The organism is Phytohabitans aurantiacus (assembly GCF_027923225.1).
GTDB classification, from domain to species: domain Bacteria; phylum Actinomycetota; class Actinomycetes; order Mycobacteriales; family Micromonosporaceae; genus Phytohabitans; species Phytohabitans aurantiacus.
Window position 1 is genome coordinate 192,803 of sequence record NZ_BSDI01000032.1, and the last position, 57,671, is coordinate 250,473.

General features: G+C 69.8%; 45 protein-coding genes and 1 pseudogene (2 of these 46 running past the window's edge). 26 read left to right on the forward strand and 20 right to left on the reverse strand.

Features of this window, described 5'->3' with window-relative positions:
- Together QMG73_RS28705 and QMG73_RS28710 are read left to right on the forward strand one after the other, a co-directional pair.
- Positions 1-1,118 carry the 3' portion of a family 43 glycosylhydrolase gene (locus QMG73_RS28705; RefSeq protein WP_281900771.1) on the forward strand. 307 nt of this gene lie to the left of the window's left edge, so the window shows 1,118 of its 1,425 coding nt (coding positions 308-1,425); its start codon lies off the left edge, out of view; it ends in the stop codon at positions 1,116-1,118.
- A gap of 47 nt (positions 1,119-1,165) precedes the next feature.
- A complete protein-coding gene (locus QMG73_RS28710; RefSeq protein ID WP_281900773.1) occupies positions 1,166-4,024 on the forward strand; it encodes a glycoside hydrolase family 2 TIM barrel-domain containing protein in 2,859 nt (952 codons plus the stop codon).
- On the opposite strand, the gene QMG73_RS28715 is transcribed toward QMG73_RS28710, so the two are convergent.
- Both QMG73_RS28715 and QMG73_RS28720 read right to left on the reverse strand, forming a co-directional pair.
- Positions 4,018-6,768, reverse strand: a complete 2,751-nt coding sequence (locus QMG73_RS28715; protein ID WP_281900776.1) for a beta-L-arabinofuranosidase domain-containing protein — start codon at positions 6,766-6,768, stop codon at positions 4,018-4,020. The genes QMG73_RS28710 and QMG73_RS28715 overlap by 7 nt on opposite strands.
- 67 nt (positions 6,769-6,835) lie before the next feature.
- The gene (locus tag QMG73_RS28720) at positions 6,836-8,164 is read right to left on the reverse strand and encodes a BTAD domain-containing putative transcriptional regulator (protein ID WP_281900778.1); all 1,329 of its coding nucleotides are present in this window, start codon (positions 8,162-8,164) and stop codon (positions 6,836-6,838) included.
- A 79-nt stretch (positions 8,165-8,243) separates the two neighbouring features.
- Here QMG73_RS28720 and QMG73_RS28725 point away from each other — a divergent pair, with 79 nt between their 5' ends.
- A complete protein-coding gene (locus QMG73_RS28725) occupies positions 8,244-8,741 on the forward strand; it encodes a hypothetical protein (protein WP_281900779.1) in 498 nt (165 codons plus the stop codon).
- Here QMG73_RS28725 and mmsB read toward each other — a convergent pair.
- The 7 genes from mmsB to QMG73_RS28760 form a co-directional block, all read right to left on the reverse strand.
- A complete protein-coding gene (mmsB, locus tag QMG73_RS28730; protein WP_281900781.1) occupies positions 8,738-9,985 on the reverse strand; it encodes a multiple monosaccharide ABC transporter permease in 1,248 nt (415 codons plus the stop codon). The two genes, QMG73_RS28725 and mmsB, sit on opposite strands and share 4 nt — an antisense overlap.
- Positions 9,982-11,520, reverse strand: a complete 1,539-nt coding sequence (gene mmsA / locus QMG73_RS28735; RefSeq protein WP_281900782.1) for a multiple monosaccharide ABC transporter ATP-binding protein — start codon at positions 11,518-11,520, stop codon at positions 9,982-9,984. Before mmsA ends, mmsB begins: the two co-directional genes overlap by 4 nt.
- A 68-nt stretch (positions 11,521-11,588) precedes the next feature.
- On the reverse strand, positions 11,589-12,728 hold the full coding sequence (chvE, locus tag QMG73_RS28740) for a multiple monosaccharide ABC transporter substrate-binding protein (protein ID WP_281900784.1): 1,140 nt from the start codon (positions 12,726-12,728) through the stop codon (positions 11,589-11,591).
- Positions 12,729-12,887: 159 nt separating this feature from the next.
- On the reverse strand, positions 12,888-13,541 hold the full coding sequence (locus tag QMG73_RS28745; protein WP_281900786.1) for an L-ribulose-5-phosphate 4-epimerase: 654 nt from the start codon (positions 13,539-13,541) through the stop codon (positions 12,888-12,890).
- The gene (araB, locus tag QMG73_RS28750) at positions 13,538-15,190 is read right to left on the reverse strand and encodes a ribulokinase (RefSeq protein ID WP_281900788.1); all 1,653 of its coding nucleotides are present in this window, start codon (positions 15,188-15,190) and stop codon (positions 13,538-13,540) included. The genes QMG73_RS28745 and araB overlap by 4 nt, the downstream gene beginning before the upstream one ends.
- A gap of 35 nt (positions 15,191-15,225) precedes the next feature.
- A complete protein-coding gene (locus QMG73_RS28755) occupies positions 15,226-16,272 on the reverse strand; it encodes a LacI family DNA-binding transcriptional regulator (protein WP_281900790.1) in 1,047 nt (348 codons plus the stop codon).
- Between the two features lie 1,245 nt (positions 16,273-17,517).
- A complete protein-coding gene (locus QMG73_RS28760; RefSeq protein WP_281900792.1) occupies positions 17,518-18,762 on the reverse strand; it encodes a bifunctional pyridoxamine 5'-phosphate oxidase family protein/GNAT family N-acetyltransferase in 1,245 nt (414 codons plus the stop codon).
- Positions 18,763-18,813: 51 nt separating this feature from the next.
- On the opposite strand from QMG73_RS28760, the gene QMG73_RS28765 reads away from it, so the two are divergent.
- From QMG73_RS28765 to rny, 9 genes are all read left to right on the forward strand, one after another.
- Complete coding sequence (locus QMG73_RS28765) at positions 18,814-20,139, forward strand: aminotransferase class I/II-fold pyridoxal phosphate-dependent enzyme (protein ID WP_281900882.1); 1,326 nt, start codon at positions 18,814-18,816, stop codon at positions 20,137-20,139.
- An 18-nt stretch (positions 20,140-20,157) separates the two neighbouring features.
- Entirely contained in the window at positions 20,158-20,811 is a 654-nt protein-coding gene (locus QMG73_RS28770) for a UdgX family uracil-DNA binding protein (protein ID WP_281900793.1), read from the forward strand.
- Between the two features lie 4 nt (positions 20,812-20,815).
- Positions 20,816-21,958, forward strand: coding sequence for an acyl-CoA dehydrogenase family protein (locus QMG73_RS28775; RefSeq protein ID WP_281900796.1), 1,143 nt, complete (start codon positions 20,816-20,818; stop codon positions 21,956-21,958).
- Entirely contained in the window at positions 21,955-23,199 is a 1,245-nt protein-coding gene (locus tag QMG73_RS28780; protein WP_281900797.1) for an MFS transporter, read from the forward strand. The genes QMG73_RS28775 and QMG73_RS28780 overlap by 4 nt, the downstream gene beginning before the upstream one ends.
- Entirely contained in the window at positions 23,186-23,386 is a 201-nt protein-coding gene (locus tag QMG73_RS28785) for a DUF3046 domain-containing protein (protein WP_281900799.1), read from the forward strand. Before QMG73_RS28780 ends, QMG73_RS28785 begins: the two co-directional genes overlap by 14 nt.
- Before the next feature lie 298 nt (positions 23,387-23,684).
- Positions 23,685-24,731 carry a recombinase RecA gene (recA, locus tag QMG73_RS28790; RefSeq protein ID WP_281900801.1) on the forward strand — a complete coding sequence of 349 codons (1,047 nt, stop codon included), beginning with the start codon at positions 23,685-23,687 and terminating at the stop codon, positions 24,729-24,731.
- Between the two features lie 407 nt (positions 24,732-25,138).
- The gene (locus tag QMG73_RS28795; RefSeq protein ID WP_309299540.1) at positions 25,139-25,636 is read left to right on the forward strand and encodes a regulatory protein RecX; all 498 of its coding nucleotides are present in this window, start codon (positions 25,139-25,141) and stop codon (positions 25,634-25,636) included.
- A 946-nt stretch (positions 25,637-26,582) separates the two neighbouring features.
- A complete protein-coding gene (locus QMG73_RS28800; protein ID WP_281900806.1) occupies positions 26,583-27,287 on the forward strand; it encodes a 3-keto-5-aminohexanoate cleavage protein in 705 nt (234 codons plus the stop codon).
- Positions 27,288-27,693: 406 nt separating this feature from the next.
- The gene (gene rny / locus QMG73_RS28805; protein ID WP_281900809.1) at positions 27,694-29,472 is read left to right on the forward strand and encodes a ribonuclease Y; all 1,779 of its coding nucleotides are present in this window, start codon (positions 27,694-27,696) and stop codon (positions 29,470-29,472) included.
- A 55-nt stretch (positions 29,473-29,527) separates the two neighbouring features.
- Here rny and QMG73_RS28810 read toward each other — a convergent pair whose 3' ends face one another.
- From QMG73_RS28810 to QMG73_RS28825, 4 genes are all read right to left on the reverse strand, one after another.
- Positions 29,528-30,505 carry an amino acid ABC transporter permease gene (locus tag QMG73_RS28810; protein ID WP_281900811.1) on the reverse strand — a complete coding sequence of 326 codons (978 nt, stop codon included), beginning with the start codon at positions 30,503-30,505 and terminating at the stop codon, positions 29,528-29,530.
- The gene (locus QMG73_RS28815) at positions 30,502-31,209 is read right to left on the reverse strand and encodes an amino acid ABC transporter permease (protein ID WP_281900813.1); all 708 of its coding nucleotides are present in this window, start codon (positions 31,207-31,209) and stop codon (positions 30,502-30,504) included. The genes QMG73_RS28810 and QMG73_RS28815 overlap by 4 nt, the downstream gene beginning before the upstream one ends.
- A gap of 40 nt (positions 31,210-31,249) precedes the next feature.
- The gene (locus QMG73_RS28820; protein ID WP_281900816.1) at positions 31,250-32,134 is read right to left on the reverse strand and encodes a glutamate ABC transporter substrate-binding protein; all 885 of its coding nucleotides are present in this window, start codon (positions 32,132-32,134) and stop codon (positions 31,250-31,252) included.
- Positions 32,135-32,195: 61 nt separating this feature from the next.
- Positions 32,196-32,942 (reverse strand): amino acid ABC transporter ATP-binding protein, encoded by a 747-nt coding sequence (locus QMG73_RS28825; protein WP_281900818.1) that lies wholly within the window; start codon positions 32,940-32,942, stop codon positions 32,196-32,198.
- A gap of 140 nt (positions 32,943-33,082) precedes the next feature.
- On the opposite strand from QMG73_RS28825, the gene QMG73_RS28830 reads away from it, so the two are divergent.
- Positions 33,083-33,589 carry a hypothetical protein gene (locus QMG73_RS28830; RefSeq protein WP_281900821.1) on the forward strand — a complete coding sequence of 169 codons (507 nt, stop codon included), beginning with the start codon at positions 33,083-33,085 and terminating at the stop codon, positions 33,587-33,589.
- A 3-nt stretch (positions 33,590-33,592) separates the two neighbouring features.
- Here QMG73_RS28830 and QMG73_RS28835 read toward each other — a convergent pair whose 3' ends face one another.
- The gene (locus tag QMG73_RS28835; RefSeq protein ID WP_281900823.1) at positions 33,593-33,871 is read right to left on the reverse strand and encodes a DUF2277 family protein; all 279 of its coding nucleotides are present in this window, start codon (positions 33,869-33,871) and stop codon (positions 33,593-33,595) included.
- A 36-nt stretch (positions 33,872-33,907) separates the two neighbouring features.
- Here QMG73_RS28835 and miaB point away from each other — a divergent pair, with 36 nt between their 5' ends.
- On the forward strand, positions 33,908-35,404 hold the full coding sequence (gene miaB / locus QMG73_RS28840) for a tRNA (N6-isopentenyl adenosine(37)-C2)-methylthiotransferase MiaB (RefSeq protein ID WP_281900825.1): 1,497 nt from the start codon (positions 33,908-33,910) through the stop codon (positions 35,402-35,404).
- Between the two features lie 9 nt (positions 35,405-35,413).
- Here miaB and QMG73_RS28845 read toward each other — a convergent pair whose 3' ends face one another.
- The gene (locus QMG73_RS28845) at positions 35,414-36,760 is read right to left on the reverse strand and encodes a pectate lyase family protein (RefSeq protein ID WP_281900827.1); all 1,347 of its coding nucleotides are present in this window, start codon (positions 36,758-36,760) and stop codon (positions 35,414-35,416) included.
- A gap of 187 nt (positions 36,761-36,947) precedes the next feature.
- Between QMG73_RS28845 and QMG73_RS28850 the strand changes: the two genes are divergently transcribed.
- Genes QMG73_RS28850 through QMG73_RS28865 form a run of 4 tightly spaced genes read left to right on the forward strand, consistent with a single transcriptional unit; the run spans position 36,948 to position 43,160 of the window.
- Entirely contained in the window at positions 36,948-38,081 is a 1,134-nt protein-coding gene (locus tag QMG73_RS28850; RefSeq protein ID WP_281900828.1) for a hypothetical protein, read from the forward strand.
- Positions 38,078-39,223 (forward strand): hypothetical protein, encoded by a 1,146-nt coding sequence (locus tag QMG73_RS28855; protein WP_281900830.1) that lies wholly within the window; start codon positions 38,078-38,080, stop codon positions 39,221-39,223. The genes QMG73_RS28850 and QMG73_RS28855 overlap by 4 nt, the downstream gene beginning before the upstream one ends.
- Before the next feature lie 9 nt (positions 39,224-39,232).
- Entirely contained in the window at positions 39,233-40,612 is a 1,380-nt protein-coding gene (locus QMG73_RS28860) for a hypothetical protein (RefSeq protein WP_281900832.1), read from the forward strand.
- Complete coding sequence (locus tag QMG73_RS28865) at positions 40,584-43,160, forward strand: tetratricopeptide repeat protein (protein WP_281900834.1); 2,577 nt, start codon at positions 40,584-40,586, stop codon at positions 43,158-43,160. The genes QMG73_RS28860 and QMG73_RS28865 overlap by 29 nt, the downstream gene beginning before the upstream one ends.
- Positions 43,161-43,184: 24 nt before the next feature.
- On the opposite strand, the gene QMG73_RS28870 is transcribed toward QMG73_RS28865, so the two are convergent.
- Both QMG73_RS28870 and QMG73_RS28875 read right to left on the reverse strand, forming a co-directional pair.
- Positions 43,185-44,774 (reverse strand): cellulase family glycosylhydrolase, encoded by a 1,590-nt coding sequence (locus QMG73_RS28870; protein ID WP_281900837.1) that lies wholly within the window; start codon positions 44,772-44,774, stop codon positions 43,185-43,187.
- 122 nt (positions 44,775-44,896) lie between these two features.
- Complete coding sequence (locus QMG73_RS28875) at positions 44,897-47,071, reverse strand: MMPL family transporter (RefSeq protein ID WP_281900840.1); 2,175 nt, start codon at positions 47,069-47,071, stop codon at positions 44,897-44,899.
- A gap of 161 nt (positions 47,072-47,232) precedes the next feature.
- On the opposite strand from QMG73_RS28875, the gene QMG73_RS28880 reads away from it, so the two are divergent.
- Positions 47,233-47,835, forward strand: coding sequence for a TetR/AcrR family transcriptional regulator (locus QMG73_RS28880; RefSeq protein WP_281900842.1), 603 nt, complete (start codon positions 47,233-47,235; stop codon positions 47,833-47,835).
- A 21-nt stretch (positions 47,836-47,856) separates the two neighbouring features.
- Here the strand turns inward: QMG73_RS28880 and QMG73_RS28885 are convergent, their stop codons facing one another.
- A complete protein-coding gene (locus tag QMG73_RS28885) occupies positions 47,857-49,065 on the reverse strand; it encodes a DUF349 domain-containing protein (RefSeq protein WP_281900843.1) in 1,209 nt (402 codons plus the stop codon).
- Positions 49,066-49,309: 244 nt separating this feature from the next.
- Here QMG73_RS28885 and QMG73_RS28890 point away from each other — a divergent pair, with 244 nt between their 5' ends.
- Genes QMG73_RS28890 through QMG73_RS28910 form a run of 5 tightly spaced genes read left to right on the forward strand, consistent with a single transcriptional unit; the run spans position 49,310 to position 52,781 of the window.
- Positions 49,310-49,951 carry a class III extradiol dioxygenase subunit B-like domain-containing protein gene (locus QMG73_RS28890; protein WP_281900844.1) on the forward strand — a complete coding sequence of 214 codons (642 nt, stop codon included), beginning with the start codon at positions 49,310-49,312 and terminating at the stop codon, positions 49,949-49,951.
- Complete coding sequence (gene miaA, locus QMG73_RS28895) at positions 49,936-50,838, forward strand: tRNA (adenosine(37)-N6)-dimethylallyltransferase MiaA (RefSeq protein ID WP_407676874.1); 903 nt, start codon at positions 49,936-49,938, stop codon at positions 50,836-50,838. The genes QMG73_RS28890 and miaA overlap by 16 nt, the downstream gene beginning before the upstream one ends.
- An 8-nt stretch (positions 50,839-50,846) precedes the next feature.
- The gene (gene dapF / locus QMG73_RS28900; RefSeq protein ID WP_281900845.1) at positions 50,847-51,644 is read left to right on the forward strand and encodes a diaminopimelate epimerase; all 798 of its coding nucleotides are present in this window, start codon (positions 50,847-50,849) and stop codon (positions 51,642-51,644) included.
- Entirely contained in the window at positions 51,637-52,368 is a 732-nt protein-coding gene (locus QMG73_RS28905) for a glycerophosphodiester phosphodiesterase (RefSeq protein WP_281900847.1), read from the forward strand. Before dapF ends, QMG73_RS28905 begins: the two co-directional genes overlap by 8 nt.
- Positions 52,369-52,412: 44 nt before the next feature.
- Complete coding sequence (locus QMG73_RS28910) at positions 52,413-52,781, forward strand: hypothetical protein (RefSeq protein ID WP_281900848.1); 369 nt, start codon at positions 52,413-52,415, stop codon at positions 52,779-52,781.
- Here the strand turns inward: QMG73_RS28910 and QMG73_RS28915 are convergent.
- Entirely contained in the window at positions 52,722-53,249 is a 528-nt protein-coding gene (locus tag QMG73_RS28915) for a hypothetical protein (protein WP_281900850.1), read from the reverse strand. The genes QMG73_RS28910 and QMG73_RS28915 overlap by 60 nt on opposite strands.
- Before the next feature lie 596 nt (positions 53,250-53,845).
- Positions 53,846-55,297 (reverse strand): annotated as a pseudogene (locus QMG73_RS28920) (malic enzyme-like NAD(P)-binding protein); the annotation flags it as partial.
- A gap of 35 nt (positions 55,298-55,332) precedes the next feature.
- On the opposite strand from QMG73_RS28920, the gene hflX reads away from it, so the two are divergent.
- Entirely contained in the window at positions 55,333-56,742 is a 1,410-nt protein-coding gene (gene hflX, locus QMG73_RS28925) for a GTPase HflX (protein ID WP_281900853.1), read from the forward strand.
- Positions 56,743-56,793: 51 nt separating this feature from the next.
- Positions 56,794-57,671: the 5' portion of a hypothetical protein gene (locus QMG73_RS28930; protein ID WP_281900854.1), read on the forward strand. It continues 550 nt past the right edge of the window; only the first 878 of its 1,428 coding nucleotides appear in the window; it begins with the start codon at positions 56,794-56,796; its stop codon lies beyond the right edge, outside the window.

Here is a 57,671-nt window from a genome sequence, read left to right on the forward strand (position 1 = left end):
ACATCAACAGCCGGTGGTACATCTACTTCGCCGCCGGGCGTACCGACGACGTGTGGGCCATCCGCCCGTACGTCCTGGAGAACACGAGCGCGAACCCGCTGACCGGTACCTGGACCGAAAAGGGCCGGATCGCGTTGCCGCTCAACACATTCTCCCTCGACGCCACCACTTTCGTCCACAATGGAACACGCTACTTGAGCTGGGCACAGAACGACCCGGCGGTGGGCAGCGGCACCAACCTGTACCTCGCGCCCCTGTCGAACCCGTGGACGATCTCGGGCACACCGGCGCGCATCTCCGTGCCGACGCTCTCGTGGGAGACCATCGGCCACCGGGTGAACGAGGGCCCCGCCGTGATCCAGCGCAACGGGCGCGTGTTCATGGCGTATTCGGCCAGCGCCACCGACGCGAACTACTGCATCGGCCTGCTGACCGCGTCAGCGACCAGCAACCTCATGAATCCGTCGTCGTGGACCAAGAGCGCGCAGCCGGTCTTCGCCAGCAACGCGAACACCAGCCAGTACGGGCCGGGACACAACTCGTTCACGGTCTCCGAAGACGGGCAGAGCGACATCCTCGTCTACCACGATCGCAGTTACCGGGACATCTCCGGCGACCCGCTCAACGACCCCAACCGGCGCACGCGGCTGCAAAAGCTCTACTGGAACGCCGACGGTACGCCCAACTTCGGCATCCCGGTCGCGGACGGCGTGACGCCGTACCGGCTCAGGTCGTACAACGTCACGGACCGCTTCATCCGGCACTGGAACTTCCGGGCCCGGCTCGACCCCAACGTGACCGTGCTCGCCGACTCGCAGTTCCGGATCGTGACCGGGCTGACCGGCAGCGGCACGGTGTCGCTGGAGTCGACCAACTACCCCGGTTACTTCCTGCGCCACCGGAACTACGAGCTGTATGTCGAGCGCAGCGACGGCTCGACGCTCTTCCGCAACGACGCGACGTTCTACCGCCGCGCGGGGCTCGCTGACTCCGCCGCGGTGTCGTTCGAGTCGTACAACTTCGCTGGGCGGTACATCCGGCACTCCAACAGCCTCATGTACGTCCAGCCGGTGAGCACCGCGACCGACCGCGCGGACGCCACCTACATCCTGGAATAGCGGCTGGACCCCGAGGCCGTGGGCTGGGGCTGGGCTAGGCTTTTCTCGTGATCAACTCGCACGCGTACGTCTCCAGTCCCGCCCCCGGCAACGGGCGCCGCCAGCCGCGCGCCTGGTTCCGCTCCGACGCACCCACCGTCGACCTCGACGGCGAATGGCGGTTCCGGCTCGCCGCCCGCCTCGCCGACGCGACCGACGGTTTCGAGGCGCCGGACTTCGACGACGCCGGCTGGGACCTGCTCGACGTGCCGTCGTGCTGGCAGATGCACGGATACGGCGCGCCCGCGTACACGAACGTCGTCTATCCGTTTCCGATCGACCCGCCGCGCGTGCCGGACGCGAACCCGACCGGCGAGTACCGCCGCGAGTTCACGCTCCCGGACGGCTGGCCGGCTGGCCGGCGCGTGCTGCGCTTCGAGGGCGTCGACTCGTGCTTCGCGGTATGGCTGAACGGTGAGCTCCTCGGCGACGGCAAGGGCAGCCGGCTGCCCACCGAGTTCGACGTGACCGGTGTGCTGCGGCCGGGCCGCAACGTGCTGGCGCTGCGCGTACACCAGTGGTCGGCGGCCAGCTACCTCGAAGACCAGGACATGTGGTGGCTGTCGGGCATCTTCCGGACCGTCCGGGTGCTGTGCCGCCCCGATGGCGCCCTCGACGACTTCTTCGTGCACGCCGACTACGACCACATCACCGGTCAGGGCACGCTCCGCGTGGAGACGGACGCGCCGGCCCGACTGAGCGTGCCGGCCCTGGGCCTGCACGACGCCGACCCCGCCGGACCGCACGTCATCGAGCGGGTCACGCCGTGGACCGCGGAGGCGCCGCACCTGTACGACGGCGAACTTGTCGCCGGCGGCGAGCGCGTGCCGGTGCGGATCGGGTTCCGCCGGGTGGTCGTCGAAGACGGCCTGCTGAAGGTGAACGGCCAGCGCCTGCTGCTGCGCGGCGTGAACCGGCACGAGTGGGATCCCGACCACGGCCGGACGCTGAGCCGCGAGACGATGCTGCGCGACATCCTGCTGATGAAGCGGCACAACATCAACGCCGTCCGCACCAGCCACTACCCGCCCAGCGCCGAGTTTCTGGACCTGTGTGACGAGTACGGGCTGTGGGTCGTCGACGAGTGTGACCTGGAGACGCACGGTTTCCACATGGTGGGCTGGCGGGACAACCCGGTCGACGATCCACAGTGGCTGGACGCCTGCCTCGACCGCATGGCGCGGATGGTGGAACGCGACAAGAACCACGCCAGCGTCATCATGTGGTCGCTCGGCAACGAGTGCGGCACCGGCGCCAACCTCGCCGCGATGTCGGAGTGGGCGCGCACCCGCGATCCCGACCGTCCCATCCACTACGAGGGCGACTGGAACAGCACGTACGTCGACGTCTACAGCCGCATGTACGCGAGCCACGCCGAGGTCGAGCTGATCGGGCAGGGCACGGAAGAGCCCACGAAGGACCCCGAGGCCGACGCGCACAGGCGCGGCCTTCCGTTCATTCTTTGCGAGTACGCCCACGCGATGGGCAACGGACCCGGTGGCCTCAGCGAGTACCAGCGCCTGTTCGAGGAGTACCCGCGGTGCCAGGGCGGCTTCGTGTGGGAGTGGATCGACCACGGCGTACGCACGAAGACCGCCGACGGGCGGGAGTTCTACGGATACGGCGGCGACTTCGGCGAGGTACTGCACGACGGCAACTTCGTCGCCGACGGGCTCGTCTTCCCGGACCGCACGCCCTCGCCCGGCCTGATCGAGTTCAAGAAGGTCATCGAGCCGGTCCGGATCGAGGTGGATCCGGACGGGCGGACCGTGCGCGTGCGCAACGGGTACGACTTCGTGGACACCGGCCACCTGTCGTTCTCGTGGCGTGCCCTGGACGGTGCCGAGGGCGAGCTCGACGTGCCCATCCTGGCACCGGGGGAGAGTGTGACCGTCGACCTGCCCTACACGGGCACCGACTGGGTCACGGTCAGCGCGACCCTCGCCAAGGACGAGCCGTGGGCACCTGCGGGGCACGAGATCGCCTGGGGTCAGGCGGGCACTCCGGTCGCGGTGACGCCACCGGCACCAGCGGCGAGTGCCACTGTGGACGGTGACCACATCGTGGTGGGGCCGGCGGTCTTCGAGCGGGTCACCGGCACGCTCTCGCGCATCGGGGACCTCGACGTCGAGGGGCCCAGGCTCGACCTGTGGCGGGCGCCGACCGACAACGACCTGCGCGGCTGGGGCGAGGGAAGCGTCATGGCCACCGCCTGGCGCGAGATCGGCCTGCACCGGCTGGAGCACGCCGTTCTCGCCGTCGAGCCGGGCGCCGAGGGCCTGACAGTTCGCACCCGGGTCGCCCCGGCCGGCACCGATCTCGGCATCCTCGCCACGTACACGTGGTGGACCGCCGGCGGGCAGCTCTGGCTCAGGCTCGACACCGAGCCGGTCGGTCCATGGCAGGTTCCGTTGCCTCGCCTGGGGTTGCGGATGTCGCTGCCGACCACACTGGAGCCGGACACTGTGGACACGGTCACGTGGTTCGGGCTCGGCCCCGGCGAGGCGTACGGGGACACCACGGCCGCCGTACGCGTCGGCACGTACACGCACACGGTCGACGAGCTGCAGACCCCTTACGTGTACCCGCAGGAGAACGGCAACCGCCGCGAGGTGCGCTGGGCGGAGGTCGCGGGGCTTCGCATCACGGGCGCGCCGCACTTCGACCTGACGGTGCGGCCGTGGACCAGCGAGGATCTGGCGGCCGCGACGCACCCGACGGATCTGGTGCGCCGCGACCGGCTGTACGTCAACCTGGACGTCGCGCAGAACGGCATCGGCACCGCGTCGTGCGGCCCCGGCGTCCTCCCCCAACACCAGCTGACGGCAGCCCCCGCATCACTAACCCTCGCCTTCGAGCCTCAGTAGGCGGCGCGGCGGGCGGTGTTGAGTATGCGCTGGGCGTCCTGCTCTGTCAGGGCGCCCAGCGCCTGCCACGCCTCGACCACGGCCTTTACGCGCACGATCAGGGCGTGGTGGGTGCGGAACGGGGCGTCGGCCCACACGTCGTCGAGCAGCGTGGTGCCGTCGGCGCGTGCCGGGTTGGCCACTCCCGAGTCCAGCCCGGCGAAGACCACCCGCGGCTCGACCCGCTCGACGTACGCGTGGGTGGGATCCTCGGTGCCCTCGAAGAACGGCGCGAACTCGATGCCGCCGACCGTGAAGTGCAGCGGCTTGTCGGGTACGGGTGTGAGCGCGCCGGCCAGATCGCCGCTCAGCGCCGCGGTGGGATACAGGGCGACCGGCAGGTACGTGGTGCGAGCGTCCCGCCCGACGAGGTTGATGGGGCCGTAGAAGAGCGTCTGCGTGGTCGGATCGTCGAGCGCCCGCTCCACCCGCAGCCGGAACGGCATCCGCACGCGCACGGTGTCGCCGTCTCGCCACGTGCGCGAGATCGTGAAGTACGTGCCGGGCACCGGGACCCGGGTCAGTACGCGGTCGTTGACGGTCACCTCGAACCCGTCGCGCGCCCAACTCGGCACCCGCAGGTGCAGGTCGAACGCCGCCTTGCCGCGCACGGTCAGCGTGGTGCCCTGCTCGAACGGGAAGCTGGTGCTCTGGGTGACCGTGACGCCGCGCCAGGTCACTGTGGACGGACTGAAAAGGTTGACGTACAACCCGTTTTCGCTCTCGAAGTACACCGAGTCCTGGTACTTCGTCGCGCTCTCCATGCCGGTGCCCTCGCAGCACGTGGTGCCCTGCTTCGGCGTGTAGTCGCGCACGTGCCCGGGCACCAGCCCGATGAAGTAGGTGACGAGCGGCTTCTCGGCATCCGGACGGTCCTGTTTGGAGCCGAGTACCTGGTTGTAGAGCGCCCGCTCGTAGTAGTCCATGTATTTCGGGTCCTGCTCGTGGAAGAACAGCATCCGGCTGAGCTTCAACATGTTGTACGCGCAGCAGGTCTCCGCGTTGGTGTCGCTGAGCGTGCCGGCGATGACGCCCGGCGCCCGCCAGAACTCGACGGTACTGGTGCCGCCGATGCCGTACATCCGGGTCGGCACCACCATGCGCCAGAAGTTCTTCGCCGCGGTCAGGTACCGCTCCTCGCCGGTCTCGTCGTGCAACCGCACCAGCCCGGTCAGGATCGGGATGTGCTGGTTGGCGTGCATGCCGTCGAGGATGTCCTGACCGGCGACGCAGGAGTCGATGAGCCGGTCGAGGTCGAAGAGGCGAGCCAGCGCCAGGTGCTCGGCCTTGCCGGTGACCGCGTGCAGGTCACAGATCGCCTCGACGATGCCGCCGAACTCACCGCTGGAGAAGATGCCCCACATCCGCTGGCGCGTGCTCTGCGGCAGGACGGACAGGCGCGAGTACATCCAGTCGCACATGCCGCTCGCGAGGTCGAGCGCCCGCTCGTCACCGGTGTTCAGGTACGCGTCGAGCAGCCCGCGCAGGATCTTGTGTGCCGTGTAGTACGGCGCCCACACCACCGTGTAGTTGCCGCTCGTCATCGACTCCAGCGTGATGAACTGCGTCTCCGGGTACGCCGCGAGGAAGCCGGGGTGGCTCGGCCCGCCCCAGGTGCGGCGCAGCGTCGCGTGCTGCCCGCGCCCGGACGCGTCGGTGAACGTGCCGCCGGTGGTCTCGTCGAACGCCCACGAGGCCAGGTCACCGGTCGCCGGCGCGATCTGCAGGGCGGCCACCTCAGCGGCGCTCAGCGCGCGGGACCAGACGTTCACCTCGTCGAAGGCGCCGGCGAAGACCGGATCACCGGAGAAGTTCGACCGGCCGAGCCAGTTGTTGGTCAGCGTGCCGAGCGCGGCGGGGCTGAGCGTCATCCCGGTGTTCGCACCGACCGCGATGCCATTGACGTACAGGGTGCCGGTGCCGCCCGCGATCGTGACCGCGATGTGGCTCCACTGGCCCAGCGGCAGCGGTGCCGTGCCGTTGATGCCCTGCTCGCCGCCCGGCCCGGTGGTGGTGATGGCGAATCGCGGCACGCCGCTGCCGTTGCGGGCCGCCAGGTACAGGTATCGCGTGGTGTTGTTGCCGAAGTCGAAGACCCTCGCCCAGTTGCCGCCGTGCGCCGGTTTGACCCACGCGGCGATGGTGATCGCCGCGGCGCCACCGAGCGCCGTCGCCGGCAAATCCACGTACTGGTAGGAGCCCCGCGCGTTCTCGACCGCCGTGCCGAACCGGCCCGGGACGCTCAGCACGGCGGGCGGCCGCCGCAGCGCCTCGCGGACGTCGACGAGGGCACCCACCATGTACCGGATGCGGTCGGCGAAGACCGCCTCGCCCGTGCTGCCGTACGCCTGCGAGAGCATGGTGAGGAAGTGGCCGGTGAAGTGGCCGCGCAGGTTGCCGTTCGCCTCGCCGTCGAGCCCCTCCCAGCCGCCGGGAGCGACGGCGCCCAGTGTGGACAGTCCGGCGTTGGCGCGAAAGACCTGGAGCATCCGGTCGACGTCGTATCCGCGGCCGAAGTCGAGCATCAGGCGGCGCTTGTCGGCGAAGAGACCATCGCCGAGCGAGACGTCCTTGAGCGCGAACGGCCGGACGCTCCAGGCTGCCGGCGTGGCGGCTGACGCTGGGTTGCCGATAGACGCACCGATCGCGGGTGCCGCCGCGATGAGTGAGGCGTTGCGAAGGAAGTGGCGGCGGGGGAGTGCCATGTCGGCCCCTCTGTTAACGTTAACACCCACGGTCTGAAACATATCCTTAACCGCTGGGTCGGTTACGTCAAGACCTCGGGCCGCAGGTGGCGAGGCTGCACCAGCGGCGCTGTCCACTGTGGTCGATGAAAAGCCAGCCGCAGCGCGGGCTCGGGCACGCGCACACCGACCATCTCCGGGGATCGGCCAGCAGGTCGCCCGCGCTGCGCGCAGCGGCGTACAACGGCGCGCGCAGGCCGGCCTCGCGAGACAGGCGCCAGCGCCCCAACCCGTCCGGGCCACGCTCGTACACCGACATCCGCGCCGCCGCCTCGACGCATCGGGCCACCGCGGCGAATGCGGCGGTGTCGTCCGGGTCGGTGAGGCACGAGTACAGGTCAGCGCGGAGCGCCCGAGCCTCGTCGAGGACCGCTGACGCGCCCAGCGGATCGAGCCGCGCCTCGTCGAGCAGGCGGTTCACCGAGGCGTCGTCGACGAGATCCTGGTAGCCGGCCCACACGGCGAGCGCCGGATAGCCACGGAGCCACTCCGCCCCGGGCATCCGTTCACCGCCCCAACCCGCGTACGTGTTGCAGAAGTCCAGAGCGGGGTGGCCGCCCACGCTCCACGGCAGCCAGACCTCGCGGACCCGCACCGCGTACACCGGCGCCGCCGGCCGCTCCAGCCGCGGGTCACCGCTCAGGATGCGCTGGTGCACCGTCTCCAGCTCCACGCCGGGCTCCACGCCCAACTCGCCGGCGAGCGCCTTGTACGCCAGCTCGTAGAGGCGCAGCGCGTCGGCCTGGCGGGCGGCCCGGTACAGCGCGGTCATCACGCTCGCGACGAGCCCTTCCCGCGTGGGGTACGCCTCGGCGAGTTCCATCAGGACGGCGATGACGCGGTCGTGGTACCCCATATCGAGCTGGACCTGCGCGCAGAGCTCGGCGGTCGTGAGGCGCAGGTCTTCGAGGCCGGTGCCGACGCGGCGGCGCAAGCCGTCGCCGGCTAGGCCGGCGAGCAGCGGCCCGCGCCACAGCCCGAGCGCCTCGGTGCCCAACTCCACGCGCACGGCGGGGTCGGTAGCCGTGGCCGCGCGGCGTGCCAGCTCGGTGAAGCGCGCCGCGTCGACGGTGTGGCCGCCCGCGTCGACCGCGTAGGCGTCGCCGCGGGTCTCGACGTCGACGCCGTACGGGGTGAGCGCGGCGCGCAGCCGGTTGACGTACGTGTGCAGGGTGCCCCGGGCGCTGGCTGGCGGGTCGCCGTCCCACACCAGGTCGACCAGCCGGTCGATGGCGACCGCGTGGCCGGCTTCGAGCAGCAGGATCGCCAGCAGGCGGCGCTCCTGGCGCCGCAGGCCGACCGGGACGGGCCGCCCCTCGTGCCGCGCCTCGAACGGCCCGAGCAGTTGGAACTCCATGCCGAAATGGTTGCATGGTGAGCCCGTGGTGAGCCGCCTCGATGAGACTTCCGCCATGCGTAAAATGATCATTGGGATCGTGTCTTTGCTGGCTGTCATCGTGGCGGCCGAGCCTGCCGCGGCGGCGACCGGCGGCGGCTGGGTGCCCGCGCCGTCCTCGCCCTGGGAGGTGCCGGCGGGTGCCCGGTGCGACTTCCCCGTGCGCGCCGAGCCGGTGGTCGACGAGGTGCGGACCCGCGTGTTCGAGCGGTACCCGGACGGCTCCACCAAGCGCGAGGCGTACGTGGGTGACCTCGTGCTGAAGGTGACCAACGTGGCGAGCGGCGCGTCTGTCGAGGTGGACCTGAGCGGCAGCGCCATGGTCAAGATCGCCCAGGGCGGGACCGTGGTCTCCGACTCGGTGTGGGCCGTGGTCGGGCCGGCGCTCTTCGGGTTCCGCGAGGGCGGCGGCAACCGCCCCCGCGGAATCTACGTCTTCGACGGCCTCTACACCATCGCCTTCGACGCGGCGTCGTACAAGACCGTCACGATGTACCACGGCACCGAGCGCGAACTCTGCGCCGAGCTTTCGCGCTAGCGGGTCGCGCCGGCGCGGCGCTTGTTGTAGATGTCGAACGCCACCGCGACCAGCAGCACCAGGCCCTTCACGACGGACTGCGTCGACTGGTCGACGCCCATGAGCTGCATGCCGTTGCTCATGACCGCCATGATGAGACCGCCGACCACGGCACCCTGAACGGTGCCCACGCCGCCGGCGACAGCGGCGCCGCCGATGAACGCGGCGGCGATCGCGTCGAGTTCGAACATGTTGCCGGCGGCGGGTTGGGCGCCGTTGGCCCGCGAGGAGTAGATGACGCCGGCCACGCCCGCCAGGAAGCCCATGTTGACGAAGATCCAGAAGTTGACCTTCTTGACCTTCACGCCGGACAGCATCGCCGCCGACAGGTTTCCGCCGATCGCGTACACCTGGCGGCCGAAGACCGTGCGCTGGGTCACGAGCCCGTACGCGAGCACGAGCACCGCGAGGATGATCAGCACGATCGGCAGGCCGCGCGCGTGGGCGAGCTGCCAGGCGAAGTACATGACGACCGCGCCGACCAGCAGCACCTTCGTGACGAACAGCGGGAACGACTCCACCGGCTGCTGGTACCGGATGCGCGCCAGGCGGGTCCGGAAGCCGAACACCGCGTACCCGCCGACCGCGATGGCCGCGATGAGCAGCGTGAACGCGTCGTAGCCCTGGCCACCGATCAGACCGTTGAGGAACCCGTTCGCGACCTTCTGGTACTCGGACGGGAACGGCGAGAGCGAGATGTTGTCGAGCACCTGGAGCGTGAGCCCGCGGAACAGGAGCATGCCGGCGAGGGTCACGATGAACGCCGGAATCCCGACGTACGCCACCCAGAAGCCGTGCCACGCGCCGACCGCCACGCCGACGGCCACCGCCGCCACCATGCCGGCCCACCACGGGTAGTCCTGCTGGATGACCAGTACCGCCGAGACCGCGCCGGTGAGCGCGACCACCGATCCCACCGACAGGTCGATGTGGCCCGCGATGATCACGATCACCATGCCGATCGCGAGCACCAGGATGTAGGAGTACTGCAGGACGATGTTGGTGATGTTGCCCGGGCTCAGCAACACCCCGTCCGTCAGGACCGCGAAGAGCGCGATGATGGCGACGAAAGCGACGTAGATGCCGCTCTGGCGCAGGTTGCGCATGATCAGCGTACGAGGGTCACTGATCCCGGTGTGCAACGCCGCGGCAGGGGCGCTCTCCGACGCGGTCTCCTCCGCCGCCGTGGGTTTGGTGCTTGTCATGCGGCGAGCTCCTTCTCCTTCGTCATGAGCGCCATGAGGTTTTCCTGCGTGGCCTCGGCCACCGGCACTTCGCCGGTGATGCGGCCGGCAGAGAGCGTGTAGATGCGGTCACAGATGCCGAGCAGCTCGGGCAGCTCGGACGAGATGACGATGACGGCCTTGCCGTCTGCCACCAGCTTGTTGATGATCGTGTAGATCTCGTACTTGGCGCCGACGTCGATGCCGCGGGTTGGCTCGTCGAGGATCAGCACGTCAGGGTCGGTGAGCAGCCACTTCGACAGCACCACCTTCTGCTGGTTGCCGCCGGAGAGCTGGCCCACGACCGACATGACGGTCGGCGTCTTGATGTTCATGTCGCGGCGCTTCTGCTCGGCCACTTTGATCTCTTCGTTGCCGTTGACCCAACCGGCGCGGGAGAGCTTGCCGAGCGCCGCCGCGGAGATGTTTCGGGCGACGTCCGCGATGAGGTTGAGCCCGTACCGCTTGCGGTCTTCCGTGGCGTACGCGATGCCGTTGTCGATCGCCTCGGCCACGTTGCGGGCCTTGACCTCCTTGCCGTGCATGAAGATCCGGCCGGAGATGTCGCGCCCGTAGGAGCGGCCGAACACGCTCATCGCGAGCTCGGTGCGGCCCGCGCCCATGAGCCCGGCGATGCCGACCACCTCGCCGGCGCGCACGTTGATGTTGGCGCCCTCGACGACGTTGCGGTCCTGCACGGGATGCCGGACGGTCCAGTCTTCGATCCGGAGCACCTCTTCGCCCGGCGACGAGACCCGGTCGGGGTAGAAGCTCTCCAGGTCGCGGCCGACCATGCCGCGGATGATCCGCTCCTGCGTCACGTCTCCGGCGCGCATGTCGAGCGTCTCGACGGTCTTGCCGTCGCGGATGACCGTGGTGGAGTCGGCGATCGCGGTGATCTCGTTGAGCTTGTGCGAGATCATGATGCAGGTGATGCCGCGCTCCTTCAGCTTGCGCAGCAGGCCGAGCAGGTGCGCCGAGTCGATGTCGTTGAGGGCGGCGGTCGGCTCGTCGAGGATCAGCAGGCGCACCTCTTTCGACAGCGCCTTGGCGATCTCGACGAGCTGTTGCTTGCCGACGCCGAGCTGGATCACCGGCGTCACCGGGTTTTCGGCCAGCCCGACAGACTCCAGCAGCTTGCCCGCCTCGGCGTTCGTACGGTGCCAGTCGATGAGCGAGCTGGCGCCCTTGCGCTCGTTGCCGAGGAAGATGTTTTCCGCGATGGACAGGTACGGCACCAGGGCAAGCTCCTGGTGGATGATCACGATGCCGACGTGCTCGCTGTCGCGGATGCCGTTGAAATGCACCGGCTGCCCGTCGAAGATGATCTCGCCCTCGTAGCTGCCGGTCGGGTACACGCCCGACAGCACCTTCATGAGCGTGGACTTGCCAGCCCCGTTCTCGCCGCAGATGGCGTGGATCTCACCCCGCTGAACGGTGATGGAGACGTCCTGCAGCGCCGTGACGCCGGGAAACCGTTTGGTGATCCCGCGCATCTCGAGAATGGCGTCGTCCATGATTCTCCTTGTTGCGTGAAAGAGGATCGGGCCCGGCGGCCTAGTACCACCGAGCCCGATCCCCGGTCTTACTTGGCCTGACCGGCGGCGACTTCCTCAGCGGTGTAGTAGCCGGAGTCGATCAGTTCCTTCTTGATGTTGTCCTTGTAGACGGTCACGACCGGCAGCAGGTACGACGGGACGACCTTGACGCCATTGTCGTACGTCTTGGTGTCGTTCGCGGTCGGAGTCTTGTCCTGCAGGAACGCCTCGGCCGCGATAACGGCCTGCTCGGCCAGCAGGCGGGTGTCCTTGAAGATCGTCGAGTTCTGGACCCCGTCGTTGATCAGCTTGACCGACGCGATCTCGGCGTCCTGACCGGTGACCGGCGGCATCGGGTTGGCGGCCGAGCCGTAGCCGGCGTTCTGCAGCGCGGTAATGATGCCGCGGGACAGGCCGTCGTACGGCGACAGCACGCCCTGGACCTTGCTGCCGTCGTTGTAGCTCTTGGTCAGCAGGTCTTCCATGCGCTTCTGCGCGGTCTCCTGCTGCCAGCGCAGGATCGCCACCTGCTCGATCTTCGTCTGGCCCGACTTCACCTTCAGCGTGCCCGCGTCGATGAACGGCTTGAGGGTGTCCATCGCGCCGCTGAAGAAGAAGTGCGCGTTGTTGTCGTCGAGCGAGCCGGCGAACAGCTCGATGTTGAACGGCCCGGTCGCCGTGCCCTTCGAACCGTCGGCCTTGAGCAGGCCAAGGCCCGTCAGCAGCGCGTTGGCCTGGGCCACGCCGACCTTGTAGTTGTCGAAGCTGACGTAGAAGTCGACGTTCTTGCTGTCGCGGATCAGCCGGTCGTACGCGATGACCGGGATCTTCTTGTCGGCCGCCGCCTGCAGCTGGCTGCTCAGCGCCGTGCCGTCGATCGCCGCGATGATCAGGACGTCGGCGCCCTGGGTGATCATCTGGTCAACCTGCTGGGACTGGGTGGGGATGTCGTCGTTCGCGTACTGCAGGTCGACCTTGTACCCCTTCGCCGTCAGCTTCTCCTTCACGGAGTTTCCGTCGGCGATCCATCGCTCGGAGGTCTGTGTCGGCATCGACACACCAATGGTCAGGTCGGCGGGCTTGTCTCCGCTGGTGCTGGAGTCGTCGCCCGCCCCTTCACCGCCGCAGGCCGCGAGGCTGAGCGCCAGCGCGACGCTGCCAAGAGCGACCAAGATCTTTCTGCTCACAGGCTTTCCTCTCTCAGGAACCGGTGCGTGCCTGACGCTCAGGTAACACCAGATGGACAGCGTTAACGTTCACATCTCTCTCGTCAAGGTCCAGGATGGGCATCACAGTGTCACGTTCTTGTAACACGGTCATGATCTTCAAACCCGGATAGATGCGGTTCAGCGCTGCCCGTAGACGTTCTGGTACCGGTCGTACAGCTTGTCGACATCAGACTGCGCGATCGGGACCAAAGGCCCCAGGGAGCGCGCGATGTGCACGGTGCGTGCCACGTCTTCGCACATTACCGCCGCTTTGACCGCCGCCTTCGCGTTCTTGCCGATCGTGAAGACACCGTGATTTTGCATGAGCACGGCCGGCGAACGGTGACCGCTCAGCGTCGACACGATGCCCTTGCCGATGTCGTCGTTGCCGATCAAGGCGAACGGGCCAACCGGGATCTCGCCACCGAACTCGTCGGCCATCGCGGTGAGCACGCACGGGATCGCCTCGGCGCGCGCCGACCACGCCGACGCGTATGTCGAGTGGGTGTGCACCACGCCGCCGACCTCCGGCATGGCGCGGTAGACGTACGCGTGCGCCGCCGTGTCGCTCGACGGCGACAGGTCACCCTCGACGAGCTTGCCGTCCAGGTCGCAGACCACCATCGACTCGGGCGTCAGGTCGTCGTACGAGACGCCGCTCGGCTTGATCACGAAGAGGTCTTCGCCCGGCACCCGGGCTGAGACGTTGCCCGCCGTCCACACCACGAGCCCCCAGCGGATCAGGTCGTGATGTAGCCCGACGAGTTCTTCCCTCAGCTTGTCGATGCTCATGCGTGTGCCTCGTTCCGGATCTTGCGGAGGCGGTGCAGCACGTCGTTCGTGCCCCGCCCGAAGTAGTCGTGCAACTGCCTGTACTCCTCGTAGAGCGCGTCGTACGCCTTCGCGCGCTCGTCGTCGGGCTCGTAGACCCGCCGCTGGACGCGGCCCATGGCCGCGGCGGCGGCCGGCACGTCGGGGTAGGCGCCCGCGGCCACCGCGGCGTGGATCGCGGAACCCAGCGCGGGGCCCTGCTCGGAATCGATGACCGAGATGGGACGGCCGGTGACATCCGAGTACATCTGCATGAGGAAGCGGTTCTTCAGCAGGCCACCGGCCGCCACGAGCTCCCGCACGGGTACGCCGGAGCCCTCGAACGCGTCGACGATGGTGCGGGTGCCGAAGGCGGTGGCCTCCAGCAGCGCCCGGTACACCTCTTCCGGCTTGGTGGCGATCGTCAGGCCGACGATCACGCCGGACAGCTCGTGGTCGACCAGTACCGAACGGTTGCCGTTGTGCCAGTCCAGCGCCACGAGGCCGTGCTGGCCGACCCGCTGCGCGGCGGCCAGTTCGCTCAGGTACACGTGCGGGCTGACGCCGCGCCGGGCGGCCTCGTCGCGGTACTCGGCCGGCAGCGACGAGTCGACGAACCAGGCGAAGATGTCACCGACGCCGCTCTGGCCGGCTTCGTATCCCCAGCTGCCCTCCACGATGCCGCCCTCGACGACGCCGCACATGCCCGGTACCTCGGCGAGGGTCGTGCCGTTCATGACGTGGCAGGTCGACGTACCCATGATCATGACCATCTGACCCGGCTCGATCGCCTGCGCGGCCGGCGCGGTCACGTGCGCGTCGACGTTGCCCACCGCGACCGCGATGCCCTCGGGCAGGCCCGTCCACTCCGCGGCCTGCGCGGTCAGCCCGCCGGCGCGGGCGCCGAGCGGCAGCAACGGGAAGTCGATCTTCTCGACGAAGTCGGCGAAGCCGGGGTTCAGCGCCGCGAGATACTCGCGGCTCGGGTACTGGCCGTCCTGGCGGATGCCCTTGTAGCCGGCGGTGCACACGTTGCGGGTCTCGGTGCCGCTGAGCTGCCAGATGATCCAGTCAGCGGCCTCGATCCACCGCTCGGCCCGCCCGTAGACCTCCGGGTCCTCCTCCAGCAGCTGAAGTCCCTTGGCGAACTGCCACTCCGAGGAGATCTTGCCGCCGTACCTGTTGATCCACGGCTCGCCGCGCTCGTGAGCGAGCGCGTTGATGCGGTCGGCCTGGCCCTGGGCGGCGTGGTGCTTCCACAGCTTCGGGTACGCGTGCGGGCGGCCTTCGTATTCAGGCAACCAGCACAGTGGCGTGCCATCGCTTGTCGCGGGCAGCACCGTGCACGCCGTGAAGTCGGTCGCGATGCCGATGACGTCGGCCGCGTCGATACCCGCGGCGGCCACCGCTGCGGGCACGGCCGTCCGGAGAACGTCGATGTAATCCTCGGGGTCCTGAAGCGCCCAGTCGGGCGGAAGGGCCTCGCCGGTGGTGGGCAGCGCGCGGTCGATGACGGCGTGCTTGTACTCGTGGACGGCGGTGCCGACCTCGGTGCCGTCGTCGACCCGGACCACGAGGGCCCGTCCCGACAGGGTCCCGTAGTCGACACCTACGACATACCGGTCACTCATGGGGTGGTTGTGTCCTTTGTGGTTGGTGTTGTTTGTTACTCGGGGGCGCTTGTGCTGTCACGGATGACGAACTGGGGTGGTATTACCAGGCGGCGGCGGGTGCGTGGTGCGCCCTCGACCTGCTCCAGCAGCAGTTCCAGGCTCCGCCGGCCCACATCGCTGAACTCCTGCCGCAGCGTCGTCAGCGGCGGGGAGAAGAACTCGGCCTCCGGGATATCGTCGAACCCGACGAGGCTCATCTGGCGCGGCACGGAGATCCCCGCCTCGCCGAGAGCGCGCAGGGCACCGATGGCCATCTGATCGTTGGCGACGAACAGCGCCGTCACCTTCGTCTTCTTTTCGAGCAGTTGCTTGGCCGCCGCGTATCCCGAGCGCGGGCTCCAGTCGCCACGCACCACCTCGGGCACCGCGCGGCCCTCCGCGACCAGCACGTCGCGCCAGCCGCGCTCGCGCTCCTGAGCCTCGTACCAGTCGGACGGGCCGGCGATGTGCCCCACGCTGCGATGGCCCAGCGAGAGCAGGTGGCGGGTCGCCTCGGAAGCCCCGAGGTACTGGTCGACCGCCACTGTCGGGAGTGGACCCTTGCCACCCTCGACCGCCACGACGGGAACATCCTTGGGAACATGCCGGAGCGCGGCGGTGGCCGCCACATGCGGCGTGATCGCGATAATCCCTTCGACCGCCTGCGAGGCGAGCGCGTCGAAAGCGTCCCGCAGCGTACGCCGTTCGAGGCTGGGCAGGCTCGCGATGCTGACCGAATAGTCAACTTCCCGGGCGGCTCGCTCGATCGCCAGCAACATCGACGCCGGCCCGTAAAGCGTGGTGTCCACACTGATCACTCCGAGCGTGCGCGTGCGACCGGTGACGAGCGCGCGGGCCGCGACATTGGGGCGGTATCCGAGCTCGCTCATGGCGGCGAGCACGCGCTGGCGCGTGACCTGGCTCACGGTAGGCTGATCGTTGATGACCCGGGAAACCGTCATGTGTGACACGCCGGCCAGCCGCGCGACGTCGACCATCCCGGGCGACCGCCGAGGAGCTCGGGCGTTCGCGGGTGCGCCGTTGTCGGGCCGTTTCGCCATGCGTTTTTCGCCTGTTCTGTAGGGCTGTTCACGTTAACAGGCATGCTTCCGGGCGGCTTACTCTCTGTCAAGAGCACCCCGCTCACATTTCCTCCACATACGGCCCGTTCTCGGTCCCTGTCCCCTTCGCGCTCGTCCCTCGCGGGCTTGCGGCGCCGTTCCCCGCGCTCGCGGCGGCGCTCCCGCGCCGGCGCTCTCCTCGCCGATCAAGGGCGAACGCACGTGGTTGGATCTCTCTTCCGCGTGCGTCCGCCCCCAGGCCAGCCCGGCACGGCGTGTCGCCACGCCCGGCCCCGCCGATCAAGGGCGAACGCACGCGGTTCGATCTCTGTTCGCGTGCATTCGGCCTTGATCGATGCGGATGTCCTTGATCGGCGGACGTTGTTGATCGCGTGGTGAGGCCCGCGCCGCGCGGCTCGATGCGGCCGGGATGGTGCGGGCTCGCGGTGCCCGCACCTTGCTGTCGCGCGGTCGCGCGCGGTGGCGTGGGCGGACAGCCCTCGGTGCGGCAGCGCTGGGCGCCGGCCGGCTACTCCTGCGCCCGCTGCGGGCGGTCTTGATGCCGACTGTGGCGACTGGCTGCCCCTGCAGGGGCAGCCAGTCGCCACGATCACGTCCTGGACGAGCCGTGGGCGCTGCGGGAACACGACCCTGGGGACAAGTTCGGGGATGTTGCGGCATCCGAGGCCGGTTGAGGCCGCATTTTCCCTGATATCGCGGCATCCCCGACGCCCTCAGCCCGCGCTGCGCGCGACCGCGCCGCCGCATCGCCGCATCGCCGTGCCGTCGCGCCCCTGCGCCGCCGCACCCTCGCGCCGCCGCACCCCGCGCCGCCGCGCCCCTGCGCTGCCGCACCCTCGCGCCGCCGCATCCCCGCGCCGCCGCACCCGCGCCCTCTTGCGGCCGTCGATCAAGGCCATGTGCATCGATCAAGGGCGAATGCACGCGGAAAGAGATCGAACCGCGTGAGTTTGCCCTTGATCGGCGGGCCGGGCGTGGCGACACGCCGTGTCGGGCTGGCCTGGGGGTGGACGCGCGTGGAGAAGAGATCGAACCGCGTGCATTCGCCCTTGATCGGCGGGCCGGCGCGGCGGCGCGGCGGGGCTGGCGGCGGTTGTGGCGGGTCGGGGTCGGTGGTTGTGGTGCCGGCGGGTTGGGACCGGCGTGGGCGGCGCGAGGCCTCGGCTGTCGCGGGTCAGCGCGGGCGGCGCCGGCCGTATGGCGGCTGGGGTGGGGTGGGCATGATCACGCGGCAGCCGCTCGCGGGCGGATTCTCTCGCGCAGCTTGGCCTGTGCGCTCGGCCATTCGGTGGCGGTCATCGAGTACAGGACGGAGTCGCGCCATGAGCCGTCGGCGCGGCGGCGGTTGGCGCGTAGTACGCCTTCGCGGGTCGCGCCGAGGCGGGCGATGGCGGCTTGCGAGCGCTCGTTGCGGATGTCGGTCTGCCAGGTGACGCGGATCGCGTCGAGCGACTCGAACGCGTGGGTCAGTAGTAGCAGCTTGGCCTCTGTGTTGACGCCAGTGCGCCACCAGCGCCGTCCCAGGAAGGTGCCGCCGATCTCCATGGTGCGGAAGCGCTCGTCGGGAAAGTAGTACGACGTGGTGCCCATGATTTCACCGGTCACGGCGTCGCGCTGGACCCACGGCACGCGCTCGCCACGCTGGTTTCCCCGCAGCGCTTCCGCCACGAACTCGGCGATTCCGTCCACAGTGTGCGGTTGCGGCTGGGTCAAATACTGCCACACGGCCGGATCCCGGGTCGCTTCGAAAAGACCGTCCACATGCGACATGTCGAGCGGTTCGAGCACCACGTGCGAGCCGCGCAGCGGCACCGGGGTCAGCCACGGGGAACGGGGTGCGCGCAGATAGTCGGGGACCGGCACGCGTACGCCGGCGTCGGGCTCGGGGATGCCGGGCACCAGGCGCAGGGGTACGACGCCGGCCCAGTGCGGGAGCGCGTAGTCCTCGTCTTCGTCGATGACGCCGCCGGTGCGTGCTTTGACTGACACCTCAGACAGGGGAAGCGCGAGCACCGCGACCTCGGCGAGCTCCTTGCGGTTGGGCGGGCGGCTGTCGGCGGCCCGGCCGCGGCCGACCTTGTCGACCAGGGTGTCCAGTGCGAGGCGCTTCTCGGCCTCGTCGCTCACCAGGCGGGCGGTGCCGTGCACGACGACGGAACGGTAGTTCGCGCTGTGGTGGGTGTGCGAGCGCGCGTACACCAGGCCGTCGAGGTGGGTGACGGTGACGCAGATGGGCAGGCCGGCGTCGCCACGGGCGGCGAGCAGCGGGCGGCTGCCGGTGGAACCGTGCAGGTACAGCGTTTCGCCGACGCGCACGTGCAGGGTCGGTAGCATGCGCGGCTCACCGTCCACTGTGAACGCGAAGTGGCAGTGCACCGCCTCGTCGAGGATCGCGTGGGCGGTGACCCGCTCGTAGCTGACCCTGCCCCGGTCGCGGTTGGCGGTCGTGCGGTGAGTCTGCTCGTACATCACGACATCCCTGCTTGCTCAAGAAGTTTGTTATAGTACAAAACCGTGACTGTGTCAGTACATTATCAGGTCGCCGGGACCACGGCCGCCGAGATTTCGGCCAGCGTGGAGGCCGGGGTAAGAGGCGGTGACCTGGGCGCGGGCGCGCCGCTGCCGGCCGTACGGGCGCTCGCGCAGGCGCTCAGCGTGAGCCCGGCCACGGTCGCGAAGGCGTATCAGGCGCTGCGGCAGCGCGGCGTGATCGAGACGGCCGGGCGCAACGGCACGCGGGTCCGGCACCGCCCGCCGGTCGCGAGCAGCCGCGGCGCCCGCCGCCTGCCGGTGCCGCCGGGCGTGCTCGACCTGTCGACCGGCGAGCCCGACCGCCGGCTGCTGCCGGCGCTCGGGTCGCATCTCGCCGCGCTCGCCGCCGAGGAGAGCAGCCCCATCGGGTACGCCGAGGCCGGTGTACTGCCCGAGTTCGCCGACCGGGCGCGGGAGCGGCTCGCGGCCGACGGTGTCGACGCGCCCGCCATCACCGCCACGAACGGCGCTCTCGACGGCATCGACCGGCTGCTCGCCGCTCATCTGCGCCCCGGTGACCCGGTCGCCGTCGAGGATCCCGGCTGGGCCAACGCGCTCGACCTGATAGCGGCTCTCGGGCTGCGCGCGGTGCCAGTACCCGTGGATGATGACGGGCCGACCGAGGGTGGGTTGCGGTCGGCGCTGGCGTCCGGCGCGAAGGCCGTGCTCGTCACGACGCGCGCGCAGAACCCGACGGGCGCCGCCGTGAGCGCGGACCGCGCGGTCGCTCTGCGGGATGTGTTGTGTGCTTTTCCCGAAACGCTGCTCGTGGAAGATGACCACGCGGGGGAGTTGGCTTCGGTGCCGCTGCATCCACTGGCTGGAGCGACGCGGACGTGGGCGTTCATCCGCTCGGTCTCGAAGCCTTACGGCCCGGACCTGCGCGTGGCCGCGCTGGCCGGCGACGAGGCCACGGTCGCGCGCGTCGCCGGCCGCATGCGGACCGGCGCCGGGTGGGTTTCGACGCTGCTTCAGCGCCTGGTCCTGCGCCTGTGGCAGGACCAGGACGTCGCGGCCGCGGTCGCCGCCGCGGGAAAGAGCTACGACCGGCGGCGGGAGGCGTTGCGTGCCGCGCTCGGCGTGCGCGGCCGCACGGGCATCAACGTCTGGGTTCCGGTACCGGACGAGACGGGCGCCGTGACCACGCTGCGTGATTTGGGGTACGCGGTGGCGCCCGGCGCGCTGTATCGGCAGTCCTCGGCGCCGGCGGTGCGGATCACGGTGAGCCGGCTCGCCGATGACGACATCGCTTCCCTGGCCACGGCCGTGGTGCGGGCAGCGGGTGGTGTCGGGTCCGGCATTTTCAGCGCGTGATGGGGTACAAAGACCGGCATGGCCCAGACCGCTGTGGGTGCCGAGAAATTCGTACCCGATGCCAAGTCGCTCGATGAGCTGAAAGCCGCCGCACCCGGATGTCGTGGTTGCGAGCTGTACGAAGGCGCCACTCAGGTGGTGTTCGGGCGGGGTGACGCGCACGCCAAGGTGGTTTTCGTCGGCGAGCAGCCCGGCGACGTCGAGGACCAGAAGGGGTTGCCGTTCGTCGGGCCGGCCGGGCACCTGCTGCGCCGCGCCGTCGACGACGCCGGCATGGATCCGGGGCACATCTACATCACCAACGCGGTGAAGCATTTCCGGTTCGAACTGCGTGGCAAGCGCCGGATCCACCAGACCCCCGATCGGGTACACATCGAGGCGTGCCGGCCGTGGCTGGTGTCGGAGTTCGCGCTGTTGAAGCCTCAGGTCGTCGTGGTGCTCGGCGCGACGGCGGCCAAGGCGCTGCTCGGGCCGTCCTTTCGGGTGACCCAGTCGCGCGGGCAGGTGCTGCCGTGGCCCGACTCGGCGCAGCGACCGCAGGACTTCCCGGTCGAACCCGCCAAGCTGGTCGCGACCATCCACCCGTCGGCGGTGCTGCGCGCCGACAACCGCGAAATCGCGTACAACGGCCTGGTGGCCGATCTCAAAGTGGCCGCGAGAGTGCTTGACTGAAGGCATGGAGCAGCATCTCTACGAGCCGATCCACGAGGAGTTCCGCGCGCTGTGCCGGGAGTTCATGGCGCGGGAGGCGGTGCCGCACTACGCCTCCTGGGAGGAGCAAGGCATCGTCGACCGTGAGGTCTGGCGCAAGGCCGGCGCCGCCGGGTTGCTCGGCATGGACGTCGACGAGGAGTACGGCGGTGGTGGGCAGCGTGACTTCCGGTTCAACGCGGTGCTGCTCGAGGAGACCGTCACGTCGGGTTGCTCCGGGCTGGGCTTTGGGCTGCACAACGACGTCGTCGCGCCGTACCTGACCGATCTGACCACTCCCGACCAGCGCAAGCGGTGGCTGCCCGGCTTCTGTTCCGGAGACATCGTCACCGCGATCGCGATGAGCGAGCCGGGCGCCGGTTCCGACCTCGCCGGTGTGCGGACGTCGGCGGTGCGCGACGGCTCCTCCTATGTCCTCAATGGACAGAAAACCTTCATCACGAACGGCGACATGGCGGATATGGTCGTCGTGGTCGCCAAGACGGCGGCGGACCAGGGCGCGCACGGCGTGAGCCTGATCGCGGTCGAGCGCGGCACGCCCGGGTTCACGCGCGGACGCCGGCTCGAAAAGGTCGGCCAGAAGGCCAACGACACCGCCGAACTCTTCTTCGACGACTGCCGGGTACCGGTCGACAACCTCATCGGCACCGAAAACCACGGCTTCTACCACCTGATGGGCAACCTGCCCCGGGAACGGCTGAGCATCGCGGTCGGAGCCGTCGCCGCCGCCGAACGGCTGCTCGCCATCACGCTCGACTACGCGCGATCGCGTGAGGCGTTCGGGCGGCCGATCGGGAAGTTCCAGCACAACCGGTTCCTGCTCGCGGAGCTCGACACCGAAATCACCATCGCGCGGACGTTCCTCAACCATTGCGTGAGCGAGTTCAACGCGGGCCGGCTGTCCGTTGTGGACGCCGCGAAAGCGAAGTGGTGGACGACCGAGCTGCAGAACAAGGTCGCTGACCGGTGCGTGCAACTGCACGGCGGATACGGGTACATGCTGGAGTACCCGGTGGCGAAGGCGTGGCTCAACAGCCGGGTGCAGACCATCTACGGCGGCACCACGGAGATCATGAAGGAGATCATCGGCCGTAGTCTCGGCCTGTGAACGTCGCCCTCATCCAACGCCGGACCGTGGCGCTGCTCTGCGGCACACAGGTCATCGGCGGCATGGGTGTCGCCATCGGGCTGTCCGTGGGCGCGCTGCTCGCCGCCCGGCTGGCCGGCACCGGGCTGTCCGGCGTGGCGCAGAGCGCGGCGGTGGTCGGTGGCGCGCTGATGGCCGTACCGGCGACCCGCGTCATGACGGTGTGGGGGAGGCGGGCGGGGCTCGCGCTCGCGTACGCCGCCGGTGGACTGGGGAGCGTGCTGATCGTCGTGGCGGCCGCCACCACGTGGGTACCGCTGCTCTTCCTCGGGATGATGCTGTTCGGCGGCGGCACGACGGGCAACCTCCAGGCCCGGTACGCGGCGGTGGACCTCGCGGCGCCGGAGCGCCGGGCGCGGGAGATGTCGCTCGTGGTGTGGGCGACCACCATCGGCGCGGTGGCGGCCCCGAACTTCGCCTCGCTCGCCGACGACGCGACATCGGGGTTCGGCCTGCCGGTACTGACGGGGCCGTTCGCCTTCAGCGCGGCGGCGTTCGTGCTGGCCGCGGTGATCCTGCTGGTGTTCTTGCGGCCCGATCCGTTGCTGACGGCGCGGCGCCTCTCTTCCCAGGGGACGGCGCCCCGACGCGCTTTCCGGCCCGCCCTGCGCGCCATCGCCGGGCTGCCCGCCGCCCGGCTCGGCATGGCGGCCGCCGCGGTCGGGCACATGGTCATGGTCGGCGTGATGTCGATGACCCCGGTTCACCTGGGGACGTACCACGGCGACGCCGACGTGCTGCGCGTCGTCGGGATCGTGCTCAGCCTGCACATCGCCGGCATGTACGCGCTGTCGCCGCTCGTCGGGCTGCTCACCGACCGGCTCGGACGGCGGCCGGTCATCCTGGGCGGCGTCGGGCTGTTGCTCGCGGCCTGCGCGCTGGCCGGGACCGCGGAGCACGACACGGTCCGTCTGTCGGCGGGATTATTCGTACTGGGACTTGGCTGGTCGTGCACGATGGTGGCCGGTTCGACGCTGCTGTCCGAGTCGGTACCCGCCGAGGTCCGGCCGGCCGCGCAGGGCCTCTCCGACATGGTGATGGGGCTGGCCGGGGCGTCGGCCGGGGCACTGGCCGGGTTCCTCGTCGAGCTGAGCGGGTATGCCACGCTGAACCTGCTCGCGGCGATCGCGACGGTGCCCCTGGTCGCGCTAGCGTTGCGACCGGTGGCTGTCTTGAAGGGAACCGAGGGTGCGGCTGACTGACTTCTGGACGCGGCTCGAGCAGGCGTTCGGGCCTGGATACGCGACGAGCATCGCGTCCGACCAGGTACTGCCGCAGTTGGCGGGTCGGACCATCCAGCAGGCGCTCGACGCGGGCGTGGATACCGTGGTGGTATGGCGGGCGGTGGTGGCCGCGTACCCGGATCGCGTGCCCGCCCGACTGCATTAGTGTCATGCGCCGCCTCCCGCAGCCGGCCCGGAGTCGAGGGAGCGAAGCGACCGAGCGGAGGGTCGGCTACAGGGAGGCATAGGGGGCGCATGACCCGCGCGAGCGGAGCGAGCGCCAGTTGGTACGTGTCGGTACTTGCGTCGAACACATGTTCGGCTATTGTCCACACTTGGGCGCTTGTCCACAGGCCACGGCCGGTCGGCTGTTTTCTGTCAGACCCAGCGCCTAGCGTGTCCGCGTGACGAGAAGCTCTTCGGCGAAGACGACCGCTAAGACGGCGAATGTAGGGGTGGCGGCAATGGCGGCAGGACCTGACAAGGAGAAGGCGCTCGACCTCGCGCTCGCGCAGATCGACAAGCAGTTCGGCAAGGGCTCGGTGATGCGGCTGGGCGAGCGCCCGGTCATCCAGACCGCGGTCATCCCGACCGGCTCGATCGCGCTCGACGTCGCGCTGGGCGTCGGCGGTCTGCCTCGCGGCCGCGTGGTCGAGATTTATGGACCGGAGTCGTCCGGTAAGACGACGGTGGCGCTGCACGCGGTTGCCAGCGCCCAGCGCGCGGGCGGCATCGCGGCGTTCATCGACGCTGAGCACGCGCTCGACCCGGAGTACGCCAAGGCACTCGGCGTCGACACCGACTCGCTGCTGGTCTCCCAGCCCGACACCGGTGAGCAGGCGCTCGAGATCGCCGACATGCTGGTCCGCTCCGGCGCGCTCGACGTGATCGTCATCGACTCGGTGGCGGCGCTCGTGCCCCGCGCCGAGATCGAGGGCGAGATGGGCGACAGCCACGTGGGTCTCCAGGCGCGCCTGATGAGCCAGGCGCTCCGCAAGATCACCGGTATCCTCAACAACTCGGGCACGACCGCGATCTTCATCAACCAGCTCCGCGAGAAGATCGGCGTCATGTTCGGCTCGCCGGAGACCACCACGGGTGGCCGGGCGCTGAAGTTCTACGCCTCGGTCCGGCTCGACGTGCGGCGCATCGAGAGCCTGAAGGACGGCACCGACGTGGTCGGTAACCGCACCCGGGTCAAGGTCGTGAAGAACAAGGTGGCCGCGCCGTTCAAGCAGGCCGAGTTCGACATCATGTACGGCAAGGGCATCTCCCGCGAGGGCTCGCTCATCGACGTCGGTGTCGAGCAGAGCATCATCCGCAAGTCCGGCGCCTGGTACACGTACGACGGTGACCAGCTCGGCCAGGGCAAGGAGAAGGCGCGCGAGTTCCTGAAGGAGAACCCCGACGTGGCCGCCGAGATCGAGAAGAAGATCCTCGAGAAGCTCGGCGTCGGGCAGGGCGCGGGCGACGAGGCCGGCGGGCCGGAGCTGCCGCCGGTCGACTTCTGACCCGTCGCTTTCCGATCTGAGCTGGTCACATGGCCGGACGACGGCGTGGAGCGCGCTCGGGGCGGGGCTGGGATGCCGCGCCGCCCCGAGCCACTTCCGCGTCAAGTGGCACTGGCAGGTCCGCTCGCCGTGAGCGCCTCGCTTCCGGGAGCGAGCCTGACGAATGGGAGTGGCCCGAGGGCGCGGTTCCCGCTGAGTCGGGCGCTTCGGACCCCGAAGGCGGCTCCGGCTCCCCTTCGCGGTCCGGATCGGGTGCATCCGGGCGCGTTGGCTCCGGGCGGCGGGCTTCCTTTGGCCAAGCTGCCTCCGGGCCGGCTGCGGCTGGGTGGGGCGGCTCCGGCCAGGGCGGCGGGGGCCAGCGGGATGGCGAGGAGCAGCCTCGGGACGAGGCCGAGGTCGCGCGGGAGATCTGCCTACGGCAGCTAGCCGTGCGGCCACGCACCCGCGCCGAGCTCGCCAAGGCGCTCGCCAAGCGCGGCATCTCCGACGAAACTTCCGCGCAGGTCCTCGACCGGTACGACGAGGTCGGCATGATCGACGACGCGGCGTTCGCGCGCGCCTGGGTGTCGAGCCGCCACCACGGCCGCGGCCTGGCACGCCGCGCACTGGCCAACGAGCTGCGCCAGCGCGGCGTTGCCGGTGACACCGTCAGCGAGGCCCTCGACAACCTCGACGACGACACCGAGGCGGCCACCGCGCGGGCGCTGGTCGACCGCAAGCTGCGCGTAACGAGGGGCTCGCCCGAGTCCGTGTACCGGCGGCTGGTCGGCATGCTTGCCCGCAAGGGATACCCCGCCGGCCTGGCGTACCGCGTGGTCAAGGACGCGATGGCGGCCCAGAGCGCCGAGGCGGCCGAGTTCGCCGACGGCGTTGACCCCGACGCCTTGGCCGACCAGGAAACCTAACCACCTCTCCCCGCTCCCTCTCCGCTCCCGCGCCGCGCTGCCAGGCCCGAGGCCGCCCTGCCGAGTTCGGGTTTCCGCGCCGCGCCGCGCCGCGCCGCCCGGTCCGGGGCTGTGCTGCTGCTCCGGGCGTCGCGCTGCCAGGCTCGAGGGCCGCGCTGGGGCGGCTGGTGGGTGGGGCGCTTCCGCCTCCAACTCAGGCGGTGGTGTCGCTCTTCGGGCTCGGACGGTGGTGTCGCTCTTCGGGCCTTGCTTTCTGCCGATCAAGGGCAAACGCACGTGCTTTGATCTCCGATCCACGCGCAGGCGCCGCCCGGCGGGTGCGGTACGGCGTGTCGCCGCGCCCGTTGCGCCGATCAAGGGCGAATGCACGTGGTCGGATCTCTTTTCCGCGTGCGTTTGCCCTTGATCGATGCGATCTTCCTTGATCGGCGCCCGCCGGGCGCCACACGGCGCCCTGCGCGGAGTCCGTCGGACCCCAGCCCGCCACGCATCCGCGCGGCAGATCGGCCGATGTGCGTGGGATGCCGCAAGTTCGGTGAAAAACGCGCTCTCCCACCGGGCGTGCGGGCTTGATCAACGGCGTCGATCAAGGGGATCTGCATGGATCAAGGGCAAACGCACGCGGAACAGAGATCCGACCACGTGCATTCGCCCTTGATCGGCGCAAGCGGCGTGGCGACACGCCGTGCAGAGCCCCGTCGGGCGGTGCTCGCGCGTGGATCGGAGATCACAGCACATGCGTTCGCCCTTGATCGGCGGAAAAGCCGTGGTCGAACGCGCGCCGTGGCCGCGCGGAGGCGTACCGGGTGGGGCGTGGCCGTACAGGGGCATGCCGTGCGAAGGCCGTGGGGTAACGGGCGGACCGAACGGGCCCGCGCGGGGGGGAGTGGGGGTAAGGGGAAGGGGATGGGGTGCGGGGGACGGGTGGGCGGGACAGGATTGAACGGTGCTTAAAGGGTGTCTGAATGGTGGGGTGCGACGCGATCAGCATCCGGCGGTGCCGATCACGGCGGCCGAGGTGGCGGCTGACGCGGTGCGGTGTGAGGCGGTCGGTGCGGGGGCCGTACATGTGCATCCGCGGGACGAAGAGGGGCGCGAGACGCTCGACGCGGAGGTTGTCGGTGCGACCGTCCGGGCGCTGCGGCGGGCGTGTCCGGAGCTGCCGGTAGGGATCAGTACCGGGGCGTGGATCGAGCCGGACGTCGAGCGCAGGCTGGCGGCGATCGAGAGCTGGACGGTGCTGCCCGATTTTGCCTCGGTGAACGCGCACGAAGAGGGCGCCGAGCGGATCGCTGCGGCTCTCCACGCGCGTGGCATCGGCGTCGAGGCGGGGCTGTGGACACCGGAGGCGGTGCGCGAATACCTGGGCTGGCGGGTGCCGTGCCTGCGGGTACTGCTCGAGTGTATGGAGCGCGATCCGGACGAAGCGGTCTCCAACGCCCACCGGATGCTCGCCCTGTTGCCGTCGAAGCGGCCGCCGGTGTTGCTGCATGCGGAAGGGCCGACGGTGTGGGTGGTGCTCCGCGAGGCGGTGAAGCTCGGATTGGACACCCGGGTGGGTCTGGAGGACACCAGGGTGATGCCGGATGGCACGATGGCGGCGGGAAATGCCGATTTGGTGGATGCGGCTGTGACCTGCGGGGCGACTTAACATGGCCGAAAGATGTGACCTGTTTCCAACTCGTCCCGCAATGCCCTAAGGGCCATGAGCTGCGTGTGAGCGTTCCGATGCCGTACGTCCCGGCTTCGATCAGATCATGAGTCCTTGACCGAACCGGCCCTCGCGACCTAGCCTCGCGTTACAGACGGGAAGCCCGACCAATCGCAGGCTAAACGCACAACATAGATCGCGTAACAGTACGGCATCAACTTTGACCCTCGCCGGCTGGGCCAGGCCGACGAGGTAGCGACATAAAACCGGCCAGTGGCGGTGCCCGCCGGGCGCTGCCGGTGGACCGTATCCACGGCCAGCCGCCTCGGTCGGGCGACTCGTGAGCCGTGCGGCGCGCAGCGGGAGGGCGTCATCCTCCGGCGCCGGACGGTGAAAGGGAGGCGGCATGGCTGGTGCGGAGTGGGCACTGTTCGCGGCGGTACTGGCGCTGGCCGTACTCGTGCTCATTGGATTTGTTCTTGGCGCGCGGGTGCTGCGCCGCCTGACCACCGCGCCACCGGCGGTCGCCGCCGCGGACGACCCGGAGTTCACCGCGGAGAAGGACCGGCAGGAGCAGGCGCTGGCCGCGCTGCGCACCGCGGCCAACGAGGCGACCGCGGCCGTCGAGCAGGCGAAGACCGCGGCCGCCGCGGCACGCACGGACGCGGCCGAGGCTCGCGCGGAGGCGCGGGCGGCCCGGGCCGAGGCCCGGCGCGTCCTTGACGCCGCGCGCGCGGAGGCCGACACCGTCCTGGAGCGGGCGCAGCGGCAGGCCGAGTCCGAGGCGGAGCAGGTACGCGCGGCGGCGCGCCGCAGCGGCGAGCGGGAGATCGCGGTACTGAGCGAGACCGTCAAGGAGAAGGCCGCGGAGGCGGAGCGGCGGGCGGCTCGGATCGACGAGCGGGAGCGCCTGCACACCGAGCAGGCTGAGCGCCTGGCGGAGCGCGAACGGCGGCTCGCCACGGTCGAGACCGAGCTGGGCGAGCGGGACGTCGCGCTGGCGGCCCGCGAGTCGGCGCTCACCGAGGCGGAGGAGGCGCGCCGGCGCGAGCTGGAGCGGGTTGCCGGGTTGACCGTCGACGCGGCGAAGTCCGAGCTGGTGGAGGCCATCGAGGGCCAGGCGAAGCGCGAGGCGGCGCTGCTGGTACGCGACATCGAAAACGACGCCCGCAACACCGCGGACCAGCGTGCCCGGCACATCGTCGTCGACGCGATCCAGCGGGTGGCGAGCGAGCAGACCGCGGAGAGCGTGGTCAGCGTGCTGCACCTGCCCGGCGACGAGATGAAGGGCCGGATCATCGGCCGCGAGGGTCGCAACATCCGCGCGTTCGAGTCGGTGACCGGCGTCAACCTGATCATCGACGACACGCCGGAGGCGGTGCTGCTGTCCTGCTTCGACCCGGTACGCCGCGAGATCGGCCGGCTGACCCTGGAGAAGCTGGTACTCGACGGCCGGATCCACCCGCACCGCATCGAAGAGGTCTTCGAGAGCGCCAAGCAGGAGGTCGAGCGGCTGTGCGAGCGCGCGGCGGAGGACGCGCTCGTCGAGGTCGGCATCACCGACATGCACCCGGAGCTGATGACGCTGCTGGGGCGGCTGCGCTACCGCACCTCGTACGGCCAGAACGTGCTCAAGCACCTCGTGGAGACCGCGCACATCGCCGGGATCATGGCGGCTGAGCTGCGGCTCGATATCCCCACGATCAAGCGGTGCGCGTTCCTGCACGACATCGGGAAAGCGCTCACGCACGAGGTCGAGGGCAGCCACGCGCTGATCGGCGCCGACCTGGCCCGCAAGTTCGGCGAGTCGGACGAGGTGGTGCACGCGATCGAAGCGCACCACAACGAGGTTCAGCCGCAGACCATCGAAGCGGTTCTCACGCAGGCCTCCGACGCGTGCTCCGGCGGGCGGCCGGGTGCGCGGCGGGAGAGCCTGGAGGCGTACGTCAAGCGGCTGGAGCGGATCGAGGAGATCGCCGGCGGCAAGTCGGGCGTCGAGAAGGTCTTCGCGATGCAGGCCGGCCGGGAGATCCGCGTGATGGTCAAGCCGGACGATGTCGACGACATCGCGGCGGCGGTGCTGGCGCGCGATGTGGCGAAGCAGATCGAGGAAGAGCTGACGTATCCGGGTCAGATCCGCGTGACCGTGGTGCGCGAGTCCCGGGTTACGGAGATCGCCCGATAAGAAACTGGGGCGCCCCCATCGGGGACGCCCCAGTTTCATGCGAAGAGCTCCGGGGTTACAAGCGGCCGCCTGCCTCCACCTCGGCGATTAGGGCGGCTGACGGCTTCTCCGGGATGGGGAGACCGCGGGTCTTGCGGCCGCGAGCGAGCCGGCGCTGGACGTACTCGGCCAGCTTGGAGAGCGCGTAGTTCACGAGGATGTAGATGGTGCCGACCACCGTGTACGTCTGAATCGGGTTCGGGTCGTCGAGCGCCTGGATGATCTGCGTGCTGACCTTCAGCACCTCTTCGTAGCTGATGATGAACCCGAGGGACGTGTCCTTCAGCACCACGACGAGCTGGCTGATCAGGGCGGGCAGCATGATCCGGAACGCCTGCGGCAGCAGGATCATGCGGGTGGTCTGGAAGGGGCTCAGCCCCATCGCCTCGGCCGCTTCCCGCTGGCCGCCGGGCAGACCCTCCATGCCGGAGCGGAGGATCTCGCCGATCACGACCATGTTGTAGAGCGTCAGGCCGATGACCAGGTACCAGAGGATGTCGCCGAGGTCGACGCCCAGATCGGGGAGCGCGCTGGCCACGAAGAAGATCGTGATGACCACCGGCAGGCCCCGGAAGATCTCCACGAAGATCCGGCTGACGGCTGAGAGGAACCAGTTCAGCCCTCGCAGGAGGTACGCGAGCGGCGTAGCCAAGTCTTCGTACCGGCGCTTGACCAGCGACTTGAGCTGGATCCGCAGCACGGCGAGCGCGGTGCCCATGACCAGCGACGACACGATGGCGAGCGCTGCCGCGATGAGCGTGGCCTTGAAGCCTTCGCCGAGCCGCTCCCAGACCAGCGGAAAGACCTCGTTGTTCGGGTCGATCAGCGGGCCCCACAGGTCCATGGAGAACTGGCCCTTGTCATCGAGCGGCTTGTAGATCAGGAAGTAGCCGCCGGCGATGATGAGCAGTACCGCGACGATGCTGCCGATAAGCGTGATCCGGCGGGCCCGGGGGCCAGGGGCGTCGTACAGGACTGTCTGCTGGTCTTTCATCGGGCCACCGTCCGGCGGCGCTCGATGCGGTCAAGGAGGAGCCCGAGAGGCGCGGTCATGATGAGGAACCCGATCGAGACGCCGACGAAGACGGGGATGATGGGCTCGCCGAGGGCGCTGGTGAGGTTCTGCGCGCCGTTGGACAGGTCACCGACCACGCCGAAGAAGCCGGCGAGCGCCGAATTCTTGATCATGGCGATGATCACGCTGCCCAGCGGCACAATCGCCGCTTTCCACGCCTGGGGGAGCACCACGAAGCGCAGGTTCTGGGTGAAGGTCAAGCCGATGGCGCGGGCGGCTTCGGCCTGACCGGGCGACACCGCGTTGATGCCGCTCCGGATCGCCTCACAGACGAACGCGCCGGTGTAGAGGCTCAGCGCGATGATTCCGAAGCGGAAGTACGGAAGATCGATGCCGAGCCGGGTGAAGAGTGAATCCAGCCCTGGGATCTTCAGGAAGTCCGCGTTCGATCCCAGCGACGGGAGCCCGAACGCGGCGAAGAAGAAGACGATCGTCAGTGGACAGTTGCGGAACACCGTCACATAGGCCGTGCCGACCCAGCGCAGGGGCGGCACCGGCGAGATCCGCATGACCGCCCCGAGGGTGCCCATGAGCAGGGCACCCACCGCGGACAGCAGGCAGAGCTGGAAGGTGAGCCAGAAACCACTGGCGAAGACGTCGAAGTGGTCGACGAGCACGCTCACGGAAAACTCCTAAATCTCACCTTCCAGCTCTCCACTTTGGTCAGTACCGGTTGATGGTCGGCGGCGTGGGGGTCTCGTCGACGTACTTGCCGGCGGTGTCCTTCCAGGCCTTCTCCCACTGACCGTCCTTGAAGATCTTGTCAAGGGTGTCGTTGACGAAGGTGCGGAAGGCGGTGTCGCCCTTCTTCAGGCCGATGCCGTACGGCTCCTTGGTGAAGTTCTCACCGGCGAGCTTGAACTTGCCCTCGTTGCGGGCGATGAAGCCGAGCAGGATCACGTTGTCGGTGGTCACCGCGTTGACCTGGCCGTTGGTGAGCGCGTCGACGCACTTCTGGTACACGTCGAAGACGACCAGCTGCGACGCCTTGTTCGCCAGGTACTTCTCGATGTTGGTAGCGGGGGTCGAGCCCTGCACCGAGCAGACCTTCTTGTCGCCGGCCTTGAACGAGTCCGGGCCGGTGATCGAGCTGTCGTCGGCCTTGACCAGGATGTTCTGGCCTGCCTCGTAGTACGGGCCGGCGAAGTCGATGCGCTCCTTGCGCTTGTCGTTGATCGTGTAGGTGGCGACCACGAGGTCGACCTCAGCCTTTTCGATCTTCTCTTCGCGGACCGCCGACGGCGTCTCCACCCAGGTGATCTTGTCGTCGGCGATGCCCAGCTCGTCGGCGATCAGCTTGCCGATCTCGACGTCGAAGCCGGCCGGCTTGCCGTCCAGGCCCTTGAGGCCGAAGCCCGGCTGGTCGAACTTGGTGCCGATGGTGATCTTCTGGGCCTTGTTCAGCTTTTCCATGGTGCTGCCGGCGGCGAAGTCCTTGCTGCCGGAGCTGCTGTCGTTGCCGGAGTCACTGTCGTCGCCACCGCAGGCCGCGATGCCAAGGGACAGTGCCGCGACGGCGGCCACAGCCACCATACGCGTCATACGCATTACAGAATCTCCTTCTTTGATAGGAGCCCCCGGATCAAGCCGTTCGCTCCACAATGGACGCTCAGTGCGTCAGGATCTTCGACAGGAAGTCCTTGGCCCGGTCGCTCTTCGGGCTGCCGAAGAACTCGTCGGGCGGGGCCTGCTCGACCAGCTGGCCGTCGGCCATGAAGACCACCCGGTTGGCGGCGTGCCGCGCGAAACCCATCTCGTGGGTGACCACGACCATCGTCATGCCCTCGCGTGCCAGCGACGTCATGACGTCGAGCACCTCACCCACCATCTCCGGGTCGAGCGCGCTGGTCGGCTCGTCGAAGAGCATGGCCTTCGGCTGCATCGCCAGTGCCCGCGCGATCGCCGCGCGCTGCTGCTGGCCGCCGGAGAGCTGGGCCGGGTACTTGCTCGCCTGGCTGGAAATGCCGACCCGGTCGAGCAGCTGCATGGCGCGTTCGCGCACCGCTGCCGGCTTCTCCTTGCGCACCTTGATCGGGCCGAGCGTGACGTTTTCCAGGATCGTCTTGTGCGCGAAGAGGTTGAACGACTGGAACACCATGCCGACCTCGCTGCGCAACTTGGCGAGTCCGCGCCCCTCTGCCGGCAGCGGCTGCCCGTCGAAGACGATCGAACCGGAGTTGATCGGCTCCAAGCGGTTGATCGCGCGGCAGAGCGTCGATTTACCCGAGCCCGACGGCCCGATCACCACGACCACTTCGCCTCGGTCGATCGACAGGTCCACGTCCTGCAACACGTGCAAAGGACCGAACCATTTGTTGACCGATTCGAGCACGATGAGCGGCTCACCCGTTGTCACCGTCGTCCACCGTCCTGTAGATCGCGATTGCCCTCGGTGCAGTCACTTTATGCGTGGCGATGTGTCATCAGACCGCATAGTTGGTCACAGGGGGATAACACCGGCCACGCGCGCCGTGCCGGGCGGTCACCATCGTCCGTATGGTTCCCCCCTCGGCCGGCGGCGCGCTCTGGCACTGGTCGATCGACGCTCTGCTGGCGCCCACGGAGATCTACACCGCGCTCGCGGCCGTGCTGGCGCGTCCCGTGGTGCCGCTCGGCGCCGCGGACCCGGTGCGGCTACCGCCCGGCGGTGTGCTGTGTGACGTATGGCACACCACGGGCGATTTTCCGACCGTCGTGGACTGCTACGGCGCCCCGGCAGACGTCGCCGAAGCGGCCGTCGTGGCGGCGCTCGCCCGGCGCACCGGGCGGCACTGCCTGGTGCCCGACGACACGCTCAACCCCGGCCGGCACCTGCTCGCGGCACCGGACGGCACGCTCCGGCCGGCGCACGTCGACGTCACCGATACGGAGGACGGCTCGGCGCACTCCAACGCCCGCCCGTGCACGATCACCGTCGAACCGTGCCGGGACTCCGTGATCTGCCAGCAGTCGAGGTGGGCGCCCGACGCGGCGTACCGCCTGCCCGACCTGCTTGTGGCCTGACCGTCAGCCGGCCGCGCGCGCCTGGCGGGCGGCGCGCTTCTTCTCGGCGCGTTCCGCGGGGGTCAGGGCGGTCGGAGCGGGACGGACCACGAGCTCCGCGAGCAGGGTGCGGGTCGCCTCAGCGACCGCGGCGACGGCCGCGTCGAAGGCCTCCGCGTTGTGGGGGGCGGGCGTCCGAAAACCAGAGATCTTGCGGATGTACTGCAACGCCGCCGCCTCGATGTCGTCGTCCGTGACGTTCTCCGTGTACGGCTCGCGCAGCGTCACGATGCTCCGGCACATGGGCCACCTCCCGCTATGGATACCCTGGACTCTGTCATGAGTACCCCAGTCCAGGGCAGCGCGCGCACCTATCAGGTCCGCACGTATGGCTGCCAGATGAACGTCCACGACTCCGAGCGGATTTCCGGGCTGCTGGAGGGCGCGGGATACGTTCGCGCGGCCGATTCGGACAATCCCGACGTCGTGGTGTTCAACACCTGCGCCGTACGGGAAAACGCGGACAACCGGCTCTACGGCAACCTGGGCCACCTGCGGCCGGTCAAGGACAAGCACCCCGGCATGCAGATCGCGGTCGGCGGCTGCCTGGCGCAGAAAGACCGCGGCGAGATCGTCAAGAAGGCGCCGTGGGTGGATGTCGTGTTCGGTACGCACAACATCGGGTCGCTGCCGGTGCTGCTGGAGCGGGCCAGGCACAACGCCGCGGCCGAGGTGGAGATCCTGGAGTCGCTGGAGGTCTTCCCCTCCACGCTGCCGACCCGCCGCGAGTCGACGTACGCCGGCTGGGTGTCGATCTCGGTGGGCTGCAACAACACGTGCACCTTCTGCATCGTGCCGGCGCTGCGGGGCAAGGAGAAGGATCGCCGGCCGGGCGAGATCCTGGCCGAGGTCGAGGCCCTGGTCGCTGAGGGCGTGCTGGAGGTGACACTCCTCGGGCAGAACGTCAACTCGTACGGGGTCGAGTTCGGCGACAAGCTCGCCTTCGGCAAGCTGCTGCGCGCCTGCGGTGGCGTCGACGGGCTGGAGCGAGTGCGTTTCACCAGCCCGCACCCCAAAGACTTCACCGACGACGTGATCGCGGCGATGGCCGAGACGCCCAACGTCTGCCACCAGCTTCACATGCCCCTCCAGTCGGGCTCCGACGCCATGCTCAAGGCGATGCGCCGGTCGTACCGGTCGGAGAAGTACCTGGGGATCATCGAGAAGGTGCGCGCGGCCATGCCGGACGCGGCGATCAGCACCGACATCATCGTCGGCTTCCCGGGCGAGACCGAGGAAGACTTCCAGCACACGCTCGACGTGGTGCGGCAGGCGCGGTTCGCGACGGCGTTCACCTTCCAGTACTCGAAGCGGCCCGGCACGCCCGCCGCGACCATGCCCGACCAGCTGCCCAAGCAGGTCGTGCAGGAGCGGTACGAGCGGCTGATGGCCACGGTCGAAGAGATCACCTGGGCGGAAAACAAGGCGCTGGTCGGCCAGACCGTCGAGGTGCTGGCGTCGGTAGGCGAGGGGCGCAAGGACGAGCGCACGGGCCGCATGTCGGGGCGGGCGCGCGACGGCCGCCTGGTGCACTTCGACACGGGTGACATCGGAGACCAGATCCGGCCCGGCGACATCGTGCACACCGCCGTCACGTACGCGGCGCCGCACCACCTCAACGCCGACGGCGCGCCGCTGCACCATCGCCGCACCCGTGCGGGTGACGCGAGTGAGGCGGGGCGCGCGGCGCGTACGCAGGGCGTGCTCCTGGGACTGCCGACGGTGGGTGCGCCGCCGGCGCAGGCCGCGGTGGTCTCGGCCTGCGCCAGCGACTAACGCGACCGCTCAGACGGAGATCCGGCCCACTCCCGCACCGTTCATGACGAACGCCTTCACGCCGCTCGCCGTCTCCAGCGAGTACGAGTACGGGATGCCGGCGCAGCTGCTGCCGCCGGTTTCGCCGCTGCCCGAGTTGACGAAGTGGTTGCTGCGCGCCACGAGGCTGCCGTCGGCCGACGAGCCCTCGCCGCGGTGGAACGGGTCGTCGACGTTCTCGAAGTAGTTGCCCTCGACGAGCACGCACGCGTTCATCGTCGACGCCACGCCGTACGAGCCGATGTTGGCGTAGTAGTTGTTGTAGACGTGCACCGGGTTGCCGAAGCGCACGCGCGGGTGCCGCTGGTTGGTGCCGTCAAACCAGTTGTGGTGGTACGAGACCCGCAAGCGGCCCACGTCTTCACCGGCGTTGTCGTCGCTGTGCCCGAGCAGCATCGACTTGTCGTGGCCGTGGATCCGGTTCCAGGAGACGGTCACGTAGTCGGACGCCCGCTTGATGTCGATCGCGCCGTCGTACCCGTTGGTCAGCGTGTTGTGGTCGATCCACACGCGTGTCGAGTACTGGACGTTGATCGCGTCGTCGTTCCAGTCGCGGAACGTGAGGTTGCGGATGATGACGTTCGACGCCTCTGACACGTTCAGGCCGCAGCCGGCGATCGTCGCGCCCGAGTTGCCGAGGATTGTCTTGTTGGAGCCGACCCGCAGCATGCCCGAGCACGAGATCGTGCCGGACACGCGCACGACCGCGGCGTTCGTGCCGGAGATCGCGCTGGTCAGGGCCGACGAGCTGGTCACGGTCGTGGCCGCGGCGCCACCGCCGCCGGTCGTGCCGCCGCCCTGGGTGGCCCAGCCGACCAGGCCACCGGTGTTGCCGCCCGGCGGGGTGGTGGGCGGCACGGGCGTCGTCGGGTTGGTGCCCGGCGTGGTCGGCGTCGTCGTGCCGGTACACGTGGTGCCGTTGACCGCGAAGCTGGCCGGTACAGGGTTGCTGCTGTTGTTCCAGCTGCCGTTGAACCCGAACGAGGTACTCGCGTTGGTGGCCAGGCTGCCGTTGTAGCTGACGTTCGTGGCGGTGACCTGGCTGCCGCTCTGGGTGACGGTGGCGTTCCAGGCCTGGGTGACGGTCTGGCCGGCGCCGTACGACCAGGTGAGCGACCACGCCGTGAAGGGGTCGCCGAGGTTGGTGATGGTGACGTTGGCGCCGAAGCCGCCCTGCCACTGGCTGGCGACCTGGTAGTTGACGCGGCAGCCGGCGGCGGCGTGCGCGTTGACAGCGATGACGACGCCGGCGGCGGCCATGGTGGCGGTGCCGGCGACGGTGGTGAGAAGCGCGAGACGGAGCCGTCTGTTGAACATTCGGGTACTCCTAGACGTCGACGGATCAGACACGTTGATGGATCAGGGGTGCCCGGCTCCGCGCGCCCAGCCCGGGGAAGCGCTTTCCACGATGGAATCATATAAAGTGACGCATGTAAATGCGGTCTTCATTCCGACAGAAGATAGTCTTCAAACGTTCGCGCCTCGATGACAGTCTGTGTCACATATGAACCCCAATGTCACCGGATCGGCGTTCATGGTCCTTGCGGCCGGCCGAGAGCTGCGGGCCACGCTCGACGACCCGCCCGGACGCGCCGACGCCGCGGAGCGGCTCGCCATCGTCCTTGAGCGCGATCTGGCCGCACCCCTGCCCGAGCACAGCCTTTTCGAGTGGAGCGCGGTGCCTCCGGGCCTGCAGGAGCCGAGCCCGGGCGGCGCCACCGAGACCGATGTGCGGCGGCTTCTCGACGCGGCGGCCACGCGGCTCCGCGTCGCCGAGGTGGCGCTCGCGGCGGGCGAGGCGGTGGGCGAGACCGCGGCCGGCGATCGACCGTCCACAGGGGAGGGTCTCGACCACGCCCTGACCGGGCTCCGCGATACCGCCACCTCGCTAGCCGACCGCGAGGAGGCCGACGCGACGCGGCACTTCGAGTCCGCGGTGGTGACCTCCCCGGACCTGCCGACGGCCGCTGCCACGCTCCGCACGACCGTGGCCGAGACCCTGGACTCGATCACCAAGCAGACCTCCGTCGCCCTGGCCAGCCCGTTTCGCGCGGCCGCCGGCCTCGCGCCGGAGGCCGCCCGCAAGGCGTGGGAGTCGGTGACCGAGCGGCTCCAGATCGGCGACCTCGGCGGCAGGCTGACCCGGCTCGGCATCCGCGCGGTGCTGTCCGCGATCGACGCGCTGGGCCGGCTGGTGCCGGGCCAGTGGCTGGTCACCGCGCGGGTCAAGCTCGTCGAGCTGCGCGACCGGCTGGAGGCGCACGGCGGCACGGACGCGGCGGTCGGCTGGCTGCTCGGCGTCGAGGGGCTGCGCGCCGAGGCCGACGCGATCGCGGCCAGCCCGGGCCTGGAGATCGCGCGGCTGGACACGGCTTCGCTGGATCTGACCGCGCTGACCGCGCGGTACACCTCGGCCATGGACGTGATCGGGCTGATCCAAGCCGGGATCGCCGGGCTAGGGCTGATCAAGCTGGTCGGCCTCGCGGTCCCACATCTGACAGCTGTACTGGTCGGAGCCGAGCTGCTCGTCGGTGCCGTGGTGATCGTGCTCGCCCTAGACTATGTGGACAGTACGGTGGCGCCCAGCTGGGTGCGGGGCGCGCGCACGATCATCCAGGAGGCGTCGCGGGGCGCATGATCACAAACCCGGGTTTCCTCACCCAGGTGCGGCAGGAGATCGCCGAGATGGAGCAGATCGAGGCCGCGCTGCACCGGGAGCACGGGCTCGGCACCACGAGTTCGCAGGTACGCGACGAGTTCACGGTGCTGCTGCGTGAGCGTACGAGGGAACTGGCCGAGTTGGTCGACGCCGGAGCCGCCGACTGGGCCCGTCTCGACCAGCTCCGTGCCGGGCGCCTGGCGGCCGTCAAGGCCGCGGCGCTCGGCGTGCTGGAGGGCATCCTGTTGCGCGCGCACCCGCTGTACGCGGACGTCACCGCCGCCGCCGAGAGGGTGCTCGACGACCTGGTCGACCGCACGGGGGTACGGCGGGACGTGCTGCTGTCGGTGGCGAGCGGGGAGCGGTTCGAGCGCACGGTGGGCATCATCCGGATGCGGTTTCCCGACGTGACCGTGTGGGGGCTGCCGATCCTCGCGCACGAGCTGGGCCACATGGTCGCCGGCACGCTGCCCGCACCGGGCCAGAGCAGCGCCCGCCCGGTCGAGGAGTACGTGTCGACGGAGGCCGAGATGGAGGCGGCCACCACCGGAGCCGACCCGACACAGGCGCGGCACCGGCTGCACGAGCTCTTCGCCGACGTGTACGCGACGTACGCGCTCGGTCCGGCTTACCCGCTGGCGGTGCTGACCCTGCGGGCGCGCCCGGACCGGTTCGACGACGCGACACCCACGCACCCATCCTGGACGCGTCGCATGTGGACGATGGTCGAGGCGATCCGCGAGATGGGGATCCTGGCCGCCAGCCCACTGGTCGCGCAGGCGTACCGGCGCGACGCCAACGTCCTGGTGCTGCCGCGCTGGTTCGCGGTACACGGTGAGCGGCACCTCGACGAGCGCGCGCAGCGAACGGCGCGGCGCCAGGCCAAGGCGCTGGTGGCGCTCCTGGACCGAAACGCGCCGCCGCGCCTGCGGTACGACGGGGCGATCGACGCCGACGGCCTGGGACAGCGGCTGGCGGCCGGCGGCGAGGAGAAGGCCGCGCCCAGCGCGGTGCTCAACGCCGCCTGGCGGTGGCGCACCGCCAACCCGGAGGCCGATCCCGAGACCATGCGGCTGTTCAGCGAGGTCGCCGTGACCAGCCTGCGCACCGTTACGGCCTGAGGAGGTTCCGTGCCACCCCCACCCGACCTGCTCGTGATCCGCCTGGACGAGCTCCAGGAGGACATCGAGGAGGTACAGCAGGTCGTGGCGAAGGCGGAGACCCGCCACGAACGCCTCAAGGTCCTGCGCGAGGCCGGCGAGTACGCCGCCGAGCGACTCAAAACCGCCCGGCGGCAGGCGAACGACGCGGCGCTGGACGCGGAGGGGACGCCCTTCCACCACGCGATGGAGGCGCTCTCCGGCACGCTCAGAGAGGTCGCGGCGAAGATCCGCCATATCAACGACACGGTGGCCGACATCGACCGCGCGATGATCCACCTCAGGGAGGCCGAAGACATCAACAACCGGTGCGGCCAGATCCTCGACGACATCCGCGACATCCGGTCCAGGGTGCGCGGCGGCGAGGTGTCGTACGCCGACGCGTGGGCCGCCTTCGACGAGCTGTCCGACACCCGGTGCCGCATGCTCTTCTCGGACTATGTCGACCTGCTCGGCGGTCTCACCCTGCGCGACACCGGGCTCGACGACCAGATCAGCGGCATGGCCGACGATCTGCTCCACGAGCTGGGCACCGAGTTGCTCGCCCTCCCGGCGCGGCCCGCCGAGGCGTCGGCCGCGGATCCCGCGTCACTCGGCAGCCTCATCAAGCTGTGGTTTCCGGAGTGGACGATCTGGGGCGTGCCGCTGTTCGGGTACGACGCCGGTCTCGCATGGGTCAGCCGGCGCTCGCCGCTCGGTGCCCAACTCCTCGACGCCGAGCCGGCCGGCAGCCGCGGGTGCCTGGTAGCCGACGCGTACGCCACGTTCGCGCTCGGCCCGGCGTACGCCTCCGCCGCGATCCTGCTGCGCATGCGCACCCCCGCCGCCGGTGATCCGGCCGTGTCGCCATCGGAGGCCGGTCGCGCCCACGTCATCCTGCGTGTCCTGCGCGCGCTCGGCCAGTCCGGCACGTTCGGCGGGCTCGGCGGCCTCGTCGAGGAGTGCTGGCAGGAGGCGGTGCGGCAGCGCGGCGGCGTGACCGAGCCGGCCAACCGGGACGCGCTCGACCGGTTCGCCGACCGGGCCGTCGACATTCTCGACAAGGTGACGACGCTGCGCCGGTTCGACTCACAGCTGTGGGAGAGCGAAGCGCTCGAGACGCTCAACACGCTGCGGCTCACCGAGCCCGGTGGCCCGCAGCCGGCTACCGTGCGCGGCTTGTTGAACGGCGCGTGGGCGGCGCGCCTGGAAAAGCCCGACAACCGGGCGTACGTCAACAGGATCGGTATCAAGGCCAAGAATCTCTGGACGCCTCACAACGGTGGCGGCGCCGGTGAGAAGTGGCCCGGCGGCTCCATCCAATCCCCGAGAAAGCCTTCGTATGGAACTACCTTCCTCGCCCGCGGATGAGGCGGACGCCCGCTCGGTGGTGCGGGAGAGCCTCGACCTGCTGATGGGCGACGAGCCGACCGCCGCGCTCGAAGTGCTGGCGCGGCCGGCGCTCGACAACCCCGAGGGCACCCTGCTGCCCACCGCCGCCGCGCTCGTGGACGCCGGTGAGCCGGCCGCCGCACGGGCGGCGCTCGACCTGCTCATCGACGCGGGCCACACCAGCGTGCCCGCGTTCCTGCTGCGCGCCGACGTGCTGCTGGAGGTGGGGGAGGACGACGCGGCGGCCGACGACGTGCGGGAAGCCGCGAAGCTGGCGCCCGGCTGGGCGTCGCTGTGGCTGCAACTCGCCGACCTGCTCTTCCAGCGGAGCGAGTACGAGGAGGCGGTGGAGGCGTACGACCACACGCTCGGCCTCACCGACAGCCCGGAGATCTGGCAGAAGCGTGGGGCCGCGCTGTCCGGTGGGGGCCGCGTCGACGAGGCGAGGCAGTCGTACGAGCGGGCGCTCGCCGGTGCGCCGGATCTCGTGTCCGCGTACGTCGGGCTGGCGGAGACGGCGCTCGGTGGCGGCGGGGAGGACCGGCTGGCCGAGGCGCGGCGCTTCGCCGACGAGGCGCTCGCCCGCGATCCCGACAGCGCGCAGGCGTACGCGATCCGCGGCGAGGCGTACCGGCTGGGAGGACAGCTCGACGAGGCCGCCGAGGCGCTCACCGAGTCGATCCGGCTCGACCCGGAGTTCGCGTACGCGGTGGGCACCCGCGCTCAGGTGCGGCGCGCGCAGGACCGGCTCGACGAGGCGATCGAAGACTTCGAGAAGGCCGCCGAGCTGGCGCCGGACATCGGCTGGATACGCGCCGAGGCGGGAGAGGCGTACTACATCCGGCTCCAGACTCCCGGCGCCGACGCCGCCAGCGACGCCGAGCGGGCGCTCGCGCACCTCAGCGCCGCGGCGCGGATCAAGCCGACCGACGGGACGGTCTGGTCGCTGCTGGGTCAGGCCCACTGGTGGCGCGAAGACGTCGAGGCGGCCGAGGAGGCGCTGTGGCGGGCGCACGAGCTGATGCCCGGCGAGGTCAACGTCCTCGTCGACCTGGCACGCATCCGCAACCAGCGCGGGGCGCCCGCCGAGGCGCTGGAACTGGCCCAGCAGGCGTGCGAGGCGGCGCCGGACGACCCGTACGCGCGGCTCACGCGCGGGCAGATCCGGTACGCGCAGGGCGAGGCCGTCGAGTCCATAGCGGACCTGCGGGTCGCCGTCGAGCTCCTGCCCGACTTCGCCGAGGCGCGCGCGGCGCTGGGCGAGTCGTACCGGCAGGCCGGCCAGTACGAGGAGGCGCTGGAACAACTCGAGGCCGCGGTGGCCGGGGATCCCGCGGACGCGTGGGCGCTGAGCAGCCGCGGTGCCGTGTACGTGGCCCTCGGGCGCGCCGAGGACGCGGTACCCGACCTGCGGCGCTCGCTCGAACTACGCTCGCCCGACACGTTCGCGCTGACCTGGCTGCGGGAGGCGCTGAGCGCGTCGCGGGCACCCGGCGAGGCGGCCGACGAGGTTGGCGAGCACGCCCGGCGGTACCCGGACAACCTGGACATCCAGGAGGTCTACGCGGACGCGCTCCGGTTCGCCGGCCGGTACCGGGAAGCCGTCGACCTCATCGACGAGGCGCTGTGGCGCGAGCCCGAGCACGTCGGACTGCTCCGGTCGCTCGGCTGGGCACAGCTCGGCCTCGGCGACAAGGCCAAGGGGCTCGACGCCATGAAACGGGCCGCCGCCGTCTCGTCCGAACCAGCGACCCTCGCCGACCTGGCCTATCTGCAGGCGCAGTGCGGGCAGACCGCGGAGGCACTGGAGACCATCGGCCGCGGCCTTTCGGCAGGGCGGACAGCCGCTCTGCTCGTGACCCGCAGCCAACTGCTCGCCAGCATCGCCGCGTGGGCGCCAGCCGTCGACGCCGCCCGCGAGGCGGTCGCCATGCCACCGCCCGAACTGAACGCGCACCTGGCACTCGGCTGGGCGCTCGAACACCTCGACGGCGGCCAGATCGCCGAGGCGCTGGCCGTGTACCGGGAGGCGCGGGAGATCGCACCCGACGACCCGTACGCCCAGCGTGGCGTCGCCGACATGCTGTGGTCGCAGGGGAAGGCGGAGGAGGCGGCACCCGAGTACGAGCGGTCCATCGCGCAGTCGCGGCGGCTCGCCGAAGCCCAGCCCGAGCGGCATCGCGACATCGGCTGGTGCCTGTACCGTCTCGGCCGGTACGAGGACGCGGCCGACGCGTACCTGCGCGCCTTGTCCGTTGGCGTCGACCGCACCGGCCTGCTGCTCGACATCGGGCTCAACTGGCTGGCCGCTGGTGACGGCGTGCGCGCCGCCGACGCGTACGACCAGGGGCTCGCACTGCACGCGGCGCCCCGACCGGTGCGCGACCGGGGAACGCTGGAGGTGGCCGCTCGCGACCTCCGCGAGGCCGTCCGATGTGGACAGATTCCGGCTACCGCCGAGGTCGACACGCTCTTGCGCCGCCTGGAGGCGGAGGCGAGCTCGGTCACCGTGCCCCGCGTGCGCTGAGGCGCGCGGGGCACGGGTGCGACCTTAGGAGCAGGTGGCGCCGTTCAGGCGGACCGCCGCGGGTGGGGTGGCGGAGCCGTTCGCGGTGAAGCCGATCGTCACCGACGAGCCGCCCGCGAGCGACGGGCTCCAGGTCGGCGCGGCCGCCGTCACGGTGGTGCCGCTCTGGGTCACGGTGGCGTTCCAGCCGCTGCCGAGCGTCACGCCCGACGGCCACGTCCACACCACGCTCCACGGGTTGAGCGCGCCGCCGGTGTTTGTCACCGTCAGCGAACCCTGGAAGCCGCCACTCCACGCGTTGGTCTGCGTGTACGTCGCGGTGCAGGCGCCGGGCGGCGGGCCAGTGGTCGCGCCGCCGGTCGGGCTGCCGGTCGCCGTCGGGCCGGTGCCACCCACCGGCGCGATCAGGTACGGCTGGAGGATCGCCTGCTTCTCGGTGTTGATGTTGGTCCAGTCGTCGAGGGCGATGCCGCCGGTGTCACCCGAGTTCGGGTTCCACGACCAGTACGTGAAGGACATGCCGTTGACGCCGGTGCCGGTGTACTTCATCAGCTCCTGCAGCCACACCTTGTCGATCGGGTTCGTGAGCGTACTGCCGAACTCGCCCATCATGATCGGCGCGATGTTCTGCTTGTACAGGTAGCCCCAGAAGCCGTCCCACAGCGCCGGCATGTTGGCCGGGTAGTTGGGCTCGTCGAACCAGTCCTGGTGGTAGACCGACGTGGCGTACTCGTGCGGGGAGTAGACGAGGCGGTTCGCCACGCTGAGGCGTACCGGGAACTGACCGGCCTTGGACAGGTTGCCGCCCCACCAGCCGCAGCTTTCGTCGTTGCTGGGGTCGTTGTCCCACACGTTCGACAGGCCGCCGCTCGGGCAGCTCACGCCCTCGACGAAGATCAGCCAGTTGGGCTGTACGCCGAGGATGGCGTTGCCGGCGCGCTCGGCGGCCAGGCGCCAGTCGCGGTTGGTGTCGCCGCAGCCCCAGCAGGCGCCGGTGGCGTTGGGGTTGGTGCCGTCGGCGTGCGGCTCGTTGTGGAGGTCGGCGCCGATGACCGTGGTGTTGCCGGCGTACCGCTGGGCCAGCATCTTCCAGTCGTTGATCCAGGTCGCCTCGGAGACGGTCGGGGTGTACCAGAGCGCGGACTGGCCGGCGGATGTCGGCCGGTGCCGGTCGAGGATGACCCGCATGCCCTTCGTGCCGACGTACTCGATGACCTTGTCGAGGATCTGCAGTGGGCTGAGGTTGAGGAGGTCGGGGTTGACGGCGGTGTTGATGCTGTTGGCCGCCGCGCCCGGCTTGAGGGCGTCGTTGGAGTACGGGATGCGCAGCGTGTTGTAGCCGAGCCGGGCCATGGTGTCGAGCTGGCTGCGCCACGGGTTGCTGGACCACAGACCGTGGAAGGTCTTGTTGTCGGTCTCCATGCCGAACCAGTTGATGCCGGTCAGCCGTACTGTTGCGCCGGTGCTGTCGATGATCTTGTTGCCGCTGGTGCGCAGGTATCCGGTGCCGGTGCCGGCCGCGTGCGCCGAGGGCGCGATGACGATCGCGACGAGAATGCCGGCTGCGGCTGTAAATGCTGCGGCGAGGGCGCTAGCAAGCGCTCTACGGGACATGCCAGGGATCTCCGTTCAAGGGAAACGCCGGTAGACGAACCGTTGCCCTGGCTCCGCGTATCGATGCTATTCCATGATCGGGGCGCCCTTCAAGTGAAGGGCGCCCCGAATGGGTTTACGTGCTAGTGCGTCGCCGCGCCCACCGGCTCCTTTTCGGTGACCGGCTTGGCTGTGCCGCCGGGTGCGTCGCCGTGCCCGGGCCACCAGGCCTTGTGGCCCAGCAGCGCGGTGATGCTCGGCACCAGGAACATCGCCATGACGAACGCCGAGATCACGATGCCGATCGAGACCGCGAAGCCCATCTCGGTGAGGAACGCGAGCCCGGCCAGGATCATCGACGCGAACGTGCCGGCGAGGATCAGACCGGCCGCGCCGACCGAGGGCCCACCGTGCTCCACCGCGAGGTCGGCGGCGGTACGCGGATCGTGGCCGAGCCGCGCCTCCTCGCGCAATCGGGCGATCATGAGGATGTTGTAGTCGGTGCCGATGGCGACCACGAAGAGGTACAGGATCGTCGGGAGCATGAACGACAGGCCGGGCCGGCCGTCGATGCCCTGGAAGACCAGTACCGTCGCGCCCAGCGTGCTGAAGAAGCCGAGCACGACCGCGATCAGCAGGTACAGCGGAGCCACGATGCTGCGCAGCAGCAGTCCCAGGATGATCGCGATGAGCAGGCCGGCCACCGGGAAGATCACCAGCAGGTCGCGGGTGTTGGCGTCCCGGATGTCGGCGGTGATCGAGCTTGCCCCGCCGACGTAGGTGGTCACGCCGTCCGGTGCCGCGTCCTTGGCGAAGTCGCGCAGCTCGTCACCGGCGACGTCGAGCGACTTCGGCGAGTACGGGCTGCCGTCCAGCAGAAGGTCGATCTTCGCGGTGGTGCCGGCCTGGTTGAAGCCGGCGTAGGTGCCGTCCTGTCCCGCGGGCAGCGCCCCGCCGATGCCCGGTGCCTCGATGAGCCGCTTGGCGAGCTGCTCCATGGCGGGCTTGTCGAGCTGCTGCCCGTTGTCGCTGCGCACATACACCGTGGTGGGGTTGAGCGCGCCCTCCGGGAAGCCGGCCTGCAGGTCCTGGATGCCCTGCGTCGACTCGGTGCCCTCGGGGAGCTGGCTGTTCTGGTCGTAGTTCCACTTCATGCCGAGCGAGCCGAGCGCCAGCACGACCATCACGCCGCCGGAGGCCAGGGCGACCACGCCGGGGCGGCGGCCGGTGAACTTGCCGAGCCGCTGGAACATGCTGCCCTTCGGCGTGCGCTGCCACGACTTCGACGGCCAGAACACCTTCGGGCCGATCAGCGAGACGACCGCCGGCACCAGCGTGACGGCAGCGATGGCCATGATGACGACCGCGATTGCGAGGCCGGGGCCGAGGCTGCGGAAACCACCGAACACGGCCAGCAGCAGGGCGCTGAACGCGATCGCGATGGCCGCCGCGGCGGAAGCGATCACCTCGCCCACCCGGGACACGGACGCGACCAGCGCGGTCTTGCTGTCGTCGCCGGCGCGCAGCCGTTCCCGGTACCGGAAGAGCAGGAACAGGATGTAGTCGGTGCCGACGCCGTACAGCACGATCGTCAGGATGATCCCCATCGACCCGTCGGCCTGCATGTCGAACGTCTTGGCGAAGAGCGCGACCATGCCGGACGCGACGGTGCTCACGACACCTACCGTGACGATCGGCAGGAATGCCGCGATCGGACTGCGGTAGATGATCAGCAGCAGGACGATGATCAGTACGAAGGTGGCGATGCCGACGATGACGAAGGCGTCGTCGAACGCGTCCTGGTTGTCTGACCACAGCGCGATGTCGCCGGTCACCGCCGTGCTGAGGCCGGTGCCGGCGACCGCCGGTGCGAGCGTGTCACGGATCTTCGGGATCGCGTCCAAGAGCTCGGGGTTGTCGCCTACGCCCTGCAGGCCGATGCTGATGAGCTGCACCTGCTTGTTGGGGGACACCGTGCCCGGACCGGTCTGCGCGCCGGTGACCCGGGGAATGCCCGCAGCCTGGACCTGCTGGGCCATCTCGCTGACCTTCGCCTGGTCGGCTTCGGTGAGCGGCTGGCCGTCGGCACGCTTGACGACCACGGTGGCGGTGCTGTCGTTCGCCTGGGCGAAGTCCTGCTCGGCCACCTCCATCGCCTGGACCGACTCGTAGCTGTCAGGCAGGAAGTTCGCCTGGTCCTGGCTGGTGACGTCGTCGAGGCTGGGCGCCAGGATGACGATGGCGGCGGCCGCCACCAACCACGCCAGGATGACCTTCCATGGGTTGTAGACGACGATACGTCCCAACCGTTCGAACATGACTCCCCCTCGTGAACCGGACCGACCCTTACCGTCCGGCAAGTAGATGTCTACCTGCCGCACGGTAGATAAGATTTGCGAGCGAGGCAAGTAGATTTCGCAATGATGGTGCGCCAGCCTTGCTGTGAGCGCGCTGAGACGTGGCAGAAGAGGTGGCGAGCGTGGCCGAAGACACAAAGGCCCGGATCCGTGCGGTGGCGGTCGAGCTGTTCACCGCCCAAGGGTTCGAGCAGACGAGCCTGCGCGAGATCGCCGATCGCGTCGGGATGACGAAGGCCTCGCTGTACTACCACTACCCGTCGAAGCAGGCACTACTGCTGTCGCTCGTCGAGCCGCTCGTCGATGATTGGCGCCGCACGATCGAGATCGCCGAGACGCTCTCGCACACGTCCGGCAACATCCGGCTGGTGCTCGGCCAGTTCCTCGACATCATGATGCGGCACCGCAACGCGTGTTCCCTGTTCATGCGCGACGGAGCCGCCGTGCTGGCCGCCATCGAGCCGATCTGGCAGGAGGTCATCGAGCTGACCAAGCGGCTCAACGTCTGGCTGGCAGGCCCCAACCCGACCGAGGTCGACCGCATCCGCGCGATCGCCGCCACCGAGACGATGGGCGCGGCGATCTCGTCCGCCTTCGTGATCGACAAGGTCACCGAGTCGGTGCTGCGCGAGACGCTGCTCGACTGCGCGTCGGCCGTGCTCGACCTGCCAAAAGAAGCACCCGCCGCGGCGCCGATCGTGCCGCAACGGGTGCCTGCCGCGTAACTGTTAGCTGGCCTGCTCGGCTTAGCTGGCCTGCTCGGCGAGCTGGAGGAACTGTCGCTTCGACGCCAGCGCCTGCTCGGCCTCGCGGATGCGCTTGGCGTCGCCCGCCGTCTGTGCCCGGGCCAGCCGCTGCTCGGCCTCGGCGACCTGCTCACGCATCTGCGCCAGCAGCGGGTTCGCCGACGGCTCCGTGCGCCGCCACGCCGACTCCATCGCGTGGCGTACCTTGTCTTCGATCGCGCGCAGGCGGCGGTCGAGCCCGCCCGCAGCCTCGCGCGGCACCCGACCGAGGTCGTGCCACTGGCCCTGGATCTCGCGAAGCCTTGCCTGCGCGGCGCGCGGGTCGGCGTCGACGTCGATCGCCTCCGCCTCGGCGAGCAGCGCCTGCTTGCGCTCAAGGTTGCCCCGCTGCTCGGCGTCGCGGGCCGAGAAGACCTCGCTGCGCCGGCTGAAGAAGGCGTCTTGAGCGGCGCGGAATCGCTCCCAGAGCCGCTGCTCGGCCTCCTTGGAGGCGCGCGGCGCGGCCTTCCACTCGGTCATGAGCTCCTTGAGCCGGGCCGCGGTGGGTGCCCAGTCGGTCGACTCGGCGAGCGCCTCGGCCTCGGTCACCAGGTGCTCCTTGGCACCCTGGGCCTGCTTGCGCTGCGAGTCGAGCGTGGCGAAGTGCGCGCCGCGCCGGCGCGTGAACGAGTCACGGGCGGCGGCGAACCGCTTCCACAGCTCGCCGTCGGTCTTCTTGTCGACGCCGCGGATCGCCTTCCACTCGTCGAGGATCTCCTTGAGGCGGTCGCCGGCCGTCTTCCACCCGGTGGACTCGGCGGCCAGCTTCTCGGCCTCCTCGACAAGGCTGGTCTTGCGCGCGAGCGCCTCGGCGCGGGCCGCGTCGCGAGCCGCGCGGGCGGCACCGGCCTTTTCCTCGGCGGTGCTGGTCAGCTTGTCGAGCCGGGCGCACAACCCGTCGATGTCGCCGACCACGTGGGCCTCGGCGAGCTCGGTGCGCAGCCGCCGGATGCTCGCCAGCGAGTGCGCCGGATCGGCGGCTCCGGAATTCAGGCGGGCCTCGACCAGATCGACCTCGGTGACCTTGTCGGCGAAGCGCCGTGCGAAGTGGGCCAATCCCTCCTCGGGCGGCCCGGCCTGCCAAGATCCGACCACGCGCTCGCCCTCGGCCGTCTTGACGTACACCGTGCCGTCGGCGTCCACCCGACCGAAGGTGGTCCAGTCGCTCATGTGCCCATCCTCGTTCTCCCGGCGTCACCGGGTGGGGGTTCCCCGGCAGCCGCCGCCACAGCGCAGTAAGTTTGCAGCGGAGTATCCCCCGGCATTGTCACAGGTCCAACCCGGTCCGCGTCGAGCGCCTGAAGACGACCGTGACCATACGGTGTCCTTGGTCGGCTTGCGCACGACACAGAAGCCCGACCGTTACGGTTGGCACGTGCCCCTGGTCGCCGCAGCGGTCTGCCCTCATCCACCCATGATCGTCCCAGAGATCGCAGGTGGTGCCGCGCCGGAACTCGACAACCTGCGCGCCGCCTGTGACTCGGCGGTGCGCCAGCTCGCCGACGCTGGCGTTCCCTTGATCGTCCTGGGTAGTAGTGCATCGACAATAGACTATGAATCTCCGGCTCGGGTGTCGCTTTCCTCATGGGGGCAGCCGGGCGGCGAGGTCGCCGATCCGCTACCTCTCAGCCTGTCGGTCGGCGCGTGGCTGGTCAATCGGGTACTGGGTCAGACCATTTCCCCACGTATGGTCACGATCGCGGCCGATGCCTCCGCCGAGGAGTGCGCGGCTCTGGCCGAGCGGCTCGCCACCGGCCCGTACGCGCTGCTCGTGATGGGGGACGGCACGGCCTGCCGGGGGATCAAGTCGCCCGGGTACGACGATCCGCGCGCGCAGCCGTACGACGAATCGGTCGCTCGGGCCCTCGCCGTCGCGGATGTCGACGCGCTGCTCGCTCTCGATCCGGACCTGTCCGCGAAGCTCATGGTGGCTGGCCGGGCGCCCTGGCAGGTACTGGCTCACGCGGCGGCCGGCGGTTCATGGCGCGGCTCCCTGGCGTATGAAGACGCCCCCTACGGCGTCGCGTACTTCGTGGCCCTTTGGGAGCGGGCGTGAATCCTGTGCTGGCTGTCGTGGGGCCGACCGCCGCTGGCAAGTCCGCGCTCGGCATCGCGCTCGCCCACGCGCTGGGTGGCGAGGTGGTGAACGCCGACTCCATGCAGCTCTATCGAGGCATGGACATCGGCACCGCCAAACTGACCGCCGCCGAGCAAGAAGGCATACCGCACCATCTTCTGGACATCTGGGACGTAACCGAGCCGGCGAGCGTGGCGGAGTACCAGACGCTGGCCCGCGCCGCCGTCGACGACGTCCGGGCGCGCGGGCGGGTGCCGATTCTGGTCGGCGGCTCAGGACTGTACGTGCGGGCGGTGCTGGAGGAGTTCGAGTTCCCGGGTACCGACCCGGCGCTGCGAGCCGAACTGGAGGCGGCACTGGCCGAGCACGGTCCCGCGCCACTGTACGAACGGCTGCGCGCCGCCGACCCCGAGGCCGCCGCGAAAATCCTGCCCAGCAACGGCCGCCGGATCGTCCGCGCCTTGGAGGTCATCGCGCTCACCGGTGGGCCGTTCACCGCCACCCTGCCCGAGCCCAAGCCGTACTACGACGCCGTGCAGATCGGCGTCGACCGCGTCGACCTCGCCTCCCGCGTGGCCGACCGGGTGGATGTGATGTTCGACGCCGGCCTGGTCGACGAGGTGCGCGCACTGGCCGATCGGGGCCTGCGGGAGGGGCGGACAGCCAGCCGGGCCCTCGGATACCAGCAGGTGCTCGCCCACCTCGACGGCTCGCTCACCGAGGGCGAGGCGCGCGCGGAGACAGTACGAGCCACCCGGCGGTTCGTGCGCCGGCAGCGCACCTGGTTCCGTCGCGATCCTCGGATCAGCTGGCTGGACGCGACGGAGCCGAACCTGGTCGAAAACGCCCTGGGCCTTGCGGGATGATGGATCACGTGCGTTTCCTGAAGGGCCACGGCACCGGCAACGACTTCGTGCTCCTGCCCGATCTCGACGGCCGGATCACGCTCACGCCGGAACTGGTCGCCACGCTCTGCGACCGCCGCCGCGGCATCGGCGCCGACGGCGTCCTCCGCGTGGCATCCTTCGACGGCGGCGAAGCCGACTTCTTCATGGACTACTGGAACGCCGACGGGTCGCTCGCCGAGATGTGCGGCAACGGCGCCCGGGTCTTCGCACGCTACCTGGTGACGGCCGGCCTCGCGGCCGGCACGATCTCGTTCATGACCAGGGCCGGCGTCGTGCGCGCGGTGGTCGAGGGCGACGCCATCTCCGTCGAGATGACACCGCCCAAGGTGTACGGGGTGAGCACGGCGACGCTGGGACACCTGACCCTTGCCGGAGCGGCGGTCGACGTCGGCAACCCGCACCTCGTCTGTGGGCTGCCCGCGTCGGTGCCGCTGGAGTCGCTCGACCTCACCAGGGCGCCCGAGTTCGACACCGACTTCTTCCCGGCCGGCGTCAACGTCGAGTTCGTCGCGCCGGTGTCCGAGCGGCACGTGCGGATGCGGGTGTACGAGCGGGGATCCGCCGAGACGATGTCCTGCGGCACCGGGGCCTGCGCGGTGGCCGCGGTGGCCCTGCGCGACGCCGGCCTTGACGACGGCACCGTCTCCGTCGAGGTTCCCGGTGGACAGGTGACCGTCCGCTTCGAGGGCGGCGAGTGCTGGCTGCGCGGCCCCGCGGTACTGGTAGCCGAGGGCGACGTCGACCTGCGGGCGATTGGTGCGTAGCCCGCTCACGGTGGCGCACCGGGGATACTCCGCGATCGCGCCCGAAAACACGCTGGCCGCTGTCGAGGCCGCGTTGCGCAGTGGCGCCGAGTACGTCGAGATCGACGTGCACAGCACCGCAGACGGCGTACCGGTCGTGGTGCACGACGCCACCGTCGACCGCACCACCGATGGCACCGGCGAGGTGGCGTCGCTGACCAGCGGGTACGTCACCGGGCTGGACGCCGGCGCCTGGTACTCACCGGTCTACGCGGGCCAGCGGGTCCCCACCCTCGACCAGGTGCTGGACTTGCTGGCGCCCTCGCACGCCCTCCTCCTGTTGGAGGTCAAGGGTCCGCGCACGCGCGCCGACGTGGCCCGGATCGTCGAGACGGTCATGAGCCGGGGGCTGGCTGACCGGGTACTGCTGCAAAGCTTCGACGAGCAGGTGCTGCACGACGCGCGCGAGCTGGCGCCAGAATTGCGCCGGGCGCTGCTGCGCGACGAGCTGGACCCCGACCCGGTGGCCGCCGCGAAGGCGGTGGGCGCGGTGTCGTACAACCCGTACATCCCGGCGGTCCTCGGCCGCCCCGACGTCGTGGCCGAACTGAACGCGGCCGGGCTCGGCTGCATGGTCTTCACCGTCGACGAGCCGGAGCACTGGCGCGCCCTCACCGATCTGGGCGTCGACGCCATCATCACCAACCGCCCGGCCGCGCTCCGCGGCTGGCTATCTCAGCCCTGACTCTCGCGCTCTGCTCGCGCCGTGCGCTGCCCGCGCTCCGCGCGGTGCTCGTGCTGCGTGCGCTGCGCGCGGTGCTCGTGCTGCCCGCGCTCCGCGCGGTGCTCGTGCTGCGTGCGCTGCGCGCGGTGCTCGTGCTGCGTGCGCTGCGCGCGGTGCTCGTGCTGCGTGCGCTGCGCGGGGCCGGCGCTTCGTGCCGGCGGGCCGCGTCGATCAAGGACATTCCCATCGATCAAGGCCAAACGCGCGTGGTTCGATCGCAAAACCGCATGCATTCGCCCTTGATCGACGAGAGGGACGGCGTGTCGGCGCCGGCGTGTCGTGCTGATGCGCGGCATGGCCGCGACCGCGTGGGGTCAGGAGGCGGTGCAGCGGTTGTCGGCCTTGCGCTTGGCGATCGCCGCGTCGGCGCCTGAGGCGTACTCGACGAGCACCTCACCACCCGGGTCGTACTGCCACGCCTTGCCGGCCAACCGCAGCGAGCTGTGCCCGACCGTCTCGCCGTGCCGCCAGGTCAGCTCGATGAGCTCCATGCCCACGGGCTTGACATCCTGAAGCTGGATCTGCGAGCCCTTGAAGATCGGGCAGGCCTTGTTGACCTTCTCGAAGTCCTGCTTCTTGACTTCCTTCTTGGCAGACTCGGTCCACAACGCGTACGCGCCAGCCCAGTCGCCGTTGGCCAGCAGCGTGAACTGCTTGTTGGCGGTGTCCAACGCCTCGGCCACGTTGGGGCCGTTCGGCACGGGCGTATTGTCGCCGGCCGGCGCGCTCGCACCCGGCGCGGTGCCCGGGGGCGCGGGGGTGCCCTGGTCAGGTGCGGTGCCACATGCGGTGGCGAAGAAGACGATCGCCGCGCCGATCAGAGCGCCGGTGGTCCAGCGCATGGGGTAACCTCCGTGGGGGTATCGACAGTTCTCGCTGGGAGCGTTCCCAAGGTGGCAGTCTGACACCCCTGCCGGCCCGGATCAACCCATCGAAACAGTGAGCTCCCCGTTACCCACCGGGTACGCCGCACGTCCCCTTCGACACCTCGGCCGCTCGTCCTTCCCTCGGCGCTGCCACCCGCCTGTGACGGCGTGTCGCCACGCCCCGCACGCCGATCAAGGGCGAACGCACGTGGTTGGATCGCATTTCTGCGTGCATTCGTCCTTGATCCACGCGAATGGCCTTGATCGGCGCGCGGGGCGCGGCGACATGCCGCTGCCAAACCCCCTCAAACCCGGCGGTCGGCCCCGGCCGCGATGACGCACCGCCTTACACCCGGGGATCTCAGGCCAACGTCGGACCCCAATCGCTCCGCGATCAAGGAGATCTCCATCGATCAAGGGCGAACGCACGTGGAAAGCGATCCAACCACGTGCGTTCGCCCTTGATCGGCGGAGAAGGCGCCGCGGCGTTGCGCGCGAGGCGGCGCTGCGTGCGAGGCTGCGGGCGTGCGTGGCGGCGTGGCGCGGTGCGCGCCCGGCGCGGCGCGGGGCTACGGGCGGGTTACGGTTGCGGCTACGGCGGCCGCTACCGCGGGGGCTACGCGGGAGTCGAAGACGCTGGGGACGATGACCGTCGGGTTGATCTTTTCCTCGCCCACCACGTCGGCGATGGCGCGAGCCGCCGCCAGCGCCATCTCCTCGGTGAACTCGGTCGCGTGGGCGTCCAGCATGCCGCGGAACACGCCGGGGAAGGCCAGCACGTTGTTGATCTGGTTCGGCTGGTCGGAGCGGCCGGTCGCGACCACCGCGGCGTGCTTGCGGGCTTCGCGCGGGTCGACCTCGGGGTCGGGGTTGGCCAGGGCGAACACGATCGCACCGGGCGCCATCGCCGCGATGTCGTCGCCGGTGAGCAGGTTGGGCGCGCTGACGCCGATGAACACGTCCGCGCCACGCATGGCGCCGGGCAGGTCGCCCGCGTACCCATTCTTGTTGGTGTTTTCGGCCAGCCACCGCCAGGACGGGGACAGGTCGGGCATATCGAGGTGAAGGGCGCCCTTCCGGTCGTACGCGATGATGTCGCCGACCCCCTGCCGCAACAGCAGTTTCATGATCGCGGTGCCCGCGGCGCCGGCTCCGGAGACGACCACCCGCACATCCTCGAGGCGCTTGCCCACGACGCGCAGCGCGTTCGTCAGCGCGGCCAGCACGCAGATCGCGGTGCCGTGCTGGTCGTCGTGGAAGACCGGGATGTCGAGCAGCTCGCGCAGCCGCGCCTCGATCTCGAAGCAGCGCGGCGCGGCGATGTCTTCCAGGTTGATCCCGCCGTACGCGGGCGCGATCGCCTGCACGATCCGCACGATCTCGTCGGTGTCCTGGGTGTCGAGCACGACCGGCCAGGCGTCGACCCCGCCGAACCGCTTGAACAGCGCCGCCTTGCCTTCCATGACGGGCAGCGACGCGGCCGGACCGATGTTGCCGAGGCCCAGTACGGCGGTGCCGTCGGTCACCACGGCGACGGTGTTGCGCTTGATGGTGAGGCGGCGGGCGTCTTCCGGGTTCTCGGCGATGGCCAGGCAGACGCGGGCCACGCCGGGGGTGTACGCCCGGGAGAGCTCGTCGCGGTTGCGGAGCGCGACCTTCGGGGTCACCTCGATCTTGCCGCCGAGGTGCAGCAGGAACGTGCGGTCGGAGACCTTGTGCACGGTGACGCCGGGCAGCACCTCGAGCGCCTTGACCACCTGGTCGGCGTGGGTCGAGTCGGCGGTGTCACACGTGAGGTCTACGGTGACTCGCACGTGGTCGGAGTCGACGACGTCGAGCGCGGTGACGATCGCGCCCGCCTCCCCGACGCAGGTGGTCAGCCGGCCGATCGACGAGGCGTCGGCGGTGACGCTGACCCGGATGGTGATGGAGAAACCGGCGCTGGGCAGGCGGGTTGTCGGCACGTTGTCATTGTTACCAGCGCCGGTTAAGCAGGTGCGATCCGGGGACCGGCGTGCCACCATTGACGGGTCGGACCAAACGGACAGGGGAGACAGGCTTGCCGGACATCGTTCTATCCAGCGAAGAAGCTACGACGGGTGAGCTGGAGCTGGAAGATCGGCACGCACTGCGCCGGGTCGCCGGACTCTCGACCGAGCTCACCGACGTCACCGAGGTCGAATACCGCCAGCTGCGGCTGGAGCGGGTCGTGCTGGTCGGCGTCTGGACCGAGGGCAGCGTCACCGACGCGGAAAACTCGCTCACCGAGCTGGCCGCGCTCGCCGAGACGGCCGGTTCGCAGGTGCTCGAAGGGCTGATCCAGCGGCGCTCGCGCCCCGACCCCGCCACCTACGTCGGCCGGGGCAAGGTCGACGAGCTCGACTCGGTGGTCGAGTCGACCGGCGCCGACACCGTGATCTGCGACGGCGAGCTCTCCCCGTCCCAGCTGCGCAACCTGGAGCAGCGCACCAAGGTCAAGGTCATCGACCGCACCGCGCTGATCCTCGACATCTTCGCGCAGCACGCCAAGAGCAAGGAGGGGAAGGCACAGGTCGAGCTGGCGCAGCTCGAGTACCTGCTGCCGCGCCTGCGTGGTTGGGGTGAGGCGCTGTCGCGGCAGTCCGGCGGCAGCGGGCGCGGCGGCGGCGCCGGTGGCGGCGTGGGCCTGCGCGGTCCCGGTGAGACCAAGCTCGAGACCGACCGGCGGCGCATCCGCATGCGCATCTCCCGGCTGCGCCGGGAGATCAAGGCGATGCGCACGGTTCGCCACACCATGCGCGCGGGCCGGGCGAAAAACCTGGTTCCAGCGGTAGCCATCGCGGGCTACACCAACGCGGGCAAGTCCAGCTTGCTCAACCGGCTGACAGGCGCAGGTGTACTGGTCGAAGACGCGCTCTTCGCCACCCTCGACCCGACCACGCGGCGGGCCGAGACCGGCGACGGCCGGATCTACACGCTCGCTGACACGGTCGGATTCGTCCGGCACCTGCCGCACCAGATCGTCGAGGCGTTCCGCTCGACGCTGGAGGAGGTGGCCGACGCCGACCTGGTCGTGCACGTGGTCGACGGCGCCGACCCCGATCCCGAGGGGCAGGTGCGGGCGGTACGCGAGGTGCTGGCTGAGGTCGGCGCCGACAAGCTGCCCGAGCTGCTCGTGGTCAACAAGATCGACGCCGCCGACGAGGAGACGCTGCTGCGGCTCAAGCGCGCGTGGCCCGAGGCGGTCTTCGTCTCGGCCCGACGGGGCACGGGCATCGAGGAGCTGCGCGCCACGATCGAGACGCGCCTGCCGCGGCCGGCCGTCGAGGTGCGGGCCACCGTGCCGTACGACCGGGGTGACCTGGTCGCTCGGGTGCACCGGCGTGGCGAGGTGCTCGGCACCGAGCACACCGGCGCGGGCACCGAGATCCACGTGCGGGTCGACGAGGCGCTGGCGGCAGAGCTGGCACCGTTCGCTCACGCCGGGTGACCGATCAAATCGGCTACCCGGCGGTAGGCGTCGACATGCGACACTGAACGGATGCGTCGTGTGGTTGCGTGCAGCCTGGCTGCCTTTGGCCTGGTGGGATTGAGTCTGGTCGCTTCGGCGACCCCCGCATTGGCCGCCGGTAAGAAGGTCTGCACGATCACAGACAGCAAGCTCGACGAGCTGTCCGGACTGGTCGCGACCTCCAACGGCTACATCACCATCAATGACAGCAGTGAGCAGGCCAGTCGCAAGCGCATCTTCTACCTCAGTGGCAAATGCGCCGTCACGAAAAGCATCCAGTACAGCGGCGCCGGCCCCCGCGACACCGAAGATCTCGCGGTGTCGCCAGACGGTAAGACGCTCTGGATCGCCGACATCGGCGACAACCCCGACAGCACCGAGCGGCGGTCGAGCATCGGGCTGTGGAGCATGCCGGTCGACGGGTCGAAGAAGCCGACGATCCATCGGCTCAGCTACCCGGACGGCAAGCACGACGCCGAGGCGCTTCTGATCAACGGCGACGGCACGCCGATCGTCATCACGAAGACCGGTGGCAAGGCGGGCCTCTACAGCCCGGCGGCGGGCACGATGAAGGCCAACAACGAGACCCCGGTCGCGATGACGAAGGTGGGCGACGTCACGCTGCCGAAGACCACGACCGACAACCCGTTCGGCGCGATCGGGCGGTTGATGGTCACCGGCGCGGCCCGGTCGCCCGACGGCAGCAAGGTCGCGCTGCGCACCTACGCCGACGCGTTCGAGTACGACGTGTCGGGTGGTGACGTGGTCAAGGCGCTCACCGGTGGCTCGCCACGGGTGACGGCGCTCGTCAGCGACCAGTTCGGCGAGGCGTTGGCGTACAGCGCGGATGGCAAGAGCTTCCTGACGGTCTCTGACCTGGGTGAGCTCGACTCCAACGTCGCCAACGT

Bases quoted from the DNA above. Each gene is read 5' to 3' on its own strand.
- QMG73_RS28715 (WP_281900776.1), bottom strand. From the start codon at position 6,768: ATGGCACTCCCCCGCCGCCACTTCCTTCGCAACGCCTCACTCATCGCG.
- QMG73_RS28720 (WP_281900778.1), bottom strand. From the start codon at position 8,164: ATGGAGTTCCAACTGCTCGGGCCGTTCGAGGCGCGGCACGAGGGGCGG.
- mmsB (WP_281900781.1), bottom strand. From the start codon at position 9,985: ATGACAAGCACCAAACCCACGGCGGCGGAGGAGACCGCGTCGGAGAGC.
- mmsA (WP_281900782.1), bottom strand. From the start codon at position 11,520: ATGGACGACGCCATTCTCGAGATGCGCGGGATCACCAAACGGTTTCCC.
- QMG73_RS28745 (WP_281900786.1), bottom strand. From the start codon at position 13,541: ATGAGCATCGACAAGCTGAGGGAAGAACTCGTCGGGCTACATCACGAC.
- araB (WP_281900788.1), bottom strand. From the start codon at position 15,190: ATGAGTGACCGGTATGTCGTAGGTGTCGACTACGGGACCCTGTCGGGA.
- QMG73_RS28755 (WP_281900790.1), bottom strand. From the start codon at position 16,272: ATGGCGAAACGGCCCGACAACGGCGCACCCGCGAACGCCCGAGCTCCT.
- QMG73_RS28760 (WP_281900792.1), bottom strand. From the start codon at position 18,762: ATGTACGAGCAGACTCACCGCACGACCGCCAACCGCGACCGGGGCAGG.
- QMG73_RS28770 (WP_281900793.1), top strand. From the start codon at position 20,158: ATGGCCCAGACCGCTGTGGGTGCCGAGAAATTCGTACCCGATGCCAAG.
- QMG73_RS28775 (WP_281900796.1), top strand. From the start codon at position 20,816: ATGGAGCAGCATCTCTACGAGCCGATCCACGAGGAGTTCCGCGCGCTG.
- recA (WP_281900801.1), top strand. From the start codon at position 23,685: ATGGCGGCAGGACCTGACAAGGAGAAGGCGCTCGACCTCGCGCTCGCG.
- rny (WP_281900809.1), top strand. From the start codon at position 27,694: ATGGCTGGTGCGGAGTGGGCACTGTTCGCGGCGGTACTGGCGCTGGCC.
- QMG73_RS28810 (WP_281900811.1), bottom strand. From the start codon at position 30,505: ATGAAAGACCAGCAGACAGTCCTGTACGACGCCCCTGGCCCCCGGGCC.
- QMG73_RS28820 (WP_281900816.1), bottom strand. From the start codon at position 32,134: ATGCGTATGACGCGTATGGTGGCTGTGGCCGCCGTCGCGGCACTGTCC.
- QMG73_RS28830 (WP_281900821.1), top strand. From the start codon at position 33,083: ATGGTTCCCCCCTCGGCCGGCGGCGCGCTCTGGCACTGGTCGATCGAC.
- QMG73_RS28835 (WP_281900823.1), bottom strand. From the start codon at position 33,871: ATGTGCCGGAGCATCGTGACGCTGCGCGAGCCGTACACGGAGAACGTC.
- miaB (WP_281900825.1), top strand. From the start codon at position 33,908: ATGAGTACCCCAGTCCAGGGCAGCGCGCGCACCTATCAGGTCCGCACG.
- QMG73_RS28845 (WP_281900827.1), bottom strand. From the start codon at position 36,760: ATGTTCAACAGACGGCTCCGTCTCGCGCTTCTCACCACCGTCGCCGGC.
- QMG73_RS28850 (WP_281900828.1), top strand. From the start codon at position 36,948: ATGAACCCCAATGTCACCGGATCGGCGTTCATGGTCCTTGCGGCCGGC.
- QMG73_RS28855 (WP_281900830.1), top strand. From the start codon at position 38,078: ATGATCACAAACCCGGGTTTCCTCACCCAGGTGCGGCAGGAGATCGCC.
- QMG73_RS28865 (WP_281900834.1), top strand. From the start codon at position 40,584: ATGGAACTACCTTCCTCGCCCGCGGATGAGGCGGACGCCCGCTCGGTG.
- QMG73_RS28870 (WP_281900837.1), bottom strand. From the start codon at position 44,774: ATGTCCCGTAGAGCGCTTGCTAGCGCCCTCGCCGCAGCATTTACAGCC.
- QMG73_RS28875 (WP_281900840.1), bottom strand. From the start codon at position 47,071: ATGTTCGAACGGTTGGGACGTATCGTCGTCTACAACCCATGGAAGGTC.
- QMG73_RS28885 (WP_281900843.1), bottom strand. From the start codon at position 49,065: ATGAGCGACTGGACCACCTTCGGTCGGGTGGACGCCGACGGCACGGTG.
- QMG73_RS28890 (WP_281900844.1), top strand. From the start codon at position 49,310: ATGATCGTCCCAGAGATCGCAGGTGGTGCCGCGCCGGAACTCGACAAC.
- QMG73_RS28915 (WP_281900850.1), bottom strand. From the start codon at position 53,249: ATGCGCTGGACCACCGGCGCTCTGATCGGCGCGGCGATCGTCTTCTTC.